Source organism: Bacteroidota bacterium (assembly GCA_016718825.1).
Lineage (GTDB): Bacteria > Bacteroidota > Bacteroidia > J057 > JADKCL01 > JADKCL01.
This window is the reverse complement of record JADKCL010000031.1, coordinates 1-57,671: the sequence shown is the minus strand read 5'-3', so window position 1 is coordinate 57,671 and position 57,671 is coordinate 1. Positions and strand designations below refer to the sequence as shown.

At 53.8% G+C, this 57,671-nt stretch carries 21 protein-coding genes (1 of these 21 running past the window's edge); 13 read left to right on the top strand and 8 right to left on the bottom strand.

All coding sequences use genetic code 11. The annotated features are described in order from the left end of the window. The 3 genes in view from IPN95_24000 to IPN95_23990 are tightly spaced (each overlapping or abutting the next) and all read left to right on the top strand, a layout consistent with a single transcriptional unit that may run on beyond the window. A protein-coding gene (locus tag IPN95_24000; GenBank protein MBK9452430.1) for an HYR domain-containing protein crosses the window boundary here: on the top strand, positions 1-1,054 show its 3' portion. It extends 581 nt beyond the left edge of the window; the window shows 1,054 of its 1,635 coding nt (coding positions 582-1,635); its start codon lies beyond the left edge, outside the window; the stop codon is at positions 1,052-1,054. After that, positions 997-1,461, top strand: coding sequence for an HYR domain-containing protein (locus IPN95_23995; protein ID MBK9452429.1), 465 nt, complete (start codon positions 997-999; stop codon positions 1,459-1,461). The genes IPN95_24000 and IPN95_23995 overlap by 58 nt, the downstream gene beginning before the upstream one ends. Next, complete coding sequence (locus IPN95_23990) at positions 1,407-4,106, top strand: HYR domain-containing protein (GenBank protein MBK9452428.1); 2,700 nt, start codon at positions 1,407-1,409, stop codon at positions 4,104-4,106. Before IPN95_23995 ends, IPN95_23990 begins: the two co-directional genes overlap by 55 nt. A 346-nt stretch (positions 4,107-4,452) precedes the next feature. Here IPN95_23990 and IPN95_23985 read toward each other — a convergent pair whose 3' ends face one another. After that, positions 4,453-5,175 (bottom strand): hypothetical protein, encoded by a 723-nt coding sequence (locus IPN95_23985; protein ID MBK9452427.1) that lies wholly within the window; start codon positions 5,173-5,175, stop codon positions 4,453-4,455. A gap of 428 nt (positions 5,176-5,603) precedes the next feature. On the opposite strand from IPN95_23985, the gene IPN95_23980 reads away from it, so the two are divergent. Then, positions 5,604-7,313 (top strand): T9SS type A sorting domain-containing protein, encoded by a 1,710-nt coding sequence (locus tag IPN95_23980; protein MBK9452426.1) that lies wholly within the window; start codon positions 5,604-5,606, stop codon positions 7,311-7,313. 161 nt (positions 7,314-7,474) lie between these two features. Here IPN95_23980 and IPN95_23975 read toward each other — a convergent pair whose 3' ends face one another. The 7 genes from IPN95_23975 to IPN95_23945 form a co-directional block, all read right to left on the bottom strand. Continuing rightward, positions 7,475-8,317, bottom strand: coding sequence for an ATP-binding cassette domain-containing protein (locus tag IPN95_23975; GenBank protein ID MBK9452425.1), 843 nt, complete (start codon positions 8,315-8,317; stop codon positions 7,475-7,477). Continuing rightward, positions 8,314-9,120: a hypothetical protein gene (locus IPN95_23970; protein MBK9452424.1), complete on the bottom strand. Its 807-nt coding sequence runs from the start codon at positions 9,118-9,120 to the stop codon at positions 8,314-8,316. Before IPN95_23970 ends, IPN95_23975 begins: the two co-directional genes overlap by 4 nt. 83 nt (positions 9,121-9,203) lie before the next feature. Beyond that, the gene (locus IPN95_23965) at positions 9,204-10,250 is read right to left on the bottom strand and encodes an OmpA family protein (protein MBK9452423.1); all 1,047 of its coding nucleotides are present in this window, start codon (positions 10,248-10,250) and stop codon (positions 9,204-9,206) included. An 892-nt stretch (positions 10,251-11,142) separates the two neighbouring features. Then, positions 11,143-12,126: a hypothetical protein gene (locus tag IPN95_23960; protein ID MBK9452422.1), complete on the bottom strand. Its 984-nt coding sequence runs from the start codon at positions 12,124-12,126 to the stop codon at positions 11,143-11,145. A gap of 26 nt (positions 12,127-12,152) precedes the next feature. Next, a complete protein-coding gene (locus IPN95_23955) occupies positions 12,153-12,884 on the bottom strand; it encodes a hypothetical protein (GenBank protein MBK9452421.1) in 732 nt (243 codons plus the stop codon). Between the two features lie 284 nt (positions 12,885-13,168). Continuing rightward, positions 13,169-14,626 carry a transglycosylase domain-containing protein gene (locus IPN95_23950; GenBank protein ID MBK9452420.1) on the bottom strand — a complete coding sequence of 486 codons (1,458 nt, stop codon included), beginning with the start codon at positions 14,624-14,626 and terminating at the stop codon, positions 13,169-13,171. Positions 14,627-14,632: 6 nt separating this feature from the next. Beyond that, positions 14,633-15,865 (bottom strand): carboxypeptidase regulatory-like domain-containing protein, encoded by a 1,233-nt coding sequence (locus tag IPN95_23945; protein MBK9452419.1) that lies wholly within the window; start codon positions 15,863-15,865, stop codon positions 14,633-14,635. 844 nt (positions 15,866-16,709) lie between these two features. Here IPN95_23945 and IPN95_23940 point away from each other — a divergent pair. The 9 genes from IPN95_23940 to IPN95_23900 form a co-directional block, all read left to right on the top strand. After that, positions 16,710-16,919 carry a hypothetical protein gene (locus IPN95_23940; GenBank protein MBK9452418.1) on the top strand — a complete coding sequence of 70 codons (210 nt, stop codon included), beginning with the start codon at positions 16,710-16,712 and terminating at the stop codon, positions 16,917-16,919. 61 nt (positions 16,920-16,980) lie between these two features. Next, positions 16,981-17,889 carry a choice-of-anchor D domain-containing protein gene (locus IPN95_23935; GenBank protein ID MBK9452417.1) on the top strand — a complete coding sequence of 303 codons (909 nt, stop codon included), beginning with the start codon at positions 16,981-16,983 and terminating at the stop codon, positions 17,887-17,889. Beyond that, positions 17,855-27,007 (top strand): HYR domain-containing protein, encoded by a 9,153-nt coding sequence (locus IPN95_23930; GenBank protein ID MBK9452416.1) that lies wholly within the window; start codon positions 17,855-17,857, stop codon positions 27,005-27,007. Before IPN95_23935 ends, IPN95_23930 begins: the two co-directional genes overlap by 35 nt. A 2,238-nt stretch (positions 27,008-29,245) precedes the next feature. Next, a complete protein-coding gene (locus tag IPN95_23925) occupies positions 29,246-30,178 on the top strand; it encodes a T9SS type A sorting domain-containing protein (protein MBK9452415.1) in 933 nt (310 codons plus the stop codon). A 325-nt stretch (positions 30,179-30,503) separates the two neighbouring features. Beyond that, the gene (locus IPN95_23920; protein MBK9452414.1) at positions 30,504-34,010 is read left to right on the top strand and encodes a T9SS type A sorting domain-containing protein; all 3,507 of its coding nucleotides are present in this window, start codon (positions 30,504-30,506) and stop codon (positions 34,008-34,010) included. 309 nt (positions 34,011-34,319) lie between these two features. Continuing rightward, complete coding sequence (locus IPN95_23915; GenBank protein ID MBK9452413.1) at positions 34,320-40,865, top strand: HYR domain-containing protein; 6,546 nt, start codon at positions 34,320-34,322, stop codon at positions 40,863-40,865. Positions 40,866-41,376: 511 nt separating this feature from the next. Continuing rightward, the gene (locus IPN95_23910; GenBank protein ID MBK9452412.1) at positions 41,377-41,820 is read left to right on the top strand and encodes a hypothetical protein; all 444 of its coding nucleotides are present in this window, start codon (positions 41,377-41,379) and stop codon (positions 41,818-41,820) included. Positions 41,821-41,869: 49 nt separating this feature from the next. Next, positions 41,870-56,413 carry an HYR domain-containing protein gene (locus IPN95_23905; GenBank protein ID MBK9452411.1) on the top strand — a complete coding sequence of 4,848 codons (14,544 nt, stop codon included), beginning with the start codon at positions 41,870-41,872 and terminating at the stop codon, positions 56,411-56,413. Continuing rightward, positions 56,389-57,671 (top strand): gliding motility-associated C-terminal domain-containing protein (locus tag IPN95_23900; GenBank protein MBK9452410.1); only part of this gene is annotated, 1,283 nt, incomplete at its 3' end. The genes IPN95_23905 and IPN95_23900, both read left to right, overlap by 25 nt.

The window sequence follows — 57,671 nt, the reverse complement described above, 5'->3', positions numbered from 1 at the left end:
CGTGGGTACGACGACGAATGCGTATCTTGTGACGGATGCGGCTGGCAATACGGCAACATGCAGCTTCACGGTGATCATCAGCGACAACCAATTGCCAACGATCACCTGCCCGGCCAATATCACGGGCAATAATGATCCAGGTCTATGCTCGAAGGTGGTGACTTTCTCCGCCCCTGTGGGTGCTGACAACTGCGCTGGACCAACCACCACGCAGACGGCTGGTTTGGCAAGCGGCGCCGCATTCCCCGTGGGTACGACCACGAATGCTTTCCGTGTCACAGACGCAGCCGGTAATACGGCTACTTGTAGCTTCACCGTGTCCATTAGCGACAATGAATTGCCGACGATCACCTGCCCGGCAAATATCTCGGGCAACAATGATCCGGGCCTCTGCTCCAAAGTCGTGACTTTCTCCGCCCCTGTGGGTGCTGACAACTGCGCTGGACCAACCACCACGCAGACGGCTGGTTTGGCAAGCGGCGCTGCCTTCCCCGTGGGTACGACGACGAATGCCTATCTTGTGACGGATGCGGCTGGCAATACGGCAACGTGCAACTTCACTGTGGTCATCAGCGACAACCAATTGCCGACAATTACTTGCCCGGCAAATATCACGGGCAATAATGACGCTGACAACTGCGCTGGACCAACCACCACGCAGACGGCTGGTTTGGCAAGCGGCGCCGCCTTCCCCGTGGGTACGACCACGAATGCCTATCTTGTGACGGATGCGGCTGGCAATACGGCAACATGCAGCTTCACAGTGATCATCAGCGACAACCAATTGCCGACGATCACCTGCCCGGCAAATATCACGGGCAACAATGACAATGGACTTTGTTCTAAGGTCGTGACCTTCTCTGCGCCTGTGGGCGCTGACAACTGCGCTGGACCATCTACCACGCAGGTCGCAGGCTTGCCAAGCGGCGCCGCCTTCCCTGTGGGTACAACGACGAATGCCTATCTTGTGACGGATGCGGCTGGCAATACGGCAACATGCAGCTTACGGTTGTCATCAGCGACAGTGAGTTGCCAACGATCACTTGCCCAGTAAATATCACGGGCAACAATGATCCCGGGCTTTGCTCGAAGGTGGTGACTTTCTCCGCCCCCGTGGGTGCTGACAACTGCGCTGGACCAACCACCACGCAGACGGCTGGTTTGGCAAGCGGCTCCGCCTTCCCCGTGGGTACGACGACGAATGCCTATCTCGTGACGGATGCGGCTGGCAATACGGCAACCTGTTCATTTACGGTTGTCATCAGCGACAACGAATTGCCAACGATCACCTGCCCTGCAAATATCACCGGCAACAATGATCCCGGGCCTCTGCTCCAAAGTCGTGACTTTCTCGCGCCGGTGGCGCTGACAACTGCGCTGGACCATCTACCACGCAGATCGCAGGCTTGCCAAGCGGCTCCGCCTTCCCCGTGGGTACAACGACGAATGCCTATCTTGTGACGGATGTGGCTGGCAATACGGCAACCTGTTCATTTACGGTTGTCATCAGCGACAGTGAGTTGCCAACGATCACCTGCCCGGCAAATATCACGGGCAACAATGATCCAGGGCTTTGCTCGAAGGTCGTGACTTTCTCCGCGCCGGTGGGCGCTGACAACTGCGCTGGACCATCTACCACGCAGATCGCAGGCTTGCCAAGCGGCTCCGCCTTCCCTGTTGGCACCACGACGAATGCTTATCTTGTGACGGATGCGGCTGGCAATACGGCAACCTGTTCATTTACGGTTGTCATCAGCGACAACCAATTGCCAACGATCACTTGCCCGGCAAATATCACCGGCAACAATGATCCCGGGCTTTGCTCGAAAGTCGTGACCTTCTCTGCGCCTGTGGGCGCTGACAACTGCGCTGGACCATCTACCACGCAGATCGCAGGCTTGCCAAGCGGCTCCGCCTTCCCTGTTGGCACCACGACGAATGCTTATCTTGTGACGGATGCGGCTGGCAATACGGCAACCTGTTCATTTACGGTTGTCATCAGCGACAACGAATTGCCGACGATCACCTGCCCGGCAAATATCACCGGCAACAATGATCCCGGGCTTTGCTCGAAAGTCGTGACCTTCTCTGCGCCGATTGGATCGGACAACTGTCCGGGAGCAAATTCGGTGCAAGTTGGCGGATTGGTTTCAGGAGCGTCCTTCCCTGTCGGCACCACGACCAATTCGTTCGTGGTAACGGATGCTTCGGGCAATTCGGCAAGTTGTTCATTTACCGTTGTAATCACCGACAATCAGTCCCCCACTTGGTCTGGATGTCCATCCAACGTGATTTTGGTTGCAGATACAATGACCTGCTCCATGACGCATACCTGGAATGCACCTAGCCCTGGAGATGAATGTGGAATTTCAAGTGTCACGACAACTCACAATCCAGGTTCGGTTTTCACTGTAGGCGCGACCACCGTGGTCTATACGGCAACCGACCTCTCTGGCAATTCGACGACGTGTAGTTTTGTGGTAACTGTAAATCCTGTTCCTTTGGTGACCAACCTGATCGTGACAGAGGCCGGATGTTACAATATCACATGCCATGGAGACAGCACTGGATCGGTGTTTGCCCAGGTCAATGGTGGTTGTTTACCCTACACCTATCTATGGAGCAATGGCGCCACCACCGCTTCGCTTGTTGGATTAGGGGCCGGTAGTTATACGCTTACGGTGACCGATGCCAATGGGACCACTGCCATTTTGGGTGCAACATTAACGGAGCCTGCGCCGCTGACGGCTGTGATTTCCGGCACGCCAATCGTTTGTGCAGGTGACTCCTCCGCGAGCCTGATGGTGACCACTGCCGGGGGCAATGATTGTGCAGCTTATCAGCTCCTTTGGAGCACAGGCGACACCACGACTTCACTGAGCGGGTTGCCTTCTGGAGCCTATACCGTAACCCTCAGCGACAGTCTCGGCTGTATGGTCACCGATTCGTGGACCGTACAAAGTGAGGCACTTCCGGTCATCAACATCGGTCCTGATACCATGATGTGCCCAGGGATCAATATGGTGCTCACCGGACCTTCGGGGTTTGCTTCCTATCAATGGACCAACGGACCCGGAATCATAACCACGATCACGCAACCCGGAACCTATTGGTTGGACGTTCAGTCCGCTCTCGGTTGCGCGGGTTCGGATACGATTGTGGTTGGGGAGCATGTGGTCGACAACAATTTGATTACGGCGGATGGGCCATTGACGATTTGCGAAGATGTAGCACTGACATTGACTGCATTGCCCGGGCAGGTAAATTATCTCTGGAACACCGGCTCGACCAACCCGGTGATTGTAGTTTTGAATGCTGGCGGACCATTCTGGGTTCATGCCGAGGATGCAAATGGATGCATTGCGAAGGATACTGTTGTAGTAAACTTCCAGCCTTTCATCAATCCGAATCCGCAGATCATACCCGGCCCTGCAGCCTTCCTTTGCCAAGGCACTTCCTTGGTGCTTGACGCACAATCGGGCTATTTTTCCTACAATTGGAGCAATGGTGCCACAACGCAAACGATCACGGTCACGTCGCCTGGCAGCTTCAGCGTTGTCGTTGCAAACGGATTCGGCTGTACCAAGACGAGTCCGACGGTGGTGGTGACCGAAGTGCCGAATCCCGAGCCGCCGATTGCCAACAACAGTGGAACACTGAGCACTGATCCGTATGCGTCCTATCAATGGATGCTCAATGGATCCAATATCTTCGGCGCAGTATGGCCAACCTTGCAGCCGCAACAAGCTGGATGGTACCAAGTAGCTGTCGTCGATGCCAATGGTTGCCATGGCATCAGTGATAGCCTTTTTGTGAGCTTGGTCGGCATGGGCGATGCCGCGGAAGGTCTTTCAGGATTGGCATTGTACCCGAATCCGACTTCCGGTATGGTGCATTTGCTGAGCGATATGCCGATTGAAACGCCGGTGGAGGTTGAAGTTTGGGACATGTTTGGGCGCAAGGTCAAAGTGTTCAATTTCTCGCATCTGCGCACCGAGGCTGAACTTGATTTGACGGATATTGCAAGGGCGACTTACACGGTCAAGGTGAAAACCACACGCCGTCAACCCGAATTGCAGGCCATTTTCAAATTGGTGATCCAGTAAGATCATTCGAAGAATTCAGAAGCGGGAGGGTGCATTGGGTTGTATCCTCCCGTTTTGTTTGTGTTCCGATATGGTTTAGGCCACCCTCCTTCGGCGGCCACAGCCAAGGCACCAAGACACGAAGGGGAAATTTGCCACGAAGACACAAAGACACCAAGTGGAGATTTACCACCAAGACACCAAGTGGAAATTTGCCACGAAGACACCAAGACACCAAGTGGAAATTTGCCACCAAGGCACCAAGCGGAGATTTGCCACCAAGGCACCAAGACGCAAAGGGAAGGCAATCAAAGGAAACCCAAGAATTCAACCCCAAGTATGATTCTGAAAATTCTGTGAATTCTGCTTATCTGTAGTCGAGGATTTCCGCTCCCTTGAACTTCGCCAGCAATTGACCATTTGCGTCGAGGAGGTTGGTTTTGACATCTCCGGCTAGGGCAGGCTCCATCTTGGAAAAGTTGGAGAAATCCCATTTGGCCCATTTCCAGATGCTTTTTTCGGTGAAGGTGACCGCTGCAATGACGGGTTGGCCAGTAATCGGGTTCCAAACGAATTCCATTTCCTTGACTTGGTATTTTTTCTGGCCTTCGTCGTTGACGGTCATGAGGGCGCGTTTGTGACGCAGGGTGTCTTGGCCGGGCGCAGTGATGAAGGCGCATTCCTTGACGAGGCAATAGGCAAACAATCCTTTGTCGACCAAGGGAATGAGCGCGCCGGATTTGGCGAGGGTGCTTGCAGTGCGGTACACCACCATTTGATGCTTGCGATAATTGTAAGCCTCGCTGCCGTCGCTGCATTCATTGAATTCAGGGGAGTCATACCATCTGAATTTGGGCCCGAAGACCATGGTCTCGTCGTAGGACACGGTTTTTCCTTCTTCGTCAAAGCGCATGATATAGCTGTGTTTGAAGTCGATCCGCACTTGATCCGTTCCCGTCATCAGGCGTTCGTGGTCGATCTGGGTATAGACCTTTTTGATGTCTTCCATGCAGTCGGTGGAAGAAATTTGTGCAGACACGGAGGCAAATCCGGTGGCGATCATCAAAACTCCAAACAATAGCTTTTTCATGCGTTCAAACTTTCAGGGAAGTTGGGGAAAAGGATGGAAAATGGCAAATCGCCTGCGGCAAGGACATAGGATGGGTTTTGAGGACGACGTGGAAGTGATTTTCTGAAAAAAGGTGAATTTGGGATGATTTGCAGGATTTTGTTGGTCATAAGTCGCCAAATTCTCTATTCTGCGGATAGATTTGGCGACTGATAGCCTTGTATGCGTGCTCGAAACCAACGGCCTATGCACGGTCCAACCCTCCGACTTACGGAAAATGAGCATGGGTTCAAGGCGGCTGAGCGTATTGTGGTGTTGCGGTAGCAGTAGCTAAAAAGGTTGACAGTCAGGTGGCAACGCCCACCAAAGAAAAAATTTCGCGTACGCAAAATAATCCTTGGCATTGATTTGTAAAATGCGTCACTTGGGTGTAACATCACCTCTAACTCATGTGCAAGATTTTAAGATACCTCTTTTTTCTACCTTGCTTTCTGATCGGGACTGCGTTGACGTTGCCTGCGCAGGAGCGGATTGAGGCGTTTCCGAGCCTTGAGTGGTACAAAGTGTTTGCAGGAAACAACCGTTTCGAAGTAACGAAAGACATGGAGCAGGCTCCTGATGGCTCCATTTACTATGCAGGTTCCTACACAAGTTTACTTTATATAGGAATCGCCTACCATATAGACTCGTTGTTTGAGGACACGGTTGTCAGCGACCCAATCGATTCGCACGGTTATGTGGTTAAGTTGGATTCAAACGGTGCATTTGAATGGGCATGGATCATCACTGGACAATATGAATCGCAATCTGTAGTGACCGACATTGTTTTGGATGCTAAAGGCGAAGCATGGGTAACGGGATGGTACTCTGGAGATGTATCTATTCCTTATGGCGGTAACTTGACTGCTCCTGGTACCAACGGATTTGTTTTGCATTTAAACGAGTATGGAGAGGGAAGTAAGTTTATGCGATTGTCAGGTAATGGAATAGTTCCCCAGAAGCTCCTTATTGATCCGCAGGGCAATCTCCAATTGATATTAAGAGGTCAGTCATTTCCAATTTATATTGGAAATGATACTCTCGCCATCGACACAACGGCGAATCCATTCTTGACGATAATAAAATTGGACACTGTGGGAAATGTGATTAATTTTCGCTATGTCGAAACAATTAACTCCTCGCAAGCGGGCTATTGTGAATCAACAATGGATCAAAATGGCAATATTTACCTTGTCCTATGGGTGGTTGGAAACCCTATAAGTACGCCAGGAAGGATCGTTTGTGGGAGTGATACATTGACACTTTATGATCGCAACCTTGTCAAGATTGACCCTAATCTACAGATCAAATGGACACGTGAGCTTAGGCACATTAGCAATATCAACAATATCAAAATTGATGCGTCAATAGCGGGAGAAATTTATTTGGCAGCGGATGCTTCTGATTCTGTAAAGGCATTTATCAATCGATTCGATTCTTCAGGACAACTCCTTTGGGAATTACCAAGTACAGGATACCGTGTTACAACTGGTGGAATTGCACTCTCGAAAGACTTCTTGTATTGGTCTGGCTATTATCAATGCGACATGTCTATCGATACTATCCATTTCCTGATAGGCGATCAACAACCATGGCCCTCCGCGGCAAGAACAGGTTACCTCTGTGTTGTAAATCGTCACACGGGAAAAGTCGCATGGGTGATGAGTGATGCCACGACAAACCAGGACAAGCGATTTGGTGCGATTGTCGCTGCAGAAGACGAGTATATAACGGTGGAGACACGTGTGATCACCACCTTGTGTACGATAGATACACTTTCCTTGCAAGTTACAAGTGCAGATGTTCCATACAATATGCTCCTTCGGTTCGATGGGAAACAATTTCCTGTTTGGCCTGTAGTACCCGATCCAATTCCTTCCTTTTCTTTGTGGCCGAATCCAACACAAGGAGCTTTTACGGTGCAGGTAGATCAATCATGGGGGCCTCAAACTCGGCTGGAAGTTTACAATCTAGCTGGGCAAAAGCTTTGGGCACAATCAATTCAGGCCCAAGAGGTGTTCCTTGAGATGGAGAATTTGAGTGGCCAATTGCTGTTGATCAGAATCGTGGATGACGGAAGTGGGAGGAGGATGACGAAGAAGTTGGTTGTCCTCCATTAATAGTCAAACTGTACATTTTATCCTAACCTTAGTGAGTACTTCTATATGTTTTCAAATCCTGCAACTCCCTTCATTGTGATGGGTTTGATCTACCCTGAGATGATTTCTATCAGCCTGCCAGACAAGGATCATTTCATTTCCCAGACATCAACCAAAACCCCCTAAACCCGCTTCAACGACCGCTGCTGAATCTCATTCACAACTTGGGCATATTCCGGGAGGAGTTGGTTGTTGGGGCGCCAAGCGATGCCCAAGTCCATGAGGTTAAACTCCTGCGCGATGTGGGCGCCGCTGCCATCTGCCCGCTGCTCCAGAAATAGAATCCTGTCTGCAATCTGCACGGCAACATAGATGTCGTGGGTGATCACCATCACCACTTGGTCGGTATGGATATTGGAAACCTGCTGAATCAACCGCATAGCCTGCATCTTGGACTTGTAATCCAGTCCGCTGAAGGGCTCGTCAAAGATGATGACGGATGGCTGACGCAAAATTTGCCGTGCAATGGCCACACGCTGACGCTGCCCGCCCGACAGTTGTCCCGGGTATTTTCCGCCATGGGATTCGAGGCCAAAATCGCGCAAAATCTCCGAGACGGCCGCCTTTTGTTGCTCTTTGGGAATGCCGCCCAAGCTCGCCGCAAATGCCAGGTTTTTCTGAACCGTGAGGTGCTCAAACAGCGTGGAAGCTTGGTCCACGACGCCCACCATGCCTTGTTTGACGGAGGTCATCTTCGTCGAACCAAGTCCGTCGATGATTTGAATCTCTCCGGATTGTGGTGTGAGAATTCCAGATAAAAGCCCGAGTAAAGTCGATTTCCCGGAGCCTGATTCGCCCAAAATGACGATCAATTCTCCTTCCGGACCTCCCTTGTTGGGCCGTTGAATGTCTTCGATGCTGAAAGAAAGATTGCTCAGCACATTGGGCTTTCCCTTTCCGTAGGAAAAGGTAAGGTCCTTGACCGTAAGGATGGACCGATTGACTGTGTATTCAAATTCGCTCATTGCTTGCCGCCCTCTTTTCTAATGAATGAAAATGGAAATGCCATACGGATCAGGTAAAATGAAAGCGCATCCAAGCCGATCCCCACCAAGAGAATGGACAGTTGCAGCGCAAAAATCATATCGTAACCTTTGCCGCTTTTGTGAAGGTCTTCCAAGAGGACGCCCACGCCGCCGCCTTCGCGTACGCGCAGTTCCACGAACGTCAGCATCATAAAAGCCATGGCGAGATTTTGCCGGATCACATCCGCAATGTCGCCCGCCTTCTCCCGGATTTGAATATGCCAAACCTGTTGCCAAGGCGACAGTCCCAAAGTCTTGGCACAATCCAGCCGCAGTTTTTCCGTCGAATCAACCACCGAAACGATGCTCGTGGTCATATAAGGCACGATGCCAAACATGAGCAAGTAAATGCGCGCCGTGGTCAGGTCATCCGCCAGCATCACAAAAACAATCGAGATGCCCACCAAGGACAGAAACCGCATTTTGGTGACAAAGGCCACCAAGGGACGCATGAGCGGAAGCACCGTCGAAAAGGAGATCAATAATGCGGCCACAATGCTGCAAAGCAGCGCCACAGCGGTCAATTTAAAGGTCGATGCCCAGTGCGCGAACAGCTGTTGCTCCTTGATCAAGGTCGGAAATGCGCCTAGAATTTCAAGCGGACCCGGAATCACATTGGGCATGATCATGACCCAGAAAAGGACGAGCATGACCAACGTAAACAAGTAGGGAATGTAGGACCAAGCGCCGGTCGTTTGACCGTTGAGCGAGATGACATCCTTGAATCCAGACTTTTCTTTCATTGCCATTTGGGTAAACAGAAGTCTTGAAAAAAAGGATGCGCGAAACCTGTTGGTCCCGCGCATCCCTGTGATGACGCGGAACGTTATTCCACCAAGGAAATCTCCACGCGACGGTTTTTGGCTTTTTCAGCCGGGACCGTGTTGGAAAACTTGTTGGAGACCCCAAAGCCTTTTACAGCCTCAAAGCGCTCCTTGGAGAAGTTGCCACCGCCTTTTTTCATGAGGTAGTCCCTGACGGCATTGGCGCGGTTTTCGGAGAGCACCATGTTGGTTTCAGGGCTACCGTCGCTGTCGGTGTAGCCGCTGATGCGGATACGCAAACCAGCGGAAATGGTCAACTGACCGAGCACTTCGTCCAAAGTCTTGACGCCCTTGGAAGTAAGACTTGCCTGGCCCGAATTGAATTCGATGGCGTAGTCACGCTGGGTGACGACCTTTTTGGAGGTTCCCGTTTCGTATACTTTAGGCGTTTCGGTAGCAATGCCTTGGCCTGCCTTCTTCTTCTGGTCGAAGGCGAGTTGGATGTACTTGCCTTCAAAAGCTTGTTCGGCAGGTACATATTTGGAAAGGTTGCTGTTGAACAGCTTGACATAGAGGTCTCCAAAGGTGGTGTAAGTGGTTTTGTAATAGCCACTTGCCTCTTCGCCGACGCCAATGGCATCTGCGGATTCGGAGAGGTTCATGGAACCTGATCCACCCAGCAAAATTTTGTAGCCGGGGCGCTTCACCGTGTCGCCGTTGTAATACTTGTACCACCATGCACCTGTACGCTCCTTGTCATTGGGGGAGAAAATCTCCGCAATGGCATTGGAGGCCATCATGAGCTCGGAAGGATAGGTCTTGATGCGGTTACCGGCTTCGTCAAAAGCCACCAACATCTTCGCGATCTTCTGACTTTCCTGCTCCAGGTGCTTGTTCAAGCCAATGACGGTGCACAACATCTGATTGATGTTTTCCTTGGTCGAGAGGATGCGCACCATGGCGCTGTCGCCCGTGTAATTGTCTGCGAAGTACACGTCGGCAGGGGTCCAAGTTGAGAAGCAATTAGGAGTGATTTTGACTTCCTTGCCGGTGATTTTGTGGATGCGGGTTTCTGCCTTGCCCAGCAAAAACTCCTTGGGCGTCTGCATGAAGTCATCGACATATTTGAAGTTGAGCGCGTTGGGGTCCCAAGTGTTGGCATCGGGGTTGATGGGGATACCATTGGCCTCGGCAAACAGAATGGGGATGTTTTGGTCGCCATCGAGCAAGACGACGATGCAGGTTGCGCCGCGCAGGGTCTGCGGGTCGTCCAAAAATCGTTGTGGCCCGATGAAGGCGTCTTCGCCGGCGGAGCGGCCAAGGGTGTAAAAGATTTTGGCCTGAAATTCAGGGTTGATCTCTTTGAGTTTGTCGTTCAATCCGGAAATGAAGATCGGCGTCGCATCGCCCATGATCGTGCAAAACTGCGTTCCTTGCGTCGAGCTCGGGTCGGTGTTGAAGGACTCCGCAAATTTGAGCATGTTTTCCTGAATGTCGGAATACATGTCCACGCGGTTGATTTTGAGGCGAATGCCAGCTTTTTCCAGCAACGAATTTTTCTTGGTCACAGAACCTCCATTGGCCAAGGCTGCGACGGAGGTTGCATTCCAAGGAATACCGTCCCATTTCCAAAGTGCGCCTGGAATGGTCGATTTTTCGTTGGTATAATGGGAAAGCTGATCAAATGGAAGCAAAACCGTTGTATCGCGAATATTTGCTGGCGCGGTTTGCAGCGAAATGCGTTGCTCGTCGCTCAAGGCAATCTTTTGCGTTTCTGCGGCAGTGAGGGTGAAATACGGTTGCAACCATAGATAATAGACAGCTGTGAGGATACCACCGCCGCCCACGACGATCAGGATCCAAACGAATCCGGTAAACCGGCCAAATTTCTTTGTGAGGAAACTCATGTTAGTAGAAATTATGCATTGTGAAATTCAGAGGGAAAAAGTTGGTATTCATATCGGCCCCGAAGAACCTTTTTGCGGGTTTCACTTTTGATTTTCAAGACGAAACGGTGTCGTTGGGGTTCACAAACCGGTCAAGATCCGTCCCCAAGTCGTAGCCCATGGAGCTGTCACCTGTGGCTTCATAGTTGTCGGGCGACATCATCTCGTGAAAGAGCGCGTCGGCGCGTGTCACGCGGTACTCAAGCTCCTGCTGCAGGACCTCGGAGTCCATCGCTTCAGTGATATTCGAGCCACCGACATTCGCCCGGAGGTTTTCAAACTCCTGCCGGAAAGACTCCATGTCGTCGGCGTATTTGACCTGCGAGCAGATCACCTTGTACACGTATTCGGATTGCGCGACGAGATTTTCAAACTCGAGGTATTTGGATTGCACCATCAGCGTGCGTTTGTCGTGCTCGGTCTTTTGGACTTCAAGCGCTTTCACTGACTTTTCCATTGCCTTGAATTCGGCATTTTTGCGTTTGACCAGCGATTCCAGTTCGAGGAATTCAGCTTTTTGGTCGTAGTTCATCGTTGCCAGTTTCTCCTTTTGGCGCAGGTATTCAGGAACGATTTCCTGCAATTCACTCTCCAGTAGGTTGAGGTCCTTGCGTGCCGTGAGGAAATCTTGGCTGATGCGTCGTCCGAGGTCCTTGGCCTTGGTATGAAACAGCTTTGCGGATTCATATTGACGCCTGACTTGCTCAAGATTGGCGAGGGCCAACTCGGTGGGCGGTAACTTTTTGATGCGTTTGAACCAGCCAAAAACCCGCGCGCGCATGGCCTTGAAGATGCGCTTGGGATTGGAAAGGATAAATGCCGGAATCGTGCCCCAACCGACGAGGGTCGTGAAAAAGCGCAATAGGCCCCAAGAAGGGGTATGCGGAATGTAACTCAAGACAAAAGGCGTGACAACCCATCCCGCAAAAGCGATCGCTCCTGCGAGGCCAACTCCCAAGGCAGTGTAGGCCAAGGTCGAAAAGGCCTTGAATGAGACTTGCCGTTTGTAGAGCTCTATTTCCGATTCCTTGAGTTCCATCAACTTTCGTTCTTGTTTATTCGCAGTTAAGACTCCCCTTGAAAGCGGGCAATGTCAGTCGCGATGTCATTGGCCATTTGCACAGAGGCCGTATCAATGGTGTTCTTTTTCTTTTCGAAATCGGATTCGGCCATTTTTTGACCCTTTTCAGCGGTTTGCTTCACCGATTTTTGGACTTCGATTTCTTTTTGAAGGCGCAGGATCTTTTCCTCGTTTTCCTGAATGGCCAATTCGGCCTTCTGGATTTGGAGGGCAAAGTTGGCATTGGCCGATTGGCGGTCTGCAAGCAATTTGCTGACCTTCTGATTGGTATGCGTGCTGAGCCATGACATGCAGCTTTTGGCACTGTCGATCAACATTTTCCAGGTGAGTGTAGATCCCACGGAAAACTGCTCCCTGACGGCGTTGAGTGTGCGCAGGGTGCGTTGATGGGCGTCGCTGTCGTCCTCATTGCCGAGTGCTTTCAAAAAGCCAAAGTATTCAGCGCCCAAGTTCTTTTCCTTTCTTTCCTGCTCCATGAGGGTCCTCAATTCCTTGAGTTCGGCCTCGACTTCCTTGGAAGAAACAGGTGGTGTTACCTCCACAGGAGCATCCAATACGGATTTTTCGGCGACAGGGTTCGTGTTTTCGAGAAACCCGAATTCACTGTCATCGTTGCCGGGTTTGACCTTGGCGACAGGTCGTTCTTTTGCTTGGGGGTTGAGGTCGTCTTCTTCCTCTTCTTCTTCTTTGCCAAAAAATAAATCTCTGATACCCATCGGGCGGTTTCCTTTCTAGTTACTCTTTCGCGACAAATTAACTAGTTTTTATAGAAAATTCGTTGCGACTCAGCCAAATATTCGTTTTCGGGAAATGAAGCCAATGGGAATTCCCAGTGAGGTTGGATCGAATCAGCCTTGTTGGACAGGTCTGTAGGGCATGGTTGGTCAGGTTCTAGCCCTGCGGAAGACGGGATATTCAGCCTGGAGCCATTCCTCCCCGATCCAATCACCTTCGTAGAGCATCCATCGCATCGTGTCAAAGTATTCCTGCGCATACGGGGTCAGGCTCCCGTCATCTTCGAGCAAAGCAGCGGCATGGCGTGGATTCGGAATGATGCAGGCCAAAAAAATCGCTTCATCGACATTGATCTGTTGCGGCGCCTTCCGAAAATAAAACCAAGCCGCCGCGCGTATCCCAAAAATGGATTTCCCCAACTCGTTCCCAACCCGTTCCCCCAGTCCGAACCGTCTTCTCCCCATTCGATCAAGTTCAAATAGCAGGTCAATTCTTCTTCCTTCGAAAGAATTTTTTGCGATTGGGCCAGCCATGTCAGCGTGATTTCGGCCAATTTGCGGTCGGCTTGTTTGCCATGATGCAGGAAAATGTTGCGCATCAGCTGCATCGGAATCGTGCCTGCGCCGCGTACAAACCGCCTTTCCTCCAAATTTTCGATCATTGCCAGCCGAATGATGTCTTTGTCAAATCCTTGGTGGTCCCAAAATCCTGCATCCTCGGAAAGTACAACTGCTTGCACAAGGTAGTCGGGCAATTGATTCAAAGGAATGTATGCGGGTGAATGGGCGATTGCGGGCAAATTTTTCAGGTCTGCACCGCCATATTGTTGGACATGAATGCCATGCCCCGTGAGGGCGCCTTCGATGTGCAGCGTCTCCAAGGAGTCGAGATCAGCCGAAAATTCAAAATGGCCATCCACCGAACCGGCGGCCCGAATTCCCGCCAACCATTCGGGTGCCAAGGCGGCCACGGGGTCCAGGATCGTCTGAACGGGTTGCAAGGGCATCGCGGTTTGAAGCGCAAAGGCATGGCTGCGCGAATCCCAATGCCCATTCGCCCAGATTGCGGCCTTTTCCCAGCGCAACCAAGAGCCGCGTCGGAGGTCAAATTTGCCAAACCCGGTTTCCAGTTTGCCAAAGCCAGCCAACTCACCGAATTGCTTGACGGAATCGCCCAGCATGGGGTGAAATGCTCTCAAATCTTTGAGAGAGAAGGCGATGTCATTCCTGCGTTTTCCATTCAGCCGGCTTTGCCCGAAGGAAATCAGTCGCAATTCGCAGGCCGCTGCCAAGCTTCTTTCGCCGAATTTGCCTTTTGTCAATTGCCCGTCCCATCCGCCTGCAAACGATGCCGGGAAAAACCATCCGCTGCCTGCTGCTTCAAAACCCCGCCAAGACAGCGTTGTTTTTTCAAATGCGATCTGCTTGACCCATTCGGAGCCAGAAAATGAAAATTGGGGATGCAGCGCGACGACGATGTTTTGCAGGTCCAGCACCTTTTTCCCGTTTTCATAAGCCGAAATGGAATCCAGTTTCGCCGTCCAAAGCCCGTCCCACTTGATTGCACTGACTTGCGTGCGCAAGCCCATCCCGTGCAGGCGCAGGAGTGCGCGATCGACCCGCGCTTGCAACAGATGTGTACGCAGGAGCGGCCACGCGCCGCAAACCCCGACCACAAGGGTCAGGGTAGCGGCAACGAGGAGGGTTTTAGCGCGCGGTTTCATCGGAAATTACATCAGGTCTTGGAGGTAGGATTTGACCGCTTCAGGCTCAATTTGAGCGAGTTGCACGGACTCCACCTGTTGGCCGGCGCTTGCCAATTGGTAACTGCCTTTGCCGACGCGGCCTTTTTCGTAGGCGTAGAGCATGAAGTTGCGGCCGGGGACGAATTGGAGCGCAAAGCTGCCGTCGGCGGCGGTGGTGGAGGTGTGGACTTTGAGGTCTTTGTCCTTGCAATACAGGTGTACAGTCGCGCCGGCGACGGGTTGGCCTGCGTCATCGACCACCTTGCCGTTGAAGGTGATGATGTCTTCTTTGACGAGCTTGTCGATGTTGTACCAGCCGAGGCTGTCGATTTTGTAGGAATAGTATTCGCCGACGCGGTCTTTCCATTCCTCCTTGTATTGATCGACGGTTGCGAGGAGGTCACGGCCCTTTTCGGTTGCGGCGAGGTAGTCTTTGCATTCGTCGATGCCCGCCTGACTCAGCACGGTTTTGCGGCTCCCCGAACTTGCAAAATAGAGCACGCCATTTTCCCAATAATGCCTTTTGGCGTAGTAATCGTTCTTTTTGGGCTTTTTGGCGGGCTTGATCTTGTTGGCGAGCTTGACGAGGTTTTCGCACTTTTTGCACTGCTTGCGGGTGAATTTGCTTTCGTCACAGCGGGGAATGCCACCTTCTTTTTTCGAAGTCAGTTTCCAATCCAATTTGCTGTCGTCGAAGTTGCCCCTGTACAGGCCCATGGCGGGATCCTTTTTGTCGGTGGGCATGTAAGCGTAGATGCCTACGGAGGGGTTGATTTTGACTGCTTTGCCATTTTGAAAAGCCTGGAACATATACATGCCGCCCGAGGCGAGCAGGTCGTTTCCGGTTTGGGTCACGAGTCCGCCGGTGAGGATTTCGTAGTCGCGGTTGGCCTCCTTGAGTTGGAATTGGATGTTTCCGGAGAGGCTGTTGCCCATTTCGTCGATGAACGCACCTGCGGGAATGGCGATGATGGTGCCATTTTCTGCGACAATGGTTTGGGGCGCATCGGCCTTGACTTCAAACACCTGATTGCGAATGTTGTCTGTGCCTGCGTGAAAGGCCATTTCGGCTGATTGGGTGCCGCAAGATTGCAGCAAAAGGAGTGCGAAGATCAACAAGCTTGTGGCTTGAAATCCGGCGAAGGGGGCAATAAAAGACTTCTCCCGGGGCAGCGTTACCTGGAACGCCCCACCCCGGCCATTTGTAATAGCCATCATGACATCAAATTTTATGTAAAGCTGAAAAGGTCAGCGCGCAACAGCACTTCCGAAACCTTTGAGAGGATAATGAAAGAATGCGAATTGGTTACAGGTTGACTTGGAAGGATGTACAAAGGTTAAACCTGTTGGGATGATTGCTTTCAGGTGCCGTTTACTTCTTGCGGCTGCAAAGTCACACATTTGGACTTGCGCCAAAAAACGGAGATATTTGGAGATTCGGCTTGGACCTTTTAGGGAGGGCATCCGGAACTTGGATTTTCTAAATGGGTTGCAATTCAGTGTTTTGCTGGCTTGAGGACTCCAAACTATGGCGATTCGACAGAGAATGGCTTCGTTCGTATAGGTCGAGTTTTACTTCGAATTGGGTTTACGTATGAGAAGAATAATTTACGCTTGCCTGCTTTTTGCTTTCGTATTTGGTGCTGTTGGTGTTGCGCAAGCACAGGTACTGCTGCATTCGGAAGGTTTCGAAACGGACGGGGAAGGCACGAGGTATACGAGCAATACGTTTGTTGATTGCGCTACGGCATCTGATTATTTTTTGAGGACGAATCTGAATCCTCCTTTGCCGGGGTTGCTCAGATTTTTGCACGGCCTTCACTGGCTTCCCAAGGGCAGTTTTTTCTGGGCCTGGGGAGGATATCAAGGGAAGCACTGGCCCTGTGTCCGGCCCAGGCCGGCTGGCTTTGTGCACCAATTCCTTCAACGTCACAAATTACACCTCCCTAAATTCAGGTTTTTTGCCTACCCATCGAACAACAATGGTGCACGTTGGGAACTGCGGACTAGATTGATATCAGGCAAGTTTTGACGGTGGCCCTTTCGACAGTGTGGGCGCTTTATGGGATCACTGGAGTTTGGAGGGAACTTGATTATTGATGCAAATCTGAATGGAATTGCCGATGTTGGAGAAACAACGATTGTTTCGGATGCCGATTTCTCCAAATTCACCTTCAGTGTGCCGGGAACAGGTTCCAATTTGAGAATGCGTTTGGACTTGATCAAGTGGGGGGAACTGAAGAATCTGCCTTTGACCAAATTGAAGGTCTAGGGATTTTGCCCCCCTGTTTGTCTCCCCAAGCATCACCTGCCCATCAACCCAGACCCTGAATTTGAATGCCAGTTGCCAAGCAACGGTCCCTGATTATCGGGGCCTGGGCACACCCGTTGGAGGAACATGTGGCCCGATGACGGTCGTGCAATCCTCACCAACGATCGGATCCACTGTTTCTGGAACTGGATCATTTTCTGTGACGCTTTTCGCACAAAATACTGCCCTGCAAGGCAGCACAAATACTTGCAACTTCACGGTGAACAAGGTCGACAATACCTTACCGTCGATTACTTGTCCGAGCAACATTTCACAAAACGCAGCGCCTTGCACCGCAACAGTGACGTACACCACTCCGTCCGGTACTGACAATTGTACAGGTGCAACAACCACACGCATAGCAGGTCTTGCGAGTGGCGCCGCATTCCCGGTTGGTACTACAACGGTGACACACCGTGTCACAGACGGCTCAGGCAATTCGGCAACCTGTTCCTTTGCGGTGACCGTGACGGCCCCCGAGATGGACGTGAGCGGCAATAGCAATCCCATTGCCGACAACAGCGTGACGCCCTCCCTCACCAACCATACTGATTTTGGCTCGACTGGGGTGGGTGTGCCTGTGATACGAACGTACACGATTACCAATTCTGGCACCTCCAACTTGACCATTGGCGCAGGGGCCATCACGATGTCCGGAACGGATGCGAGCATGTTTGTCGTGGGCGGTATCACGCTTCCGGCTTCCATCGTCCCCACAGGGTCGACTTCTTTTACTGTGACCTTTACGCCAACTTCAAGTGGTGCGAAGACTGCAACGGTCAACATCGCCAACAACGACTGCGATGAAAACCCTTACAATTTTGCAGTGCAAGGGACAGGCATTGTCTCAGATCCAGATATGAACGTCAAAGGCAACAGTGTCCCAATTGCTGACAATGACCTTGTTCCCCACGACGGCAGACCATTCTGATTTCGGCTCTGTTTTGGTTTGTTCGGGCACGATCGTGCGAACTTTCACAATTGAAAATATCACTGGCGCCAACCTGACGATTGGCACGGTTTCCTTGACAGGCACACATGCAAGTGATTTCCTTGTGAACGTGTTGCCGGGTAGTCCCGTGGTCGCAGGCAATAGCACAACTTTTCAAGTCACTTTCAACCCCTCCGGCACGGGTTTGCGCTCGGCTACGATTGAAATAGCCAACAACGACCCCGATGAAAACCCCTACAATTTTGCTATTCAAGGCACGGGGAATTCAGACATTGTGGATCCGACGATTACTTGCCCGGCAAATATCAGTGTACCGGCTACCCTTGGGTTCTGTACCGCAACCGCTACTTATACCGCACCGGTGGGAGCTGACAATTGCGGTGTCCCGGTTACCACACAAATTGCGGGCCTCGCTTCTGGCGCGACTTATCCGGGTGGTGTTACAACCAATACATTCCGTGCGACGGACGGTTCCGGCAATACTGCGACTTGTTCGTTTACCGTGACGGTCACCGATAACCAAGCACCCGTGATCGGCAATCTTGCTTGCAATGCCAGTATGGCATCGGGTACCGCCTACAATGACGGATGGCAAACCGGCGACAATGATGGCACGGGATTCGGGGCATGGACCCTGAATGCTTCCACTGGGAATACATCTCAGGCCGGCTTCTTCGCCGGATCTTCGACGGTGAATGGAGCTGGTGTCGATTCGAATGGGGATAACGATATCAATTCGACCGGTAGAGCGCTTGGAATGTATGCCAATTCAGCGCAAGCAACGCAGGCCACCCGTCCTATCCTTGGAGTCTTTGGCAATGGCAGCAAGCTTACCCTTGAATTGGACAACGGGTTTATTGATCCTGGTCAAATCGTTGGCTTCCAAATCCAGAATTCCTCAGGGAGTAGTTTGGGCGAAGTCCGGCATCGCGGTGGTCAACCTGGCTACGAAATCGTCGACGCCATGGGCATTACACCTTTCCCGGGGGTTTCTTTTACCGATGAAGGCATCATCATCGAGGTGACCTCTACGTTGCCCGGTCAAGCAAGCATCAAGCTTACCCGCAAGGTGAACGGCGCTACGCAGACGCTGCCGATGGTGCTTTTCTCTGGTGGCGGCAACCAAGTGATTGGAAGGTTCATGGTGTTCAATTCGAATGCAGGAACTGGAGCCACCAACAATCTTTACGTCAATAACATGGTGGCTTGTATAGCCGCCTTGGGTTGCCCTGGAAACGTGGCGACCAACAATCAGACCGGCACTTGTGGAGCTCCAGTGAGTTACAATACGGTCGTAGCCGCAGACAATTGCGCGCCTTCTTTGCCGGTAACACGCACCACCGGACTTGCAAGTGGCGCAACCTTCCCGGTTGGCATTACCACCAACGCGTTTTTGGCAACTGATGGTTCGGGGAATACAGCGACCTGCTCGTTTACCGTCACGGTCACCGACAATCAGCTTCCCACAATCACTTGCCCGGCAAATGCCACTGCAAACACGGGCGTAGGCGTTTGTACCGCCGTTGTGAATTTCACTGCGCCCGTTGGAGCAGACAATTGTTCCGGTCCAATAACGGTGCAAACCACTGGATTGGCCTCAGGCGGGAGCTTCCCGCTGGGTGTCACGACCAATACCTTCCGCGTGACGGATGCATCTGGCAATTCGGCAACTTGTTCCTTCACAGTGACAGTTTCCGACCTTCAGGCTCCGAATGCCATTTGCCAAAACCTGACACTGCAATTGAATGGTACTGGAACAGGTTCGGTCGTAGCAGCAGCTGTGAACAATGGCAGCAACGATGCTTGTGGCATCAGTACGATGACCGTAAATGGTGGGGCCTCCGTTGCCTATTCTTGTGCAAACATTGGCGCCAACAACGTGACTTTGCTTGTCACAGACGTCAATGGCAATACAGCAACCTGCACTTCGGTTGTCACCGTAGCCGATACGGTGCGTCCGACAGCGATTTGCCGGAATGTCACTGCACAATTGAATGGTGCCGGCCTCGTGCTTGTCACGGGTGCGATGGTCAACAATGGCAGCACGGATGCTTGCGGAGTGGGTGGATTGCTGGTGAATGGCGGCGTGAATGTCAACTTTGGCTGCGCGAATGTCGGGACCAACAACGTGATCCTTCGCGTTACAGATGTGAATGGCAATTCCGCAACCTGTACTTCGGTGGTGACGGTAGCAGATACCATTCGCCCCGTAGCGATTTGTAGAAACGTTGTTTCTCACTTGAACAGCGGCGGAACCTCCACGGTCACAGGCGCGATGATCAACAATGGCAGCTCTGATGCCTGCGGTATTGCAACCCTGACCTTGAGTACCGGAAGTTTTGCCTGTATCAATGTCGGATCCAATTCGACTGTGCTTACCGTCACCGATGTGAATGGAAACACTGCCACTTGTACAGGAATTGTTTCCGTACTGGATTCGGTGAGGCCGGTTGCGACTTGTCGCAACATCACTGTGCTCCTTAATGGTAGTGGGAACGGAACGGCAACCGCAGCGGCGGTCAACAACGGTAGCAGCGATGCCTGTGGCATTGCAAGCCTGAGCTTGAGCAACAGTTTCTTTAACTGCAGCAATATTGGTGCAAACTCCACTGTGCTTACCGTCACCGACATCAATGGAAACACTTCGACATGCGCATCGACGATCACGGTTGTGGATGCAGTAGCTCCGAATGCGGTTTGCCAGAACCTTACATTGCAACTCAATGTGGGAGGCAATGCTTCGCTCACTGCGACTATGGCCAACAATGGCAGTAGTGACGCTTGTGGTATCGCAAGTTTGGTCGTGAATACTACCTCGTTTGGATGTGCCAATGTCGGCCCCAACAATGTGGTATTGACCGTGACCGATGTCAACGGCAACTCCTCCACCTGTACCTCAATCGTCACGGTAAGGGACACGATACGTCCGGTACCTGTTTGTCAGAACGTTACTTCCTTCTTGAATGGTGCAGGCACTTCAACAGTCATCGCAGCACAAGTCAACAATGGCAGCAGTGATGCTTGCGGTATTGCAAGCCTGAGCTTGAACAATGGCGCATTTACCTGCGCCAATGTCGGCGCCAACACGGTCGTGATGACGGTAACCGACAACAATGGCAATACCGCAACCTGTTCGGCTACCGTAACCGTCAATGATACCGTGGATCCCGTTGCTGTTTGCCGAAATGTCACCCTGCAGTTAAATGCCGGTGGCACTGCCACGCTTACTGCTTCGATGGTCAACAATGGCAGTGCCGATGCCTGCGGAATTGCATCGCTGAGCATCAATACCACTTCGTTTACCTGTGCCAATGTCGGACCCAACAGTGTCGTGCTGACCGTGACCGATGTCAACGGCAACAGTTCTACTTGTTCCTCCACAATAACGGTCGCCGATCAAATCGCCCCCGTGGCGATTTGCCAGAACCTGACCCTGATGCTGAACAATGCCGGCACTGTGGCACTTACCGGCGCGATGGCCAACAACGGCAGCAGCGATGCCTGCGGTATTGCCAGCCTCAACGTGAGCACGGGTTCATTCAGCTGCGCGAATGTCGGACCTAACAACGTTGTCTTGACCGTCACAGATGTCAATGGCAACACTTCGACCTGTTCCTCCATTGTGACAGTGCAAGACACGGTAGACCCGATGCCTGTTTGCCAAAATATCACTTCATTCTTGAGTGCAGGCGGCTCCTCCACGGTCACAACCACACAAATCAACAATGGCAGCAGCGATGCTTGCGGCATTGCAACGCTGAGCTTGAACAATGGTGCATTTTCCTGCGCCAATGTCGGTCCCAACACGGTTGTGTTGACGGTGACGGACGTGAATGGAAATACTTCGACGTGTTCCTCAACGGTGACAGTGGTCGATTCTATCGATCCAGTGGCCGTTTGCCGAAACGTCACCGTTCAGTTGAATGCCGGCGGCAATGGAACGCTCGCGGCTTCGCAGGTCAACAACGGCAGTGCCGATGCTTGCGGAATTGCATCGCTGAGCATCAATACCACTTCGTTTACCTGTGCCAATGTCGGACCCAACAGCGTCGTGCTGACGGTGACCGACGCCAACGGCAACAGTTCTACTTGTTCTTCTACAATCACGGTTGCCGATCAAGTCGCCCCCGTGGCGATTTGCCAGAACCTGACCCTGATGCTGAACAATGCCGGCACCGTGGCGCTTACGGGCGCTATGGCCAACAATGGCAGCAGCGATGCCTGCGGTATTGCCAGCCTCAACGTGAGCACGGGTTCATTTAGCTGCGCCAATGTCGGAACCAACAACGTGGTATTGACGGTGACCGATGTCAACGGCAACTCTTCCACTTGTACATCGGTCGTGACCGTGCAAGACACGGTGGACCCGATGCCTGTTTGCCAGAATCGGACTTCTTTCCTGAACAGCGGCGGCAACTCGACGGTTACTGCAGCACAAGTCAACAACGGCAGCAGCGATGCTTGCGGCATTGCAACCCTGAGCTTGAACAATGGTGCATTCACCTGCGCCAACGTCGGACCCAATACAGTCGTGTTGACCGTGACCGACGTCAACGGCAATACTGCGACGTGTTCTGCTACAGTGACGGTGGTCGATTCGGTTGATCCGGTAGCGGTTTGCCAGAATGTCACCGTTCAGTTGAATGCCGGCGGCAATGGAACGCTCGCGGCTGCGCAGGTCAACAACGGCAGTGCCGATGCCTGCGGCATTGCATCTTTGAGCATCAATACCACTTCGTTTACCTGTGCCAATGTCGGACCCAACAGCGTCGTGCTGACGGTGACCGATGTCAACGGCAACAGTTCTACTTGTTCTTCTACAATTACGGTCGCCGATCAAATCGCGCCTGTAGCTATTTGTCAGAACCTGACTTTGATGTTGAACAATGCCGGCACTGTGGCGCTTACGGGCGCGATGGCAAACAACGGCAGCAGCGATGCCTGCGGTATTGCCAGCCTCAACGTGAGCACGGGTTCATTTACCTGCGCCAATGTCGGATCCAACAACGTGGTATTGACGGTGACCGATGTCAACGGCAATTCTTCCACCTGTACATCGGTCGTGACAGTGCAAGACACGGTGGACCCGATGCCGGTTTGCCAGAATCTGACTTCTTTCTTGAATGGTGGCGGCACCTCGACGGTTACCGCAGCACAAGTCAACAACGGCAGCAGCGATGCTTGCGGCATTGCAACCCTGAGCTTGAACAATGGTGCATTCACCTGCGCCAACGTCGGCCCCAATACGGTCGTGTTGACTGTGACCGACGTGAATGGCAATTCTGCTACCTGTTCTGCAACGGTGACGGTGGTCGATTCGGTTGATCCGGTAGCGGTTTGCCAGAATGTCACTGTTCAGTTGAATGCCGGCGGCAATGGCACGCTTGCGGCTTCGCAGGTCAACAACGGCAGTGCCGATGCTTGCGGCGTTGCATCCTTGAGCATCAATACCACTTCGTTTACCTGTGCCAATGTCGGACCCAACAGTGTCGTGCTGACCGTGACCGATGTCAACGGCAACAGTTCCACTTGTTCTTCTACAATTACGGTCGCCGATCAAATCGCCCCCGTAGCTGTTTGCCAGAACCTGACATTGATGTTGAACAATACAGGCACCGTGGCGCTTACCGGCGCGATGGCGAACAATGGCAGCAGCGATGCCTGCGGTATTGCAAGCCTCAACGTGAGCACGGGCTCATTTAGCTGCGCCAATGTCGGATCCAACAGCGTGGTGCTGACCGTAACCGACGTCAACGGCAATTCTTCCACCTGTACATCCGTCGTGACAGTGCAAGACACGGTGGACCCGATGCCTGTTTGCCAGAATCTGACTTCTTTCTTGAATGGTGGCGGCACCTCTACGGTTACCGCAGCACAAGTCAACAATGGCAGCAGCGATGCTTGCGGCATTGCAACCTTGAGCTTGAACAATGGTGCATTCACCTGCGCCAACGTCGGCCCCAATACGGTCGTGTTGACTGTGACCGACGTGAATGGCAATTCTGCTACCTGTTCTGCAACGGTGACGGTGGTCGATTCGGTTGATCCAGTAGCGGTTTGCCAGAATGTCACCGTTCAGTTGAATGCCGGAGGCAATGGAACGCTTGCGGCTTCGCAGGTCAACAACGGCAGTGCCGATGCTTGCGGCGTTGCATCGCTGAGCATCAATACCACTTCGTTTACCTGTGCCAATGTCGGCCCTAACAGCGTCGTGCTGACGGTGACCGATGTCAACGGCAACAGTTCTACCTGTTCTTCTACCATCACGGTCGCTGATCAAATCGCCCCCGTAGCTGTTTGCCAGAACCTGACATTGATGTTGAACAATACAGGCACCGTGGCGCTTACGGGCGCTATGGCGAACAATGGCAGCAGCGATGCCTGCGGTATTGCCAGCCTCAACGTGAGCACGGGTTCATTTAGCTGCGCCAATGTCGGATCCAACAGCGTGGTGCTGACGGTAACCGACGTCAACGGCAATTCTTCTACTTGTACATCGGTCGTGACAGTGCAAGACACGGTGGACCCGATGCCGGTTTGCCAGAATCTGACTTCTTTCTTGAACGGCGGCGGCAACTCGACGGTTACTGCAGCACAAGTCAACAACGGCAGCAGCGATGCTTGCGGCATTGCAACCTTGAGCTTGAACAATGGTGCATTCACCTGCGCCAACGTCGGACCCAATACGGTTGTCCTGACGGTGACCGACGTGAATGGCAATTCTGCAACCTGTTCTGCAACGGTGACGGTGATCGATACAATTGATCCAGTGGCCATTTGCCAGAATATCAACTCCTTCTTGGACGGAGCAGGTAACTCCACGGTGACACCGAGCATGGTCAACAATGGTAGCAATGATGCTTGTGGCGTCAGCAGCACGACGATCAACAATGGCGCATTTACTTGTGCAAATGTTGGTGCCAATACGGTTGTTTTGACCGTGGTGGATGTCAATGGAAACTCCTCAACTTGCGCATCGACGGTGACGGTGATCGACTCGATCGACCCTACTCCGCTCTGTCAGAATCTTACGGTCTATCTGGACAGTCTTGGATCAACGTCCATCACAACAGGTGTGGTCAACAATGGTAGCTCAGACATTTGCGGAATCAGCAATTTGTCTCTGAGTGTCAGTGCATTCAATTGCAGCAACGTTGGGGGCAATACGGTGGTTCTCACAGTTACCGATGTCAATGCCAATACTGCGACATGCAGTGCGACGGTAAGCGTTTTGGATACGATCGATCCTGCAATTACCTGTCCCGGGAATCAGGTCTTGTTTGCAGATAGTGCGCTATGCGGTGCCATAGCACAGTGGAACGTACCCAATACACTGGAGAATTGCGCGGTCGACACGGTATTTTCCAACCATCCATCTGGAGCAGTATTCCCCATTGGAACAACGACCGTAGTTTATTCAGTAATCGACGTCAATGCCAATAGCAGCATCTGTGCATTTACGATTACCGTGGATCCTGTACCACTTCAGGTTGTCCTGAGCAGTCCTTTGCAAGGTTGTGGCTACCATTTGGCTTGTGCATTGGATAGCACGGCCAATATCGTCTCTTATGTTTCGGGAGGATGTTTGCCTTACAACTATTTGTGGAGCACGGGAGATACCTCAGTCAATCTCGGAAGTCTCCCATCAGGAACTTACTTTGTAACGGTTACCGATAGCCGCGGCACAACTGCACTTGACAGTTTGGTGATTACCGCACCTGCGCTGCTTCAAACCGCAATATCTGGCGATACTGTTGCCTGCGAATTTGCGAATACCGCTTCGTTGTTGACCACCACAACAGGTGGACAGGATTGTGCAGCTTATTCGTTCCTTTGGAGCACTGGAGCTACGACCGGCAATCTTGCCTCGTTGCCTGCGGGCACCTATGTTGTCACCGTGACCGATAGCTTGGGCTGCATGGCTACGGATACAGGGGTCGTGCAGTTGGGAATCATTCCTAGTCTCGATTTGGGTCCGGATACCCTCACTTGCCCGGGAATTCCGGTTGTTTTTGAGGCGCCTGCCTTGTATGCCGCCTATCAGTGGAGTACCGGATCTAGCAATTCGGTGATTACCATGCAAACTCCGGGTATGTACATCTGCCAAATTTGGACGCTTCAAGGGTGTACAGATACCGATACGGTTAACCTCCTGGAACATGTGGTGGATATGAATATCATCACGGCACTGGGTAACTTGTTGCTCTGCGACGGAGACACCCTGTTGTTACAGGGCGACGCCGGACTTTCCAATTACAACTGGAGTACTGGCGGCAGTACGCAGACGATTGCTGTGGCCGGATTTGGTGGACCCATTACCCTGACGGCAGTAGACACCAACGGTTGTCTTGCCATGGATACAGTGAATGTAAACTATGTTCCATTCACGGATCCTCAACCCGTGATTGCTCCTGGACCAACCGCACCGATTTGTATTGGTGGGACACGTCAATTGGATGTGCAGTCTGGTTACTTCAGCTATGCCTGGAGTACCGGTGCCACTTCCCAAACGATTGTTGTGAATGCACCTGGCGTGTATATTGTCACCGTGAGCAATGGATTTGGCTGCACGGATGTAAGCGATCCGGTTACGGTCTATCAAGTACCGCTCCCAACGCCAACGGTCGCGTATAATTCCGGGACATTGAGCACTACTGTGCCTTACGTCACTTATCAGTGGCTGATGGGCGGCATTCCGATTCCAGGTGCGGTGCAGCCTACACACCTACCCATTCAAAGTGGATGGTATTCTGTGGCAGTGACCGATAGCAACGGATGTGAAGGATTTTCAACGCAAATTTTTGTGAACCCTGTCGGGGTTACGGAAGAATTGCAGGGGCTTGTCGGTTTGACAATCTATCCGAATCCGAGCCGCGATGTGATCAATCTGAAAACAATCAATGCAATCGATTGGCCCTTGCAGGTTGAAATCTGGGACATGTTTGGACAGAAGGTGCGTGTGTTTGACATGGCACATCTGATGGATGTGGTTTCTTTCGATTTGAGTGATCTCGCCTCGGCACCCTACTTGATGAAAATCACCGCTTTCCGCAGGAATACAACGGAACAAACGGTTTTCCGGTTTGTGAAACAGTAATCGTGAGGAAATTTGAGCCTGCGCGAATGGTGTCCATTGGATCCGTTCGCGCAGGTTTTTTTAAACGATTTACCCTCGAATGTCAATTTCGCCCAGGAAATCAATTGGCTGATTGGAGTCAAAGTCATCGGCCTCCGAAAGTTGAATTTTGAATCAAGTTTGAAGGATTCCTGATATCAATGCGATTCGGATTGATTTTTTTACGTCCTTGAACTTTCAATCTGTCCATGCGGGATTTTCTGCAAATGGTTGGATGAGGTATTGTTCGTTTTTGATCGAATTTCAATTTTTCTAGAAATTATGAGAGTATTTACACGGAATGGTAATGGTGTTCCCCCACCATCGACACGGAACGCCAAGTTGTTCAGCCTATTGATGGCCTTTGTGCTTGCATCCACTGCGTTGCGCGCTCAAACGACATTTAATTACACAGGTGCGGTTCAGTCTTATACTGTACCTGTTGGGGTGACTTCGGTCACCATAGATGCAAGCGGCGCACAAGGCGGCGGAAGCTTTGGTGGTGCAGGCGGATTGGGCGCGCGTATGCAAGGCACCTTCGCTGTAACTCCGGGTGAGGTGTTGTCGGTGGTGGTGGGTCAGCAAGGCCTGCTTCAGGTAGGTGGAAATGCCCAGAACAGCTCCGGCGGTGGAGGTGGAACCTTTGTTTTCCGCACTGGTCCCTCCCTGTTGGTCGCAGCCGGTGGCGGCGGCGGAAAATGTAATTATACCAGTTCTGGCCCACTCCATAGTGATGCTGCAGGGCAAATCACGACTTCTGGCGGCGCGAGTTCCGATGGTAATCCTGGTGGAACAGGCGGTGCTGGCGGACCAGCCGGGCTATGGTCGGCTGTGGCTTGTGCGGGTGGCGGCACGGGTTGGAATTCCAACGGCGGTGGCCCCTACGGCGGCCTCGGCTACAATACCTGGACCGGCGGTCCTGGCTATTGCGGCGGTGGCGGCGGCGGATGTGGTGGTGTCGGAGGATATGGCGGCGGCGGCGGCGGCGGCAACCACTACGGTGGCGGCGGCGGTGGCGGCGGCTACTCCGGCGGTGGCGGCGGTACCGATCCTACCCATGGCGGCGGCGGCGGTTCCTTCAGCATTGGAACCTCACAGTCAAACACCCCGGGCTTCAAGACAGGAAACGGTGAAGTGGTTATTGTTCCGCTTGTTTCGCCTTGTGCAACACCTACCAACGTCACCGCGACACCTTCGGCAATATGCTTAGGCAGTTCGGCTGACCTTAATGCGATATCGACCGGAAACAATATCGACTGGTTTACCCAGCCTGTTGGCGGTGTTTCATTGGGAACAAGCGCAAGCGGGGCCAATTTTACGGTCTCTCCAACGGTCACAACTACTTACTACGCTGAAGCCGTGGGTACAGGTGGAAGCTCAGGAACACAGACATTTAACTATACGGGTTCAGTTCAAACATTTACGGTGCCTGTTGGTGTGACCTCGATCAGCATCGACGCGCGCGGCGCGCAAGGCGGTGGAAGCTTTGGTGGCGCAGGTGGCCTTGGTGCCCGTATGACAGGCAACTTTACCGTGACACCTGGTCAGGTGCTGTCAGTTGTCGTCGGCGAACAAGGTCTGCTTCAGGTGGGTGGAAATGCCCAAAACAGCTCTGGTGGCGGCGGTGGATCATTTGTTTTTGGCGCCGGTCCAACCTTGTTGGTAGCAGCTGGTGGTGGCGGTGGTAAGTGTAACTACACGAGCTCTGGTCCATTGCATGGCGGTGCTGCTGGGCAGATTACGGCAGGAGGCGGTGCCTCTTCTGACGGCAATCCGGGTGGAACCGGTGGTGCTGGCGGGCCGGCAGGCTTATGGTCAGCTGTGCCTTGCGCAGGTGGCGGTACCGGTTGGAATTCCAATGGCGGTGGCCCTTACGGCGGCCTTGGCTACAATACTTGGACCGGCGGTCCAGGCTTCTGTGGCGGCGGCGGCGGTGGCTGCGGTGGTGTCGGTGGATTTGGCGGCGGCGGTGGCGGCGGTAACCACTACGGTGGTGGCGGCGGCGGCGGCGGCTATTCCGGCGGCGGCGGCGGTACCGATCCTACCCACGGTGGTGGTGGCGGTTCTTACAGCATCGGCACTTCGCAAGTCAATACCGCAGGCTCCCAGACCGGCAATGGGCAAGTCATCATTGCTTGGAGCGGGGGCACTAGTTGCACGGCCTCCACGCGTGATTCGGTGGTTGTGACAGTTTACTCTGCTGCCTTGGCAGGCACGGTGATGGCAGACACCACTACCTGTGGCTACAATGTCTCCTGTGACGGTGCTGCGGATGGTGTAGCGACCGTCTCTGCAACCGGTGGATGCCCATCCTACTCCTACCAATGGAGCAATGGCGGAACGACAAGTACCGTTACCGGTCTTGCAGTGGGTACCTACACGGTAACCATCACCGATGGTGGAGGTGCAACTTCGGTGCAAACCGTCGTCTTGACTTCACCTGCTGTCGTGATTGCCAACGGCGTGACGACATCCACCTGTTCTGGCGACTCAACTGGAGACATTGATGTCACCGCAGCAGGCGGCAATGATTGTGCAGGCTACACATTCCTCTGGAGCAACGGTGCCACATCCGAAGACCTGACAGGATTGACCGCAGGTACCTATTCGGTAACGGTAACGGACGCAAGCGGTTGCACGGGAACGCAGTCATTCACTGTCGGTACATTTGCTGCACCTAGCCCTGCGATTACGGCGACTGGAAATGTGCTGACTTCGGTGCAAACTTGGAGCAGCTATCAGTGGTTGTTCAACGGCGGCAACATTAGCGGTGCCAATGCCAATACCTATACCGCAACGCAGAATGGCGTCTATTCCTTGATGGTGACCGATTCCAACGGATGTAGCGGTGTCAGCGACACGGTGCACGTTGTTTTGGAAGGCATCAATGCGCAATTGGGTGACTGGGCTGAATTGTCCATCTTCCCGAATCCAGCTCAGGACGCATTCAAATTGCGTACTGCAAGTCCGATCGGGTATGCGATCACGGTCAACATCCATGACATGTTTGGCCGCAGTGTATTTGCAAAGGGTTTGCCACAGTTGGGTCAGGAGGTCGATTTTGACATCTCCAACCTTGCTGCCGGAACCTATATGGTTGAGGTTTCCTCTGATTTGGGACAGCGCAAGTTGTTCAAATTGGTGGTGCAATAAGCCTGGGACAGAGATTTGAATACCGCTGGATGGATCTTCGGATTTGTCCAGCGGTTTTTTTTGTGGGAATTCGAAGGAAGAGGCCATTCATTTTCCGGAGATCGTGTTGAGTCAGGATTTGGAATGGGATTCGGTTACATTTTACCCTTGCCAAATTTGGGATTCTGCAAAAAAATCGCCTATTTACCTGAAATTATCGGGTTTGCCCAAGGTCTCGGTTTTGGAGAATGGTTTGGGAATATTTCCTTCAGCATTGGTCAAAGCTTGGTTCTGGGCATTTTTTCGCTGCTTGCTGGGGTTTTGGATTGACAATTAGAAAACAAAAATGAGAAACAAGAACAAAATCGGGACATTGTCCATGCTCTTGCTGGGGTTGCTGATGAATGGCAGCCTGTTTGCACAGCCATGTGCAACACCATCCAACGTGACGGCTTCGCCATCGACAATCTGTCCAAGCGGTACGTCTCAACTGAATGCTATTTCTACAGGAAATACAATTGATTGGTATACACAGGCAATCGGCGGGGTAGCAATCGGATCGAGTGCAAGTGGTGCCAATTTTGCGGTAACGCCAAGTGTCAATACCACCTATTATGCTGAAGCGATCAACACTGGCGGCAGTTCGGGAACACAAACATTTAGTTATACAGGTGCTGCACAGACATTTACCGTTCCTCCCGGGGTGACATCGATCAACTTTGACTTGCAAGGTGCTCAAGGTGGAATTGGATACAATTTGCCGCTTGTTACGCCTGGTTTGGGCGGACGTGTGCAAGGAACCATCACAACTACGCCCGGTGAGGTTTTGCAAATCAATGTCGGCGGTCAAGGTGGCGCTGGCGGCACAACCGTAGGTGGTACGGCTGGCTGGAATGGCGGCGGCATTGGCGGCGGATGGTCTGGCGGTCGCAGCGGCGGCGGCGGCGGCGGCGCGACGGATATCCGGAGAGGCGGTACTGCGCTCTCCAACCGCATCATTGTGGCTGCAGGTGGTGGTGGAACCGGCGTTAATCACTCAACGGGTGATGCTGGTGGAAATGGTGGTGGCTTGACCGGGGTCGCTGGTCTGACCGGTACTTATCTTGGCGGCGGGGCAACCCAATCGGCTGGAGGTACACCCAACGGTGTCCTTGGAATTGGCGGTAACGGCGGCACAGGACAAACCGGTGGCGGCGGTGGCGGCGGCTACTACGGTGGCGGCGGATCGGCTTGGGAAGGCGGCGGCGGCGGAAGCTCCTATTGCACCACGGTGGGTGCCACAAGTGTGGTGCATACCACAGGTTTCAGAACTGGAAATGGTTTGGTCGTCCTCACTTGGACGGGTGGTGTTCCTTGTTCGGCCTCCTCACGTGTGCCTGTGACAGTAACTATTGGCAATCCCGTAGTATCCAATGCGACTGCTACTCCTCCCATTATCTGTACGGGTGGCGCATCCAATTTGAGTGCTGTGTCGGCAGGCAACAACATCGACTGGTATTTGGTTCCTAGCGGCGGTGTGCCAGTTGGTAGCAGCGTCAGCGGCGGCAATTATACTGTCAATCCGCTCGCGACGACAACCTATTATGCAGAAGCAATCAGCACAAGCGGGTCTGGAACACAAACGTTCAGCTACACCGGTGGAGTGCAGACATTTACGGTTCCCAATGGTGTTGCCTCCTTGACGGTGGACATCAAGGGTGCCCAAGGTGGAAGCGGATTTCCTGCACTTGTGGGACCTGGCGGCAACGGTGGCCGTGTGACGGGTACAATTGCAGTTACCGGCGGACAAGTCATTAACATTTACGTCGGCGGAGCCGGTGCCAATGCGGTTTCTGGTTCTGGAGGAGCCGGCGGCTACAATGGTGGCGGTCAAGGCGCCGTTTATACGACATCCTACAGCGGCGGCGGCGGCGGTGGCGCATCCGATATCCGGGTGAGCCCTTATGGCCTTGCCAATCGTCTGGTTGTGGCCGGTGGCGGCGGCGGCGGCGCCTACAACTATGCCACCGCAGGCTATGACCGCGGAGGTATGGGCGGTGGCTTGACTGGCGAAGCAGGTTATGGCGGAAATACCCTTGGCGGTCAAGGAGCTGGCACAGGTGGCTCGCAAGCCGCAGGCGGTATCGGTGGTACTTATCCCAGCTATTGTACTGCCACCAATGGTGCAACGGGTATTGGCGGTGCAGGCGGAACTTGCACCAATTCCGGTGGCGGCGGCGGCGGCGGCTATTATGGCGGCGGCGGCGGTGTTTGGGGCGGCGGCGGCGGCGGAAGCAGCTTCCTCTCAGGCGGTACCCATACCCAAGGCTTCCAAACAGGAAATGGCTCGGTGACGATCAGCTGGGTCGGCGGCAGCGGCGGATGTTCATCCACCTCCCGTCTGCCCGTCACGGTGACGGTCGATCAAGCTTCGACTGCACCTACGAGTGTGTCGGGAACTCCTACAGTTTGCCCAGGTGGTAGCACCACCCTGACGCAGGTCGGCGCGGTGCTGGGAACAGCTGGCGTCATCAACTGGTACACCGGTAGCTGTGGCGGTGCCTTGGTCGGTACCGGCAATTCGATTACCGTCAATCCGACCTCAACTACGACCTATTATGTGCGTGCCGAAGGCTCCTGCAACAGCACCACCTGCGCCTCGATTGTCGTGACCGTGGACAATGTTCCGCCGGTAGCTAACTGCCAAACGGTTACGGTGACATTGGATGCGTTTGGAAACGGCAGCGTGGCAGCCGCTGCGCTCGATGGCGGCAGCACCGACAACTGTACCGTAGGTGCGATGAGCATCAATACATCCACTTTCAACTGCTCCAATGTCGGCCCCAATGCGGTGATTTTGACTGTGAACGACGGAAATAACAACAGCGACACCTGTGTGTCCAACGTGATTGTGATTCCTGCTCCTTTGCAAGGCACTATTTCTTCTCCTTCCAATACCTGTGGCTATAACGTCGCTTGCGCGGGCGGTAGCACGGGAACGGCAACCGCCTCAGGCGTAGGTTCTTGCCCCGGTTATACCTATTTGTGGAGCAACAATGCGACGACACAGACCATCACAGGTCTCGTTGCGGGCACCTACAACGTCCTGATCACTTCATCATCCGGCGCGATCCACACTGAAACCATCGTGTTGACCGAGCCTGCACCCATCGCTGCAACGTTTACCAATACACCAAGCTGTGATGGTGCTACAACCGGTACGATTGACGTGACGGCAACAGGGGGCAATGATTGTCAAGGATATACCTATACATGGAGCAATGGTGGTACGGGAGCTAGCATTACGGGCTTGGCACCTGGAACTTACACTGTGACCATTACCGATGCTGCGGGGTGCACATTTGTAGCATCTGAAACGGTGGCGAATCTCCCTGCACCCAATCCATTGTTTACCCAGTCGGGCAATGTGCTGACGTCAACCCAGTCCTGGACGACCTACCAATGGTTGATCGGGGGCAGCCCGATCCCGGGTGCAACTTCGATCAGCCATACGGCTACAGTGCCCGGTGTTTATTCGCTGCAAGTGACAGGCCCCAACGGCTGTGTCGGCACGAGTGCTCCGGTCAACGTGACAATTGTGGGCATCGACAATGCAATGGGCGATTGGATGGGACTGAGCCTGTATCCTAACCCTGCAATGGCTGAGTTCAGGCTGAAAACCGAAAGCCCGATTACTTACGGCATGACCGTGAATATCCACGACATGTTTGGTAAGCTTTTGGCTTCGAATGCATTGTCGGAGTTGAGCCACGAGGCATCCTTTGACATCAGGTCATTTGCTGCTGGAACTTATGTGGTGGAAGTGACCTCCGAACTCGGACAACGCAAGGTGTTCAGGTTGGTGGTGCAATGAGTTACTGATTTTTGATTCCTGATATGCCGCTGGATGGATCTTTTGGGTTCATCCAGCGGCTTTCTTTTTGGCTCGAATCGTTGCTCGCAAGGGCAATAATTCCACCGAAATTCGGGGCCGATCTGACATCTGGGGTTCGGTTTAAGAATCTTGACGAGATTTTCTTACATTTACGTTCAGCGTTGTGCCTTGGGAAGCGAAGTCCAGCTTCGCCCCGATAAGGTTTTCTGCCGCCATGGCATTTGAGAGTAATTGTAGAATCAATCAATTGAAGGTATGCGTACTTTTGGCATTTCATCTTGTTTTTCAATGAATTATCGTTCTCTCCGTGCAGGGACGTCATCGCTATTGGTGGCGTTTATTCTGCTTTTTTCCGGATGGCAGATGCTTTCCGCACAAACGGCTTGCAGTTATGTGATCTCCGGTCCTGCTGCTGGAACCTCCGTTGATGTCGGTGGCACATCGGTTGGTTTGGGAGATGATGCGATTACGGGTGCGCTGCCCATCGGCTTTAACTTCAATTTTTTCGGAGTTTCTTACAGCCAGTTTGTGATCTCTTCGAATGGGTTTATCAGCTTTGACCTTGCAGCCGGGACCGGTTGTTGCAGCGGGCAGGTGCTTCCCAACAATACTACACCCAACAATCTCGTAGCAGGGTTTTGGGAGGATTTGGCCCCCAACGTTGGAGGGTCAATCGGTTATGGTGTTTTTGGAACTGCGCCTGCAAGAAGGCTTGTGATTTCGTATACCAGCGTTCCACATTATTCAACCGGCATTCCTGTGACTTTCCAGATTAAGTTACATGAAAGCAGCAATGTCGTGGAAGTCGTTTGTATCGATTGTACCACCGATGGCGGACTTCATACCCAGGGGATTGACAACTTGGGCGGATCTGTGGCCTTTGTTCCAAGCGGCAGAAATTCGGCGAGCTTTTCCTCGGTCAATGAGACAACGACCTTTACGCCCGTCGATGCCACGATTCCTTCCATCACTTGCCCCTCCAACATATCTGTTGCTTGTGCGCAGACTGTAACCTTTAGTGCGGCTTCGGGAGCAGACAATTGTGCCTTTGCACGCGTGACACAGGTCGCGGGCCTTGCAAGTGGTGCGACCTTCCCCACCGGAACCAATACAGTCACCTTTAGGGCGAGAGACCACGGCGCTTCGGGAACATTTTTCAACGGCGCCGGTGGAACCTTCAGCTACAACGAAGGCGATTCCCCACAGACCATTGCATTGAAAGCCTGCGAATCTGTTTATGGAACTGGAAACTGCGTCGTCGGTGCATGCGGATCGTTTTCCTATTACTACCGTAGCGGCCATCCGAATTGCAACTGCTCTAAGGCTGCCGGTCAATATGAGTTTGTCTATGCCAATTCTGGATACACGGATGTCGGTCAAGATTATGGTGGCACCAATGCACCTGTGACTTATGTGCCATTCGTCAGGGTAAAAGGCCCCAATGGATGCAGCGTCCCCAATACATGGTTGGTCTCCAATGACCGCTTGGGTGGCAACTTCAATGACTGCAGTTTCACCGTGAACGTCGGTACTGGCGTCACGCCAGCCAATGCCGGGCCTGATCAAACGGTTTGTGGTACGGCCGTTACGCTCGCAGCAAATACGCCAACCGTCGGCACAGGCGCTTGGAGCATCGTTGCGGGTGCAGGCGGAACCGTGACAACGCCCGCTAGTCCCACATCCGGATTCACCGGGGTGGCAGGCACGACCTATACGCTTCGGTGGACCATTGCGCAAGCGCCGTGTGCCTCCTCGACCGACGACGTGATCATTACACTTCGCGCCAATCCAACGGCAGCAGGTGCCGGGCCGGATCAAAGCATCTGTGGTAACTCCGGTACCTTGGCGGGCAATACGCCGACCGTGGGGACGGGGACCTGGACGATCATCGCTGGTGCAGGTGGCGGTATCGTGGCGCCAACGAGCCCCAATTCGACCGTCTTTGGAGCCACCGGGACCACTTATACCTTGCGTTGGACGATTGCCAATGCGCCTTGCACTTCCACGACCGATGATGTTTTGATCACATTTGTCGGTACACCGACGACAGCCAATGCGGGCCCTGATCAGACATTGTGTGGCAGCTCAGCCACTTTGGCTGGCAATTCACCTACTGCCGGCATAGGTTCTTGGAGCATTGTATCCGGTGCAGGTGGCACCGTTACCACACCTGGTAGTCCTACTTCGACCTTTACCGGTGTCGCTGGAACGATCTATACCCTGCGTTGGACCATCTCCAATGCTCCCTGCACGGCCTCCACGGATGACGTGATCATCACCCTACGCGCCAATCCAACGACCTCCAATGCTGGCCCGGACCAGTCACTTTGTGGGACGTCCACAAACTTGGCAGGCAATACACCAACCTCTGGCACGGGAAGTTGGAGCATCGTCTCAGGTGCTGGCGGTAGTGTCGGCACTCCCACGAATCCAACATCCTCCTTTACAGGTGTTGCCGGCACGACCTACACCTTGCGCTGGACGATTGCCAATGCCCCTTGTACTGCTTCGACGGATGATGTTCTCGTGACGTTTGTCGCTTCGCCAACAACTGCCAATGCAGGTACTGACCAAACGGTTTGTGGTACCGCGGCGACCTTGGCGGCGAATACCCCGACGACAGGTACCGGATCATGGAGCATTGTTTCCGGTGCTGGTGGAACAGTTACTACGCCGGCAAGTCCGACTTCAGGTTTCACTGGAATTGTTGGAACGACCTATACCCTGCGTTGGACGATTTCCAACGCGCCTTGTGTTGCATCTACAGATGATGTCCTGATCACCTTGGTTGGTTCGCCAACCGTGGCTGCCGCTGGACCCGACGAAACGGTTTGTGGAACTTCTGCCACCTTGGCGGGCAATGCTCCGACCACAGGTACGGGATCCTGGTCGATCATCGCAGGCGCGGGCGGTACGGTTACCACCCCGACCAGTCCTACTTCGACCTTCACGGGTGTGAGCGGTACAACCTACACCTTGCGTTGGACCATTACAAATGCACCTTGCGTAGCTTCTTCCGATGACGTGCTGATTACCATTTCCAACCCAAGTACGGTTGCCAATGCTGGTCCCGATGAGGTCTTCTGCGGCCTGAGCACCACGTTGGCCGGTAACGCTCCAATTGTAGGGACTGGAACTTGGAGCATCATTTCGGGTACGGGCGGATCCATCGCCACGCCTACTAGCCCGACATCCTCTTTTACAGGTGTCGCTGGACAAGTTTATATCCTCCGTTGGACCATCACCAACCCGCCATGTGCACCTACTACTGACGATGTACAGGTTGCGCCCGACAACATTGCACCGTCAATTACTTGCCCAGCCAACAGCTCGGATCCGAGCTTGTCGGGCCAATGCAATTTGACAGTGGCTTACACGGCGCCAGTTGGCACGGACAACTGCCCAAGTGCTGTCACTGTACAATCGGCAGGTTTGGCCAGTGGGTCTTCATTCCCGGTTGGAACAACGGTCAACACATTTACCGTTACCGACGCATTGGGAAACAGCAGTTCTTGTTCATTCTCGGTTACGGTCACGGATGTACAGGCTCCGGCGGCGATTTGCCAGAACGTTACCGTGCTGCTTGACAATGCCGGAAACGGGGCTACCACAGCCGGCGCGGTCAACAATGGATCCTCCGATAACTGCGCCATCGCATCCTATAGCCTGAGCCAGCTGAACTTTGTTTGCGGCGAAGTTGGTGCCAATACCGAGGTGCTCACAGTCACCGACGTGAACGGAAATGCAGGCACTTGTAATGCCACCGTGACCGTTCAAGACAACATCGCGCCGGTCGCAGTGTGCACAAACGTGACGCTCACCTTGGATGTCAGCGGTAATGCAACGGCAACGCCGTCTGCGGTTGGCGCGGGATCAACCGATGCCTGCGGTACGCCAACGTTTGCTTTGAGCCAGTCCAGTTTCACCTGTGCTGATCTTGGCGCCAATACTGAAGTGCTTACAGCAACGGATGCAAGCGGAAATTCAAGCACATGCACTGCTACGATTACAGTGGTAGACAACTTGGCACCTTCGGCAGTTTGTCAGAACGTCACGGTGCAGTTGGACAATACCGGCAACGGTTCCACAACCGCTGCAGCCGTCAACAACGGCTCTTCGGATGCTTGTGGAATCCAGTCATTGGCCTTGAGCCAGACAGCCTTTGTCTGCTCGGAAGTCGGTGCGAATACCGAAGTCTTGACCGTCACCGATGTGAACGGCAATTCGACGACATGCAGCACGACCATCACGGTGGAAGACAACGTGGCACCGGCAGCGATCTGCCAAAACCTCACGGTACAATTGGACGGCACGGGCAATGCGAGCATCACGGCTGCGCAAGTCAACAACGGTTCGACCGATGCTTGCGGCGTACAATCCTTGGCCCTCAACAATGCAACATTCAACTGCGGAAACCTCGGCGGCACCACAGTTATCTTGACAGTGACAGATGTGAACGGCAACAGCAGCACCTGCACTCCCACCATCACGGTTCAGGACAATATCTCGCCAGTGGCGGTTTGCCAAAACCTAACGGTACAGTTGGACAACAGTGGCAACGGTTCGACCACGGCCGCAGCTGTGAATAACGGTTCGTCGGATAACTGCGCGATTGCAAGCTTTGTGCTGAGCCAATCGGCCTTCGTCTGCTCGGAAGTCGGCGCCAATACCGAAGTGCTTACTGCCACGGATGCAAGCGGAAATTCGAGCACATGCACGGCCACGATTACCGTGGTAGACAACTTGGCACCTTCGGCAGTTTGTCAGAACGTCAGCGTATGGGTCGATGCCGGAGGCAACGCCTCGGTTACGGCCGCGGCCGTTGGCAGCGGTTCCACCGACCCATGTGGTGTGAGCAGTCTGGTTTTGACGCCAAATGCCTTCACTTGCAGCAATATCGGCGCCAACTCGGCTGTTTTGACAGCAACGGATGGTAGCGGCAATTCCAGCACTTGTACGGCAACCATTTCGGTGATTGATTCCATCTTCCCCGTAATCGGCTGTCCTGGCAATCAAAGTTTGGTGGCTGGCCCTGGCTGTTCTGAAGTGGCGACTTGGTTGGCCCCTTCAGGAACCGACAATTGCGGCGTACCGACAACAGTCGGAAGTGATACATCCGGGACAACATTTCCTGCGGGTGTGACGACAGTCACCTATACCACTACTGATGCCAGTAACAATTCGTCGACTTGTAGCTTCACGATCACTGTTACCGCCGCGCCGCTCGTGGTCGGTGCTACAAGCCCATTGCTTGGCTGTGGATTTGATTTGGCTTGTGCCAGTGACACCAATGCTGTAGTAACAAGCACCGTCACAGGTGGTTGCACCCCATATACCTATCTCTGGAGTACCGGTGGTACTGGTGCAAGCGAAGGGAATTTGGGCGCTGGAACTGTGACTGTGACGGTGACCGATGGAGCGGGCGCCACTTCGACCGCCACCTATACTGTCACAGCACCTACTCCGATTGTTGCCGTCATCACGGGCGACAGCGTTTTGTGCGCTGGAATCAACACGGGAAGCCTTGTAGCCACCGTTAGCGGTGGTCAGACTTGTCAGGCATACGACTACCTTTGGAGTACCGGTGACACCACCAATACGCTTGTCAATCTGAGTGCTGGAACTTATTCCGTCACCGTCACAGATGCCGCAGGTTGTACTACAATTGCCACGCAAGTGATTCAGGCCGGCGCTGTTGCGACCCTGAATCTGGGGCCAAACGTCTCAAGCTGCCCGGGGGTATCTGCAACATTGTCGGCACCAAACACCTTCAACAGTTATCTCTGGAGCAATGGTGATACCACGAATTCGATCTCGGTGACGACGCCAGGAGACTACAGCCTCACTGTAACTTCCGTTGATGGTTGTGCTGCATCTGATACGATTACGCTGAATGCATTTGTCGTAGACAACAACACGATCACTGCAAATGGCTCCCTATCGCTCTGCGATGGCGACACCGTGGAACTCGTGGGCGATCCAGGATTGACCAATTACCTGTGGAGTACAGGTGCAACGACAACGTCGATTTTGGTAAGCGGCACGGGCGGCTCCATCACCTTGAGCACGACCGACTTGAATGGATGTGTCGTGGTCGACACCATTGTCGTGAATTATCAGCCTTGGACCGATCCACTTCCTGTAATTACGCCAGGACCCACGGTGGTGATTTGTGCAGGTGGCAGCGAAGTCCTGAGTGCAGGCACATACCAGAGCTATCTTTGGAGCACGGGAGCCACCACGGCAACGATTTCTGTCACAACCGCCGGAAACTATCAAGTTACCGTGACGAATGCTGCAGGATGTTCCAAGGTCAGTGCTGCGGTGGCAGTAACGGTAGCGCCCAATCCGACGCCAGTTTTGGTTCTCAACAGCGGTACGTTGTCTACAACGCAGACTTACAGCACCTATCAATGGTTGCTGAATGGAAACCAGATTCCCGGAGCCATCAATGCTACCTATACACCTGCATTGGCTGGAACCTATAGTGTTACGGTTACAGACAGCAATGGCTGTACTGGCACGAGCAATACGGAGTTTGTCGACCCTGTTGCCGTTGGGGAAGCTTTCAACGAATTGAACGGATTGCAATTGTACCCAAATCCGAGCATGGGAACGGTGAATTTGCGTACGATGAGCCCCATTGATTGGCCGATGACGGTCGAAATCTGGGACATGTTTGGCAAGAAAGTGAATGCTTTTGAAATGGCTCACCTGATGGATGTGGCTTCGTTTGACCTTTCCAATATTGCCGCCGGTACATATTTGATGAAAATCACCAGCTTCCGCAGAAACACCACACAGCAAACTGTGATGCGGTTTGTCGTGGAATAATTCAAGAAATATATAATTTGGAACGGGGTAGCAGCGGAAGTTGTTACCCCGTTCCACGTTGTGTCATAGACCTTCGAGCTACCTCAATGAATGCAAATTAATTTCCGTCCAGAAATATTAGAATGACATTAGAATACAGACGTGTTTTTGATGGCAATTCTTTTTTTCATAGATTTAGTAGACTTTATTATCGGTGCATTCCTATTCCTTGATCTTGTTTTTAGTTGGATGGGCATAGCAGCCAGTTTTTAGGGGAATAGGACAACGTTTTTTTGTAGGATGGTTAGATCAATCGAAGAACTGTACTTGTTGTTCTTGTTGGTGAATGGGGTAGTATTTAGGGGGGCAAATTCTCTTCCTCATGCATGTCATGTGCCTCATTCTCATCGATCAATTCTAGCCTTACGATCCTTCGCATTTGAAACAAATCCAGTCACCGTTTCCCAAAGGATTGCGTTTGCAACCTGGTTTGAAAACATTTTCTTCCTTCGTGTTCCCTTAAATCGTTGATATGAAAGCGCTTTTGAAAATCAAATTCGTCCTTTTGCTGTCTTGTTTTGTATTTGCTTCAGGTGCAATCAAGGCGCAAGACGCAGCCTCGGAGTCCGTGCAATCACACGCTCCAGTTTCAGGGCAGCCACTTTTGCAAGTGAACGAAGGGAACCTTGGTGAAGGAGTGGTAACCGACATTTCTGTCACTGAATTTGAGTCCATGACCGTTGAAAGGAAGCAATTTGTAAAGGCAAACCCCGACCGGTTTCGGTTGTTGGATGCCGGCACGGTAGAGGTTGCGAGGCCGCAAGGAAATGAGGAATTAGGCCTTGAACCTAATCAGGGAGCACCAGAAAAGTACAAATTAAGTAAGGAAGAACTAAGGACGGTCAGCCCTGAAAAGCTGGAATACATGAAGGCTCATCCACAGATGTACGACCTTACCGAGTTGGATCAGCAGTAATTAATTGGTGTCAATCAAGCCATTTTTGGAATCCTAGAAAGTTGTGGTTATGAAAAAAGTTATACTCGTCGTTGGAATTCTTGTCGTGTTTGTGGTTGCTGCGAGGGCCCAATTTACGGTTCCTTTCTCTGGAAACAACTCCTATACGGTATGCTCGGGCACGATTCAAGATCATGCTGGCAGCAGCAACTACAGCAATGGGGCCAACGGCTATACTGTGATTTATCCCAGCATACCTGGCAACATGGTGCGTTTGACCTTCAGTCAGTTCAATACTGAAGGCAATTACGACTACATCACCATTTTCAATGGCGTCGGTGTCGGAGCTCCAGTGCTTTATGGGCCCACGAGTGGTAACCCTGCATTGCCGACGATTACCTCAACCACGGGACCATTGACGATTCGCTTTACGACGGACGGTTCCGTTGTTTACGCTGGCTTTACTGCCACGATTTCATGTATTGGCGCAGGTTGTGCTCAACCTGTTTCGTCAGCTGGCGCCACGCTTTGCGGTGCTGGGAATGCCACGGTTACAGCTTCGTTTGGCGCAGGTGGCAATACGATTCGTTGGTACAATGCACCTTCTGGTGGTGCCTTGCTGTTTACAGGGACTTCCTATACGGCTTTTTACGGCGCGACTACCACCATTTATGCTGCGACCTACAATACCTCCAACGGCTGCGAAAATGCGACACGTCTTGCTACGACCGTTTCCGTGACTGCGGTGCCATCAGCGCCTACTTCTGCAACCGCGACACCCTCCACAATTTGTCCGGGATCCACAGCGCAACTGAGTGCGATTTCTTCCGGCAACAACATTGCTTGGTACACGGTGCCTTCCGGGGGAGTTCCGCTAGGTACTGCGGCGAGCGGGGCCAACTTTGCCGTTAGTCCCGGGGTAACCACGACTTATTATGCTGAAGCGCAAGCAAGTGGAGGATCTGGTTCCCAGACATTTAGTTATACTGGCGCCATGCAGACTTTTGTTGCGCCCTCTACAGGTACCTATACCGTGGATGTAAAGGGAGCCCGCGGTGGAAATGTGACTTCTTATACACCAACCAACGGCGGTTTGGGTGGCAGGGCGCAAGGAACGATCAACTTGACAGCAGGCCAAACCATTTACATTTATGTGGGTGGTCAGGGCGAAGACCGTCAAGGGAATCACCCCTATGCGAGTTGCACGTTTGCAGCAGGTGGATTTAACGGTGGGGGAGCCAACCGCAGTGCCGGTAATGGAACTCCTGGCGGCGGTGCTTCGGATATCCGTGTTGGTGGAACCGCATTGGTCAATCGGGTAATCGTAGCCGGCGGCGGCGGCGGTGCCGGATGGAGCAGTGCGGCTGGCGGTCATGGCGGTGGTTTGACGGGTAATGCAGGTACAGGTGGCGGCGGCGGTGGCACTCAGGTCGGCGGCGGTGCTGCTGGCCCGGCAGGTACTTCCTGTTCGAAATCTGCTGGAAGTCTTGGGCTTGGTGGTGATGGGGGTGGGTCCTCGGCAGGTGGCGGCGGCGGCGGCGGCGGGTATTACGGCGGCGGCGGCGGCGGCTACAGCGACGGTGGAGGTGGTGGCTCCTCTTATATTGGTGGCGTTTCAGGAGGAACGACCACGACGGGCTATCAAAACGGCCCTGGCGAAGTCATCCTGACTTGGAGTTCGGTTCCATGTTCCTCACCTACGCGTACGCCAGTTACGGTTACTGTTGCGCCATTGGCTGCTCCAACTTCTGCGACGGCAACACCTTCGACGGTTTGCGCTGGGGGAACCTCGCAATTAAGTGCCATTTCTTCTGGCAATACCATTCAATGGTACACGGTGCCTTCGGGCGGTGTAAGCCTTGGGTCAAGTCTGAGCGGGGCAAATTTTGCCGTAAATCCATTGATTACCACGACTTACTACGCCGAGGCGCAATCCGGCGGCGGCGGCGGCGGTGGGCCTGGGAGCCAGACCTTTAACTACACGGGCAGCGTCCAAAATTTTACAGTTCCTGCGGGGGTGACTTCCATCACCGTAGACGCCTATGGTGCCCAAGGCGGACCCAATGCGGCGAGTACCGGTGGACTCGGCGGAAGGATTCAATCAACGATTGCCGTCACACCAGGCCAAACATTGGCGGTATATGTGGGTGGTCAGGGTATTCGGGGACCTTCAGCTGCAGGCGGATTTAACGGTGGAGGCATAAGTAGCACCACAAATTACACCGGCAGTGGTGGCGGCGCGAGCGATGTCCGTCAAAATGGAACTGGACTCGGGAACCGTGTAGTCGTTGCAGGTGGCGGTGGCGGTGCTGGTTATAACTGTGCAAGTGCGCAGGAATGGGGTGGTGCAGGTGGTGGCACCACGGGGCAGGCTGGCTGGCAATGTAATTCACAGACGAGTTATGTTGGTCTAGGCGGATCACAAGTAGCAGGTGGCTTGCTTGGAAACAACCAAGGTCAGGGATGCGGCACCAATGGTGCCTTGGGAACAGGTGGAAACGGCGCCTGTACCTACGGCGGCGGTGGCGGCGGCGGCTATTATGGCGGCGGCGGCGGCGGTTATGGCGGCGGTGGTGGCGGTAGCAGCTACTCCTCAGGAGTGATTGCAACCAATACGCAAGGCGTGCGTTCCGGGAACGGTCAGGTCCTCTTTTCATGGATTGCAGCATCAACAGGCTGTACCTCTTCAACGAGAACGCCTGTGACGGTTACGGTGGCACCTTTGGCAGCTCCGACTTCTGCGACAGCAACACCGTCCACGGTATGCCCTGGCGGAACGTCGCAGTTGTCCGCAATCTCGGCCGGCAACAATATCGTATGGTTTACAGACCCTTCTGGCGGGGTAAATCTTGGAACCACTTTGAGTGGAGCAAATTTTGCAGTGAATCCCTCGGTGACGACGACCTACTATGCTGAAGCGCAATCAGGCAGCGGAGGCGGACCTGGTTCACAGACCTTTAGCTACACAGGATCAGCCCAATCCTTTACCGTGCCCACTGGTGTGACGTCCATCACATTTGACGTGCAGGGTGCGCAAGGAGGCACCGGCTACAACGCGCCTGGTGCTGTCCCAGGTTTGGGCGGGAGAGCTCAAGCAACCTTGACGGTGACACCGGGTGAGGTTTTGCAGATCAATGTTGGTGGCCAAGGTGGTCCTGGCGGCACAACAGTTGGTGGTACTGCAGGTTGGAACGGCGGTGGTACTGGCGGTGGCTGGTCTGGCGGTCGTAGTGGCGGCGGCGGCGGCGGTGCTTCTGACGTGCGTCGGGGCGGTACTGGTCTCGGAAACCGCATTTTGGTTGGCGCAGGCGGTGGCGGCACCGGTGTGAACCATTCAACGGGAGATGCTGGTGGAGCTGGTGGTGGCCTTACGGGTGCCAATGGACTTACTGGCACATATCTTGGTGCTGGTGGCACCCAGCTGGCTGGTGGAGCACCAAATGGTGCCCTTGGTCAAGGTGGAAACGCACCTGGTGGTCAAACAGGCGGCGGAGGCGGCGGCGGCTATTATGGCGGTGGATCGTCAGCATGGGAAGGCGGCGGTGGCGGTAGCAGCTATTGCACACCGTCAGGCTCGTCGGGCATTGTGCATACATCAGGATTCAAATCGGGCAATGGCCAGATTATCCTTACATGGAATGCTTCCGGTGCATTGTGTACTTCTGCAACGCGCACACCCGTGACAGTAACAGTGGCGCCTCTGGCAGCTCCGACCCCGGTCACAGCTTCGCCAACAAACATCTGTTCGGGCGGCACTTCGCAACTAAACGCAACTTCTTCAGGCAACAGCATCAATTGGTACACGGTTCCCTCGGGAGGAATAAGCCTTGGCTCAAGTACCAGCGGCGCAAACTTTGCAGTATCACCGGGATCGACGACGACCTACTATGCGGAGGCCTATTTGGCTGGCGGTGGCGGCGGGCCTGGTTCCCAAACTTTTTCCTACACGGGTTCCAGCCAGACCTTTATCGTACCCAGTGGTGTAACGAGTTTGACAGTCGATGCCTACGGTGCCCAAGGTGGAAACGCCGTGGGATCAGCCGTGGGTTGGGTAAGCGGTCCTGTCAACGTATCTGGTGGTCTGGGCGGTCGCATTCAGTCAACACTTACCGTGGTGCCAGGTCAAACGATTACCATCAATGTCGGTGGTCAAGGCACGACGACTGCCGGCGGATTTAACGGAGGTGGCACACCTGCAAGCTGCCCCGGCGGTACGGAAGTGATCTGGGCCGGTGGCGGTGGCGCAACTGACCTTCGCGTAGGTGGTACGGCACTTGGCAATCGCGTAATTGTTGCTGGTGGCGGTGGCGGTTCCTCGGGTTCAGCCAATACTTACCAAGGTGTCGGCGGTGCCGGTGGTGGTCTTACCGGTGGTAATGGTACCTTTACAGGTGGTGGCTGTTTGTTTGGCAGTGGAGGCTCCCAGGTAGCCGGCGGCACTGGAGGAAATAACTCCTGCTGGTGCGGTACTGGAGCGACGTCACCTGCTGGCGCACTCGGCCAAGGAGGAAACTCCGTTTGTGCACCTTCTGGCTTGAGTACTTGTTCCTGCTCTGGAACAGGTTGCGTATCTGGAGCCGGCGGCGGTGGTGGCTATTACGGCGGCGGTTCGTCCTTGGCATCAAGCGGCGGCGGCGGCGGTAGCAGTTATGCAGGCGCAGGCACATCTGCCATTACACATACACAAGGTACGCGTACTGGAAACGGCCAAGTGATTCTCTCCTGGAATGCAACTTCTTCCAACTGTACCTCGCCCACTAGAACGCCTGTCACCGTGACTGTCGATCAATTCACAACTGCGAATGCAGGTCCCAATCAATCGGTTTGCGGGACAACAGCCACACTCGCAGGAAATTCTCCGGCAACGGGTGTTGGTACATGGAGCGTGGTCTCCGGGCCTGGAGCGATTACGAGCTTGAATAGCCCGACCTCGGGTGTCACAGGCTTGAGCACAGGTTCAACAACATTCCGTTGGACATTTCCCAACGGAGCCTGCGCCGATTCACAAGACGATGTGATCATCACCGGCGACAACAATTTGCCTGCGATTACATGCCCTGGCAATATCAGCGTAAATGCCAGTTTGGGTGCTTGTTCGGCCACAGTAACGTACACAACACCGATCGGCACCGACAATTGCGGCGGTGCGACAACAGCACAAATTGCCGGCTTGGGTAGCGGCGCAACCTTCCCTGTCGGAACGACAACCAACACTTTCCGCGTCACAGACGTCTCCGGAAATACTGCCACCTGCTCATTCACGGTCACGGTGACTGACAATCAGGCACCAACCATCACCTGTCCCGCCAATCAGTCAGTTTCAGGGACTTCCGGTGCATTCCCATGTACAGGTTTGGCGACCTACACCGCTCCCGTCGGAACGGATAACTGCTCCGGCGCAACGACAATTCGCACAGCAGGTTTGGCCAGCGGATCGGCATTCCCACAAGGCGTGAATACGGTAACCTACCAAGTCACTGCCGCCAACGGTGCGACCGCAACTTGCAGCTTTACCATCACCGTCGGAAGCTGTAATGCGGCTCCCATTGCCATTTGCCAAAACGTTACGGTCTCGGCAAACGGTTCTTGCCAAGGCACGGCCACGGCTTCGCAATTCAACAACGGTTCTTCGGATCCCAACGGTGATCCACTTACATTTTCGATTTCGCCGAGCGGACCCTTCGCACTTGGTACCACCAACGTGACCTTGACCGTTTCCGATCCTTTTGGTTTGAGCTCAACATGTAATGCGATTGTGACGGTGGTGGACAATCAGGTTCCGACCATCAGTTGCCCGGCCAACATCAGCGTCAATGCAACATCAGGCGCATGTAATGCTGCGGTCACGTTTACTGCACCTGTCGGTACGGACAACTGTCCGGGGGCTACGACTGCGCAAATCGTGGGTCCTGGTAGCGGTGCTTCCTTCCCGATTGGCACAACGACCAATACCTTCCGGGTTACCGATGCGGCCGGCAATACCGCAACTTGTTCATTCACAGTCACTGTGATTGACAATCAGGCGCCCGTGATTACATGTCCCGCAAATATGAGCCTTGTTGCAGCCACCAATACGTGCGCAGCAACTGCAATCTATTCAGTTCCAGTCGGAACGGACAATTGTCCGGGTGCAAGCACAACCCAGACTTCAGGCTTGACAAGCGGTTCCGCCTTCCCTGTCGGTACCACGGTCAATACCTTCTTGGTTACTGCCGGCAATGGCGTGACAGCCAACTGTTCCTTTACCGTCACAGTGTCTGACAATCAGCCGCCAACCATTATTTGTCCTTCGAATATCACAGTCAACGCTGCCACCGGCCTCTGCGCCGCGACGGTGAGTTATGCCACACCAACCGGTTCTGACAACTGCCCCGGTGCTTCTGTGACCGTGGTCAGCGGATTTGCCAGCGGATCTTCTTTCCCCGTCGGCGTGACGACAAATACCTTCCGCGTGACCGATGCGAGCGGTGCCACGGCGACCTGTTCCTTCACGGTGACCGTGATCGACAATCAGGCGCCTTCGATCATCTGCCCCTCCAATATCACCGTGAATGCTGCCCCGGGTTTGTGTGCAGCCACCGTGACCTATACTACGCCGGTGGGTACGGATAACTGCCCGGGCGTAAATACCACGCAGACCTCTGGTCTTGCCAGCGGTGCCTCCTTCCCGGTTGGCGTTACAACCAATGCCTTCAAGGCCATCGCGGCAAATGGTACCAACGCAACCTGCTCGTTTACCGTAACCGTGATCGACAATCAGGCACCCGTCATCAATTGTCCTGCCAATATGGTTGTCAACAATGCCTTTGGGCAGTGTGGCTCACCGGTGATTTATGCGACGCCTACAGGCACTGACAACTGTCCCGGTGTGATCACCGTGCGCACAGCTGGACTTGCAAGCGGATCATTCTTCCCCGTCGGTACCACCGTCAACACCTTCAGGGCAACGGCCACCAACGGTTCGTTTGTCACCTGTTCGTTTACGGTGACGGTGGTCGACAATCAATTGCCGGTGATTAATTGCCCAAGCAACATTGTGGTGAATTCATCGAGTAGCAACTGCTCCGCTGTGGTTTCGTTTACTACTCCTGTAGGCACCGACAATTGCCCCGGTGCTGTCACGACGCAAATTGCTGGATTCTCCAGTGGCTCAGCCTTCCCTGTGGGCGTGACGACGAATACCTTCCTGGTTACCGCCGTCGGCGGTGGAACGGCGACCTGCTCGTTTACTGTGACAGCAATTGACAATCAGGCGCCAACGGTAACTTGCCCTGCGAATATCAGTGTCTTTGCAACCACGGGCACTTGTGCTGCCAACGTCAGCTATACCGCACCGGTGGGTACAGACAATTGCCCCGGCGCATCCACTGCCTTGATCGGCGGTCTTGCGAGTGGTGCATCCTTCCCGGTCGGTGTCACTACGAATACCTACCGCGTCACGGATGCCTTCGGCAATACCAGTACATGTTCATTTACCGTGACAGTGGTTGACAATCAGCTTCCTGCGATCACATGCCCTGCATCGATCAGCGTGAATGCCGCCACCAATACCTGTTCTGCCGTGGTAACTTACACTGCGCCAGTCGGTACTGACAACTGTTCGGGTTCCGTCACGGCTCAAATAGCGGGTTCTGCCAGCGGTGCGACCTTCCCCGTGGGTGTGACGACGAATACCTTCCGCGCTACGGATGCCTCAGGGAATTCGGCGACTTGTTCCTTTACCATTACCGTGGTAGACAACCAAGCACCGACGATTACCTGCCCAGCCAATATCAGCGTCAATGCGGGCTCTGGAGCTTGTACCGCCGTCGTGACTTATACGTCGCCTGTCGGCGCGGACAACTGCTCAGGCTCATCAACAACGCAGATCGCGGGTCTTGCAAGTGGCGCAACCTTCCCTGTCGGATCCACAACGAATACCTTCAGGGTAACCGATGCGTCTGGAAACTCTGCGACTTGCTCATTTACCGTAACGGTGGTTGACAATCAATTGCCCACGATCACTTGCCCGGCAAACGTTTCCACGAATGCGTCTCCAGGTAACTGTACGGCTACAGTCACCTATACTGCACCCGTAGGCGCCGACAACTGTTCCGGTGCCACCACCACACAAATTGCAGGTTTGGCCAGCGGCGCCACATTCCCTGCCGGTGTCACGGTGAATACCTTCCGCGTGACGGATGCATTCGGGAATACCGCGACGTGCTCGTTTACGGTGACGGTCGTGGACAACCAAGTGCCGACGATTACCTGCCCTGCGAATATCAGTGTGAATGCCAGCTCGGGACTTTGTAATGCTGTCGTCAGCTACACCGCCCCCGTCGGGGCAGACAACTGTGCAGGCTCCACGACCACGCAAACCGTAGGCTTGGCAAGTGGCGCAACCTATCCGCTCGGTACCACCACGAATACCTACCGCGTGACCGATGCCTCAGGGAATTCAGCAACCTGCTCCTTTACGGTCACCGTGATCGACAATCAAGCTCCATCCATCACTTGTCCTGCGAATATCAGCGTCAATGCCTCTTTGGGAGCTTGCTCCGCTACGGTGACGTACACAGCGCCGGTTGGCTCGGACAACTGCTCGGGTGCAACGACGACGCAAACGGCAGGTTTGGCGAGCGGTGCGACCTTCCCCGTTGGCACGACGACCAACACATTCCGTGTGACGGATGGTACCGGTGCCACTGCAACCTGTTCCTTCACCGTGACGGTGACGGACAATCAATTGCCAACGATCACGTGCCCCGCAAACATCAGTGTTAACGCCACCTCAGGTAACTGTTCAGCCGTGGTGACCTACACGGCCCCCGTTGGCGCGGATAACTGTTCGGGTGCTACAACCTCGCAAATTACAGGTTTGGCAAGTGGTGCAACTTTCCCTGTGGGCACGACCACCAATACGTTCCGCGTGACGGATGCATTTGGCAACACCGCCACTTGTTCCTTTACCGTGACAGTTGTCGACAACCAAGCACCGACGATTACTTGCCCGGCCAATATCTCTGTGAATGCAAGTTCCGGACTTTGCACGGCAGTGGTCACCTATACTGCCCCCGTCGGGGCGGACAACTGCCCTGGGGCAACGACGACACAAATCGTAGGTTTGGCGAGTGGCGCTACCTTCCCTGTAGGCACGACCACCAATGCTTTCCGGGTGACTGATGCCTCCGCCAACACCGCGACCTGTTCGTTTACCGTGACGGTGGTCGACAACCAATTGCCGACAATTACCTGTCCAGCGAATATCAGCGTAAATGCAGGTTCGGGACTTTGTACCGCTGTAGTCACTTACACTGCTCCGGTTGGGGCAGACAACTGTGCAGGTGCTTCAACGACGCAAAGTGCTGGTTTGGCCAGTGGTGCAACTTACCCAGTAGGTACGACAACGAATACCTACCGCGTCACCGATGCATCCGGCAATTCGGCCACCTGCTCGTTTACCGTGACGGTGGTCGACAACCAAGTGCCGACCATTCTATGCCCAGCGAATATCAGCTTGAATGCTAGTGTTGGAGCCTGCGCTACAATTGTGAGCTATTCTACGCCGGTCGGAAGCGACAACTGTACCGGTTCCACAACAACGCAGACAGCAGGTATGGCAGGCGGCGCATCCTTCCCGGTTGGCACCACCACCAATACATTCTTGGTGACTGATGCCTTTGGGAATACTGCAACTTGTTCATTTACCGTGACAGTGATTGACAATCAAGTTCCTTCGATTACCTGCCCCGCCAATATCAGCGTGAATGCGGGTTCAGGATTGTGCGCTGCCACCGTAACCTATACCACGCCAGTCGGGACTGACAATTGCGCCGGTTCCACGACAACGCAGACAGCAGGTTTGGGCAGTGGGGCATCCTTCCCTGTGGGTTCGACCACGAATACATTCTTGGTAACCGATGCCTTTGGCAATACCGCAACTTGCTCGTTTACCGTTACGGTGACTGACAATCAGGCACCAACGATCACTTGTCCTGCCAATATCACTGCAAATGCAAGCGTGGGTCAATGTTCAGCGCCGGTAACGTTTACTGCGCCTGTTGGCTCAGACAACTGTCCTGGTGCTACGACAACGCAGACGGCTGGCTTGGCCAGTGGTGCAACCTTCCCGATCGGCACGACAACGAATACTTTCCTTGTCACGGATGCATTCGGTAATACAGCCACCTGCTCATTTACGGTGACAGTCGTGGACAATCAGGCGCCGACGATCATTTGTCCTGCAAATATTTCGGTGAACAATACCCCGGGATTGTGCAGCGCGGTGGTCAGTTATACTGCGCCGGTCGGTTCTGACAACTGCCCTGGACCATTGACCGCTATGACGAGTGGATTGGCTTCCGGGTCGGTTTTCCCTGTTGGAACGACAACGAATACCTATACGGTCACGGATGCAAGCGGTCAAACGGCAACCTGTAGCTTTACCGTCACGGTGAATGCTGCCGATATGGACGTCTATGGTGCCGGCAATTACATCGTCGATGGCGACTTGACGCCTTCTACACTCGATCTCACCGACTTCGGGAATCCATTCCCGGGCGTACCGGTCGTGCATACCTTCACCATCGAAAACGATGGCACGGCTCCGTTGACGATTTCGACGATATCGATGGCAGGTCCGCAAGCAGCAAACTTCACTGTTGGCGGCATTACATTGCCTGTCACACTTGCCCCGAATGCGACGACGACGTTTACCGTCACCTTTGTAGCAACGCCACTGGGTGTTTACAATGCATTCGTCGAACTCAATAGCAACGATTGTGACGCCAACCCTTATGACTTTGCTGTCAAAGGAGAGGTCTCCTGCCAGCCTGCAGCATTCACCACTTGTCCTGCAAATCAATCGCTCAATACCGGGGCCAACGTTTGCTCGCAGGTTGCGAACTATACGCCTGTGATTGTGGGTGCACCAGCACCTGCGGTTACCTATGCATTCACGGGTGCGACTACGGGCACAGGAAGCGGCACAGGTTCGGGCTCAACCTTGAACCTTGGCACGACTACAGTGACACTGACGGCTACAAATCTTTGTGGCTCGACTTCTTGCACATTTACCGTGACGGTGACCGATGTTGAAGCTCCGAATGCCATTTGCCAGAACATCACCTTGCAATTGAACAATGCCGGAAACGGAACGGTCACGACGGGTATGGTCAATAATGGTAGCAGTGATGCTTGTGGAATCGCCGGACTCACTGTGAATCCGACAAGTTTCAATTGTGCGAATGTTTCCCCTGCGCCACTCACTGAGTTGTTTATCTCGGAATACGTGGAAGGAAACGGAAACAACAAGTACATCGAATTGTACAATCCGACGAGTGGTCCGATCAATTTGGGCAACTATCAACTCCGCCTATTCGCCAACGGTGCTGGAGCAGCAACGACAACGAATACCTTGACAGGTTCACTCGCTGCGGGAGCCACCATCGTTTACAAAAACAGTGCCGCGACGATTTACGCAGGACCAAGCACGGTTTTGACCGCTGTGAACTGGAATGGAGACGATGCCGTGGGTGTATTCAACACCTTGACGAACCAGTATGCCGATATTTTTGGTCGAATCGGCGATGATCCCGGCTCCGCTTGGACTGCTACGGGTACATCTACGATGGATCGCACATTGCGCAGGAAGCCCGTTGTTTCTACGGGTATCACCACAAGTCCGACGGGAACTGGTCCTGGTGCATTTACGACACTACCTTCGGAATGGGATGCATTCCCGGTCGACAACGTCTTGGGCCTGGGAAGTCATGGCTTCATTGCCCCCAATACCGTGGTGTTGACCGTGACCGACGTGAACGGCAACAGCAGTACTTGCACCGCGAATGTCACCGTTGAAGACACCGTCAATCCTGTTGCCATTTGCCAGAATGTCACCGTTCAGCTCAACAGTGGCGGCAACGGTTCCACGACGGCTGCTGCGGTCAACAATGGTTCTTCCGATGCTTGCGGCATTCAGTCTCTCAGCCTAAGCCAATCGGCATTTGTCTGTGCTGAGGTCGGTGCAAACACAGAAGTGTTGACCGTGACCGACGTGAACGGCAATACAAGCACTTGTACAACGACTGTGACCGTTCAAGACAATATCGCGCCGATTGCGCTTTGCCAAAACGTCACCGTACAACTGAACAATACCGGCAACGGCTCAACAACCGCTTCCGCCGTGAACAACGGTTCAACCGACAACTGTGCGATTGCATCGCTCAGCTTGAGCCAATCGGCATTCGTTTGCGCTGAAGTGGGCGCGAATACTGAAGTGCTGACGGTAACCGATGTGAATGGGAATTCAGCAACGTGTTCCGCGATCATTACTGTGGAAGACAATGTTGCACCGGTGGCGATTTGCCAGAACGTGACGGTACAATTGAACAACACCGGCAACGGAACGACAACAGCTTCAGCAGTCAATAACGGTTCGACTGACGCTTGCGGAATCCAGTCTTTGGCCTTGAGCCAGTCGGGATTCGTTTGTGCTGAAGTCGGCGCAAATACCGAAGTACTGACCGTGACAGACGTCAACGGCAATTCGAGCACATGCTCGACCACGATCACCGTGGAAGACAACGTGGCGCCGACGGCACTTTGCCAAAACATCACGGTGCAGCTGAATGGCAGCGGAAATGCAACCATCACGGCTTCGCAGATCAACAACGGTTCGACAGACGCTTGCGGCGTTGCGAGCTTGGCCTTGAACAACACGACGTTTACTTGTGCAAATTTCAGCGGGAATACGGTGATTCTTACCGTAACCGACGTCAACGGCAACAGCAGCACTTGCTCAGCTACGGTGACGATCGAGGACACGATTTCACCATCCGCACTTTGCCAAAACGTCACCGTACAATTGGACAACACCGGCAACGGCTCGACGACTGCCGCCGCCGTGAACAACGGTTCCAGCGACAACTGCGCGATTGCCTCGCTCGGTTTGAGCCAAACAGCCTTCGTTTGCGCTGAAGTGGGCGCAAATACCGAAGTGTTGACGGTGACGGATGCAAATGGGAATTCGACAACATGCTCCACCACCATCACGGTCGAGGACAATGTGGCGCCTGTGGCACTTTGCCAGAATGTGACCGTGCAGTTGGACAACACCGGCAACGGCTCGACAACAGCCGCAGCGGTCAACAATGGTTCGAGTGACGCTTGCGGAATCCAGTCTTTGTCCTTGACGCAGTCGGCCTTCGTTTGCGCTGAAGTCGGCGCCAATACCGAAGTGCTGACGGTGACGGATGTGAATGGCAATTCCAGCACTTGCTCCACCACGATCACCGTGGAAGACAATGTCGCGCCGGTGGCGGTTTGCCAAAACATCACGGTGCAGCTGAATGGCAGCGGCAATGCAAGCATCACGGCTTCGCAAATCAACAACGGTTCGACAGACGCTTGCGGCGTCGCGAGCTTGGCCTTGAACATCACCACATTCTCCTGCGCGAATGTCAACAGCAACACCGTCATCTTGACCGTGACCGACGTGAACAGCAACAGCAGCACATGCGCGGCCACGGTCTCCGTCGAAGACTTGGTAGCACCAACCGCGGTTTGCCAAAATGTCACCGTACAACTGGACAACACCGGCAACGGCTCGACAACGGCTGCGGCCGTGAACAATGGTTCCAGCGACAACTGCGCGATTGCATCGCTCAGCTTGAGCCAATCGGCCTTCGTTTGCGCTGAAGTCGGCGCCAATACCGAAGTGCTGACAGTGACGGATGTGAACGGGAATTCGGCAACATGCTCCACCACCATCACGGTCGAGGACAATGTGGCACCTGTGGCACTTTGCCAGAATGTGACCGTGCAGTTGGACAACACCGGCAACGGCTCGACAACAGCCGCAGCGGTCAACAACGGCTCGAGTGACGCTTGCGGAATCCAGTCTTTGTCCTTGACGCAGTCGGCCTTCGTTTGCGCTGAAGTCGGCACCAATACCGAAGTGCTGACGGTGACGGATGTGAATGGCAATTCCAGCACATGTTCTACTACGATCACGGTCGAAGACAACGTGGCGCCGGTGGCACTTTGCCAAAACATCACGGTGCAGCTGAATGGCAGCGGCAATGCAAGCATCACGGCTTCGCAGATCAACAACGGTTCGACGGACGCCTGCGGCGTCGCGAGCTTGGCCTTGAACATCACGACATTCTCCTGCGCGAATGTCAACAGCAACACCGTCATCCTGACGGTCACCGACGTGAATAGCAACAGCAGCACATGCGCGGCCATTGTCACCGTCGAAGACTTGGTAGCCCCAACCGCGGTTTGCCAAAATGTCACCGTACAACTGGACAACACCGGCAACGGCTCGACAACGGCTGCGGCCGTGAACAATGGTTCCAGCGACAACTGCGCGATTGCATCGCTCAGCTTGAGCCAATCGGCCTTCGTTTGCGCTGAAGTCGGCGCCAATACCGAAGTGCTGACGGTGACGGATGTGAACGGGAATTCGGCAACATGCTCCACCACCATCACGGTCGAAGACAATGTAGCACCGGTGGCACTTTGCCAGAATGTGACCGTGCAGTTGGACAACACCGGCAACGGCTCGACAACAGCCGCAGCGGTCAACAATGGTTCCACCGACGCTTGCGGAATCCAGTCTTTGTCCTGACGCAGTCGGCCTTCGTTTGCGCCGAAGTCGGCGCAAATACCGAAGTGCTGACAGTGACGGATGTGAATGGCAATTCCAGCACTTGCTCCACCACGATCACCGTGGAAGACAACGTGGCTCCGATGGCTGTTTGCCAAAACATCACGGTGCAGCTGAATGGCAGCGGAAATGCAACCATCATGGCTTCGCAGATCAACAACGGTTCGACGGACGCCTGCGGCGTCGCGAGCTTGGCCTTGAACATCACCACATTCTCCTGCGCGAATGTCAACAGCAACACCGTCATCTTGACCGTCACCGACGTGAACGGCAACAGCAGCACTTGCAGTGCGACCGTCTCCGTCGAAGACTTGGTAGCACCAACCGCGGTTTGCCAAAATGTCACCGTACAACTGAACAACACGGGCAACGGCTCGACAACGGCTGCGGCCGTGAACAATGGTTCCAGCGACAACTGTGCGATTGCATCGCTCAGCTTGAGCCAATCGGCCTTCGTTTGCGCTGAAGTCGGCGCCAATACCGAAGTGCTGACGGTAACGGATGTGAACGGGAATTCGACAACATGTTCCACCACCATCACGGTGGAGGACAATGTGGCGCCTGTGGCACTTTGCCAGAACTTGACGGTGCAACTGAATGGCAGCGGTAACGCAAGCATTACGGCCTCACAGGTCAACAATGGCTCGAGTGACGCTTGCGGCATTGCAACATTGGCCTTGAACATCACCACATTCAACTGCGCCAATATCAACGCCAATACCGTCGTGCTGACTGTGACCGATGTCAATGGCAATTCCAGCACTTGTTCGTCTGCTGTGACGGTCGAGGACACGGTGGCACCCAATGCCATTTGCCAGAACGTAACGGTGCAGTTGGACAACACCGGCAACGGCGCAACCACTGCTGCAGCTGTGAACAATGGCTCGACCGACAACTGCGCAATTGCGACTTTGGCCTTGAGCCAAACTGCATTCGTCTGCACGGAGGTTGGGGCGAATACTGAATTGCTGACTGTCACGGATGTCAATGGCAATTCCAGTACTTGCACCACGACCATCACGGTGGAGGACAATGTCGCACCGGTCGCGCTTTGTCAAAACCTCACGGTTCAATTGGACAACAGCGGAAACGCCAGCATTACCCCGAGCCAAATCAACAACGGGTCCACGGATGCTTGCGGTATCGCCAGTCTTACTTTGAACGTGACGACATTCAACTGCAACAACATCAACGGTAATCCAGTGACATTGACGGTAAC

Bases quoted from the DNA above. Each gene is read 5' to 3' on its own strand.
- IPN95_23965 (MBK9452423.1), bottom strand. From the start codon at position 10,250: ATGCAGACGCCCAAGGAGTTTTTGCTGGGCAAGGCAGAAACCCGCATC.
- IPN95_23980 (MBK9452426.1), top strand. From the start codon at position 5,604: ATGTGCAAGATTTTAAGATACCTCTTTTTTCTACCTTGCTTTCTGATC.
- IPN95_23945 (MBK9452419.1), bottom strand. From the start codon at position 15,865: ATGATGGCTATTACAAATGGCCGGGGTGGGGCGTTCCAGGTAACGCTG.
- IPN95_23925 (MBK9452415.1), top strand. From the start codon at position 29,246: ATGGCAGACACCACTACCTGTGGCTACAATGTCTCCTGTGACGGTGCT.
- IPN95_23910 (MBK9452412.1), top strand. From the start codon at position 41,377: ATGAAAGCGCTTTTGAAAATCAAATTCGTCCTTTTGCTGTCTTGTTTT.
- IPN95_23960 (MBK9452422.1), bottom strand. From the start codon at position 12,126: ATGGAACTCAAGGAATCGGAAATAGAGCTCTACAAACGGCAAGTCTCA.
- IPN95_23995 (MBK9452429.1), top strand. From the start codon at position 997: ATGCAGCTTACGGTTGTCATCAGCGACAGTGAGTTGCCAACGATCACT.
- IPN95_23950 (MBK9452420.1), bottom strand. From the start codon at position 14,626: ATGAAACCGCGCGCTAAAACCCTCCTCGTTGCCGCTACCCTGACCCTT.
- IPN95_23970 (MBK9452424.1), bottom strand. From the start codon at position 9,120: ATGAAAGAAAAGTCTGGATTCAAGGATGTCATCTCGCTCAACGGTCAA.
- IPN95_23940 (MBK9452418.1), top strand. From the start codon at position 16,710: ATGGGATCACTGGAGTTTGGAGGGAACTTGATTATTGATGCAAATCTG.
- IPN95_23915 (MBK9452413.1), top strand. From the start codon at position 34,320: ATGAATTATCGTTCTCTCCGTGCAGGGACGTCATCGCTATTGGTGGCG.
- IPN95_23920 (MBK9452414.1), top strand. From the start codon at position 30,504: ATGAGAAACAAGAACAAAATCGGGACATTGTCCATGCTCTTGCTGGGG.
- IPN95_23930 (MBK9452416.1), top strand. From the start codon at position 17,855: ATGACCTTGTTCCCCACGACGGCAGACCATTCTGATTTCGGCTCTGTT.
- IPN95_23905 (MBK9452411.1), top strand. From the start codon at position 41,870: ATGAAAAAAGTTATACTCGTCGTTGGAATTCTTGTCGTGTTTGTGGTT.
- IPN95_23985 (MBK9452427.1), bottom strand. From the start codon at position 5,175: ATGAAAAAGCTATTGTTTGGAGTTTTGATGATCGCCACCGGATTTGCC.
- IPN95_23975 (MBK9452425.1), bottom strand. From the start codon at position 8,317: ATGAGCGAATTTGAATACACAGTCAATCGGTCCATCCTTACGGTCAAG.
- IPN95_23955 (MBK9452421.1), bottom strand. From the start codon at position 12,884: ATGGGTATCAGAGATTTATTTTTTGGCAAAGAAGAAGAAGAGGAAGAA.